57 protein-coding genes, 1 tRNA gene and 2 pseudogenes (2 of these 60 running past the window's edge) are annotated in these 55821 nt (G+C 66.4%); 39 read left to right on the top strand and 21 right to left on the bottom strand.

Annotated elements, in window-relative coordinates:
* The 3 genes from HTZ84_RS06505 to HTZ84_RS06495 all read left to right on the top strand — a co-directional run.
* Positions 1 to 101, top strand: partial view of a hypothetical protein gene (locus tag HTZ84_RS06505; protein WP_254611718.1) — the 3' portion only. It extends 673 nt beyond the left edge of the window; 101 of the gene's 774 nt are visible here — the last part of the coding sequence; its start codon lies beyond the left edge, outside the window; it ends in the stop codon at positions 99 to 101.
* Between the two features lie 118 nt (positions 102 to 219).
* Positions 220 to 1758 carry a hypothetical protein gene (locus HTZ84_RS06500; protein WP_174679926.1) on the top strand — a complete coding sequence of 513 codons (1539 nt, stop codon included), beginning with the start codon at positions 220 to 222 and terminating at the stop codon, positions 1756 to 1758.
* Between the two features lie 110 nt (positions 1759 to 1868).
* Positions 1869 to 2615, top strand: coding sequence for a competence/damage-inducible protein A (locus HTZ84_RS06495; RefSeq protein WP_174679925.1), 747 nt, complete (start codon positions 1869 to 1871; stop codon positions 2613 to 2615).
* Between the two features lie 6 nt (positions 2616 to 2621).
* On the opposite strand, the gene HTZ84_RS06490 is transcribed toward HTZ84_RS06495, so the two are convergent.
* Entirely contained in the window at positions 2622 to 2900 is a 279-nt protein-coding gene (locus HTZ84_RS06490; RefSeq protein WP_008895192.1) for a DUF7521 family protein, read from the bottom strand.
* A gap of 61 nt (positions 2901 to 2961) precedes the next feature.
* Positions 2962 to 3312 (bottom strand): ArsR/SmtB family transcription factor, encoded by a 351-nt coding sequence (locus HTZ84_RS06485; RefSeq protein WP_174679924.1) that lies wholly within the window; start codon positions 3310 to 3312, stop codon positions 2962 to 2964.
* 285 nt (positions 3313 to 3597) lie between these two features.
* Between HTZ84_RS06485 and HTZ84_RS06480 the strand changes: the two genes are divergently transcribed.
* The 4 genes from HTZ84_RS06480 to HTZ84_RS06465 all read left to right on the top strand — a co-directional run bounded on the left by HTZ84_RS06480 (position 3598) and on the right by HTZ84_RS06465 (position 7208).
* Positions 3598 to 3798, top strand: coding sequence for a DUF7835 family putative zinc beta-ribbon protein (locus tag HTZ84_RS06480; protein WP_126661019.1), 201 nt, complete (start codon positions 3598 to 3600; stop codon positions 3796 to 3798).
* Between the two features lie 652 nt (positions 3799 to 4450).
* Complete coding sequence (locus HTZ84_RS06475; RefSeq protein WP_049914556.1) at positions 4451 to 4666, top strand: hypothetical protein; 216 nt, start codon at positions 4451 to 4453, stop codon at positions 4664 to 4666.
* Positions 4667 to 4718: 52 nt separating this feature from the next.
* Positions 4719 to 5717, top strand: coding sequence for an ornithine cyclodeaminase family protein (locus tag HTZ84_RS06470; RefSeq protein ID WP_174679923.1), 999 nt, complete (start codon positions 4719 to 4721; stop codon positions 5715 to 5717).
* 297 nt (positions 5718 to 6014) lie between these two features.
* Entirely contained in the window at positions 6015 to 7208 is a 1194-nt protein-coding gene (locus tag HTZ84_RS06465; protein WP_174679922.1) for an aspartate-alanine antiporter-like transporter, read from the top strand.
* Between the two features lie 110 nt (positions 7209 to 7318).
* Here the strand turns inward: HTZ84_RS06465 and HTZ84_RS06460 are convergent, their stop codons facing one another.
* From HTZ84_RS06460 to nirK, 4 genes are all read right to left on the bottom strand, one after another.
* Positions 7319 to 8773, bottom strand: coding sequence for a zinc ribbon domain-containing protein (locus tag HTZ84_RS06460; RefSeq protein WP_174679921.1), 1455 nt, complete (start codon positions 8771 to 8773; stop codon positions 7319 to 7321).
* Complete coding sequence (locus tag HTZ84_RS06455; RefSeq protein ID WP_174679920.1) at positions 8773 to 9951, bottom strand: thiolase domain-containing protein; 1179 nt, start codon at positions 9949 to 9951, stop codon at positions 8773 to 8775. Before HTZ84_RS06455 ends, HTZ84_RS06460 begins: the two co-directional genes overlap by 1 nt.
* Positions 9952 to 10174: 223 nt before the next feature.
* Positions 10175 to 10579: a helix-turn-helix domain-containing protein gene (locus HTZ84_RS06450; RefSeq protein ID WP_174679919.1), complete on the bottom strand. Its 405-nt coding sequence runs from the start codon at positions 10577 to 10579 to the stop codon at positions 10175 to 10177.
* A gap of 145 nt (positions 10580 to 10724) precedes the next feature.
* Positions 10725 to 11819 carry a copper-containing nitrite reductase gene (gene nirK, locus HTZ84_RS06445; protein ID WP_174679918.1) on the bottom strand — a complete coding sequence of 365 codons (1095 nt, stop codon included), beginning with the start codon at positions 11817 to 11819 and terminating at the stop codon, positions 10725 to 10727.
* Positions 11820 to 12112: 293 nt separating this feature from the next.
* On the opposite strand from nirK, the gene HTZ84_RS06440 reads away from it, so the two are divergent.
* Complete coding sequence (locus HTZ84_RS06440; protein ID WP_174679917.1) at positions 12113 to 13117, top strand: DHH family phosphoesterase; 1005 nt, start codon at positions 12113 to 12115, stop codon at positions 13115 to 13117.
* Positions 13118 to 13199: 82 nt separating this feature from the next.
* Here HTZ84_RS06440 and HTZ84_RS06435 read toward each other — a convergent pair whose 3' ends face one another.
* A complete protein-coding gene (locus HTZ84_RS06435) occupies positions 13200 to 13754 on the bottom strand; it encodes an Hsp20/alpha crystallin family protein (RefSeq protein WP_174679916.1) in 555 nt (184 codons plus the stop codon).
* A 148-nt stretch (positions 13755 to 13902) separates the two neighbouring features.
* Here HTZ84_RS06435 and HTZ84_RS06430 point away from each other — a divergent pair, with 148 nt between their 5' ends.
* From HTZ84_RS06430 to HTZ84_RS06380, 12 genes are all read left to right on the top strand, one after another.
* Positions 13903 to 14583, top strand: coding sequence for a type 1 glutamine amidotransferase domain-containing protein (locus tag HTZ84_RS06430; RefSeq protein ID WP_174679915.1), 681 nt, complete (start codon positions 13903 to 13905; stop codon positions 14581 to 14583).
* Positions 14584 to 14737: 154 nt separating this feature from the next.
* Positions 14738 to 14911, top strand: a complete 174-nt coding sequence (locus tag HTZ84_RS22790; protein WP_169332649.1) for a hypothetical protein — start codon at positions 14738 to 14740, stop codon at positions 14909 to 14911.
* A gap of 117 nt (positions 14912 to 15028) precedes the next feature.
* Entirely contained in the window at positions 15029 to 15844 is an 816-nt protein-coding gene (locus HTZ84_RS06420) for a succinylglutamate desuccinylase/aspartoacylase family protein (protein WP_174679914.1), read from the top strand.
* Positions 15841 to 16188, top strand: a complete 348-nt coding sequence (locus HTZ84_RS06415; RefSeq protein WP_174679913.1) for a hypothetical protein — start codon at positions 15841 to 15843, stop codon at positions 16186 to 16188. The genes HTZ84_RS06420 and HTZ84_RS06415 overlap by 4 nt, the downstream gene beginning before the upstream one ends.
* Before the next feature lie 39 nt (positions 16189 to 16227).
* Positions 16228 to 16440, top strand: a complete 213-nt coding sequence (locus HTZ84_RS06410) for a DUF1918 domain-containing protein (RefSeq protein WP_174679912.1) — start codon at positions 16228 to 16230, stop codon at positions 16438 to 16440.
* A gap of 70 nt (positions 16441 to 16510) precedes the next feature.
* Positions 16511 to 16960: an RNA-binding protein gene (locus HTZ84_RS06405; RefSeq protein WP_174679911.1), complete on the top strand. Its 450-nt coding sequence runs from the start codon at positions 16511 to 16513 to the stop codon at positions 16958 to 16960.
* A 179-nt stretch (positions 16961 to 17139) separates the two neighbouring features.
* A complete protein-coding gene (locus tag HTZ84_RS23165; RefSeq protein ID WP_345776209.1) occupies positions 17140 to 17349 on the top strand; it encodes a hypothetical protein in 210 nt (69 codons plus the stop codon).
* 298 nt (positions 17350 to 17647) lie between these two features.
* Positions 17648 to 18352: a TetR/AcrR family transcriptional regulator gene (locus HTZ84_RS06400; RefSeq protein WP_174679910.1), complete on the top strand. Its 705-nt coding sequence runs from the start codon at positions 17648 to 17650 to the stop codon at positions 18350 to 18352.
* Entirely contained in the window at positions 18353 to 19804 is a 1452-nt protein-coding gene (locus tag HTZ84_RS06395) for an MATE family efflux transporter (RefSeq protein ID WP_174679909.1), read from the top strand. It abuts the gene before it with no gap.
* A gap of 166 nt (positions 19805 to 19970) precedes the next feature.
* Positions 19971 to 21209 carry a cation:proton antiporter gene (locus HTZ84_RS06390; protein ID WP_174679908.1) on the top strand — a complete coding sequence of 413 codons (1239 nt, stop codon included), beginning with the start codon at positions 19971 to 19973 and terminating at the stop codon, positions 21207 to 21209.
* Positions 21210 to 21352: 143 nt separating this feature from the next.
* A complete protein-coding gene (locus tag HTZ84_RS06385; RefSeq protein WP_174679907.1) occupies positions 21353 to 22498 on the top strand; it encodes an SPFH domain-containing protein in 1146 nt (381 codons plus the stop codon).
* A 72-nt stretch (positions 22499 to 22570) separates the two neighbouring features.
* On the top strand, positions 22571 to 24340 hold the full coding sequence (locus HTZ84_RS06380) for a YcaO-like family protein (protein ID WP_174679906.1): 1770 nt from the start codon (positions 22571 to 22573) through the stop codon (positions 24338 to 24340).
* A 156-nt stretch (positions 24341 to 24496) separates the two neighbouring features.
* Here HTZ84_RS06380 and HTZ84_RS06375 read toward each other — a convergent pair whose 3' ends face one another.
* A complete protein-coding gene (locus HTZ84_RS06375; protein WP_174679905.1) occupies positions 24497 to 25015 on the bottom strand; it encodes a hypothetical protein in 519 nt (172 codons plus the stop codon).
* Between the two features lie 119 nt (positions 25016 to 25134).
* On the opposite strand from HTZ84_RS06375, the pseudogene HTZ84_RS06370 reads away from it, so the two are divergent.
* From HTZ84_RS06370 to HTZ84_RS06345, 6 genes and pseudogenes are all read left to right on the top strand, one after another.
* Positions 25135 to 25711 (top strand): annotated as a pseudogene (locus HTZ84_RS06370) (cupin domain-containing protein).
* 265 nt (positions 25712 to 25976) lie between these two features.
* Complete coding sequence (locus HTZ84_RS06365) at positions 25977 to 26492, top strand: hypothetical protein (RefSeq protein ID WP_174679904.1); 516 nt, start codon at positions 25977 to 25979, stop codon at positions 26490 to 26492.
* On the top strand, positions 26485 to 28062 hold the full coding sequence (locus HTZ84_RS06360) for a sodium:solute symporter family transporter (RefSeq protein ID WP_174679903.1): 1578 nt from the start codon (positions 26485 to 26487) through the stop codon (positions 28060 to 28062). Before HTZ84_RS06365 ends, HTZ84_RS06360 begins: the two co-directional genes overlap by 8 nt.
* Positions 28059 to 28586 (top strand): hypothetical protein, encoded by a 528-nt coding sequence (locus HTZ84_RS06355; protein WP_174679902.1) that lies wholly within the window; start codon positions 28059 to 28061, stop codon positions 28584 to 28586. The genes HTZ84_RS06360 and HTZ84_RS06355 overlap by 4 nt, the downstream gene beginning before the upstream one ends.
* A gap of 87 nt (positions 28587 to 28673) precedes the next feature.
* Positions 28674 to 29285, top strand: a complete 612-nt coding sequence (gene cmk, locus HTZ84_RS06350) for a (d)CMP kinase (protein ID WP_174679901.1) — start codon at positions 28674 to 28676, stop codon at positions 29283 to 29285.
* Positions 29286 to 29400: 115 nt separating this feature from the next.
* On the top strand, positions 29401 to 31098 hold the full coding sequence (locus tag HTZ84_RS06345) for an acyl-CoA synthetase (RefSeq protein WP_174679900.1): 1698 nt from the start codon (positions 29401 to 29403) through the stop codon (positions 31096 to 31098).
* Between the two features lie 66 nt (positions 31099 to 31164).
* Here the strand turns inward: HTZ84_RS06345 and HTZ84_RS06340 are convergent, their stop codons facing one another.
* Together HTZ84_RS06340 and guaB are read right to left on the bottom strand one after the other, a co-directional pair.
* Positions 31165 to 31968: a DUF1801 domain-containing protein gene (locus HTZ84_RS06340; RefSeq protein ID WP_174679899.1), complete on the bottom strand. Its 804-nt coding sequence runs from the start codon at positions 31966 to 31968 to the stop codon at positions 31165 to 31167.
* A 283-nt stretch (positions 31969 to 32251) separates the two neighbouring features.
* On the bottom strand, positions 32252 to 33754 hold the full coding sequence (gene guaB / locus HTZ84_RS06335) for an IMP dehydrogenase (RefSeq protein ID WP_174679898.1): 1503 nt from the start codon (positions 33752 to 33754) through the stop codon (positions 32252 to 32254).
* Positions 33755 to 34279: 525 nt separating this feature from the next.
* Here guaB and HTZ84_RS06330 point away from each other — a divergent pair.
* The 4 genes from HTZ84_RS06330 to HTZ84_RS06320 all read left to right on the top strand — a co-directional run bounded on the left by HTZ84_RS06330 (position 34280) and on the right by HTZ84_RS06320 (position 37078).
* Positions 34280 to 35191: a DUF5794 domain-containing protein gene (locus HTZ84_RS06330; RefSeq protein WP_174679897.1), complete on the top strand. Its 912-nt coding sequence runs from the start codon at positions 34280 to 34282 to the stop codon at positions 35189 to 35191.
* 52 nt (positions 35192 to 35243) lie between these two features.
* A tRNA-Trp gene (locus HTZ84_RS06325) sits at positions 35244 to 35418 on the top strand.
* A 277-nt stretch (positions 35419 to 35695) separates the two neighbouring features.
* The gene (locus HTZ84_RS22785; RefSeq protein WP_309138858.1) at positions 35696 to 35929 is read left to right on the top strand and encodes a DUF7563 family protein; all 234 of its coding nucleotides are present in this window, start codon (positions 35696 to 35698) and stop codon (positions 35927 to 35929) included.
* 327 nt (positions 35930 to 36256) lie between these two features.
* The gene (locus tag HTZ84_RS06320; RefSeq protein WP_174679896.1) at positions 36257 to 37078 is read left to right on the top strand and encodes a DUF7344 domain-containing protein; all 822 of its coding nucleotides are present in this window, start codon (positions 36257 to 36259) and stop codon (positions 37076 to 37078) included.
* Positions 37079 to 37366: 288 nt separating this feature from the next.
* On the opposite strand, the gene HTZ84_RS06315 is transcribed toward HTZ84_RS06320, so the two are convergent.
* Positions 37367 to 37600, bottom strand: a complete 234-nt coding sequence (locus HTZ84_RS06315) for a hypothetical protein (protein WP_174679895.1) — start codon at positions 37598 to 37600, stop codon at positions 37367 to 37369.
* Between the two features lie 188 nt (positions 37601 to 37788).
* The gene (locus HTZ84_RS06310) at positions 37789 to 38244 is read right to left on the bottom strand and encodes a response regulator (RefSeq protein ID WP_174679894.1); all 456 of its coding nucleotides are present in this window, start codon (positions 38242 to 38244) and stop codon (positions 37789 to 37791) included.
* Between the two features lie 388 nt (positions 38245 to 38632).
* Here HTZ84_RS06310 and HTZ84_RS06305 point away from each other — a divergent pair, with 388 nt between their 5' ends.
* The 3 genes from HTZ84_RS06305 (at position 38633) to HTZ84_RS06295 (ending at position 41079) form a co-directional block, all read left to right on the top strand.
* On the top strand, positions 38633 to 39028 hold the full coding sequence (locus tag HTZ84_RS06305) for an SPW repeat domain-containing protein (RefSeq protein ID WP_174679893.1): 396 nt from the start codon (positions 38633 to 38635) through the stop codon (positions 39026 to 39028).
* A 367-nt stretch (positions 39029 to 39395) separates the two neighbouring features.
* Positions 39396 to 40091, top strand: coding sequence for a helix-turn-helix domain-containing protein (locus HTZ84_RS06300; RefSeq protein ID WP_174679892.1), 696 nt, complete (start codon positions 39396 to 39398; stop codon positions 40089 to 40091).
* Positions 40092 to 40506: 415 nt separating this feature from the next.
* Positions 40507 to 41079, top strand: a complete 573-nt coding sequence (locus tag HTZ84_RS06295; RefSeq protein ID WP_174679891.1) for a DUF7344 domain-containing protein — start codon at positions 40507 to 40509, stop codon at positions 41077 to 41079.
* Positions 41080 to 41176: 97 nt separating this feature from the next.
* Here HTZ84_RS06295 and HTZ84_RS06290 read toward each other — a convergent pair whose 3' ends face one another.
* The gene (locus HTZ84_RS06290) at positions 41177 to 41635 is read right to left on the bottom strand and encodes a hypothetical protein (RefSeq protein ID WP_174679890.1); all 459 of its coding nucleotides are present in this window, start codon (positions 41633 to 41635) and stop codon (positions 41177 to 41179) included.
* 219 nt (positions 41636 to 41854) lie between these two features.
* Between HTZ84_RS06290 and HTZ84_RS06285 the strand changes: the two genes are divergently transcribed.
* Positions 41855 to 42586, top strand: coding sequence for a GNAT family N-acetyltransferase (locus HTZ84_RS06285; RefSeq protein WP_174679889.1), 732 nt, complete (start codon positions 41855 to 41857; stop codon positions 42584 to 42586).
* Between the two features lie 43 nt (positions 42587 to 42629).
* The gene (locus tag HTZ84_RS06280) at positions 42630 to 43934 is read left to right on the top strand and encodes a hypothetical protein (RefSeq protein ID WP_174679888.1); all 1305 of its coding nucleotides are present in this window, start codon (positions 42630 to 42632) and stop codon (positions 43932 to 43934) included.
* A gap of 33 nt (positions 43935 to 43967) precedes the next feature.
* On the opposite strand, the gene HTZ84_RS06275 is transcribed toward HTZ84_RS06280, so the two are convergent.
* On the bottom strand, positions 43968 to 44378 hold the full coding sequence (locus tag HTZ84_RS06275) for a DUF2267 domain-containing protein (protein ID WP_174679887.1): 411 nt from the start codon (positions 44376 to 44378) through the stop codon (positions 43968 to 43970).
* Between the two features lie 59 nt (positions 44379 to 44437).
* Positions 44438 to 44809, bottom strand: coding sequence for a 2Fe-2S iron-sulfur cluster-binding protein (locus HTZ84_RS06270; protein WP_174679886.1), 372 nt, complete (start codon positions 44807 to 44809; stop codon positions 44438 to 44440).
* A gap of 139 nt (positions 44810 to 44948) precedes the next feature.
* Here HTZ84_RS06270 and HTZ84_RS06265 point away from each other — a divergent pair, with 139 nt between their 5' ends.
* Positions 44949 to 46127: a redox-regulated ATPase YchF gene (locus HTZ84_RS06265; protein WP_174679885.1), complete on the top strand. Its 1179-nt coding sequence runs from the start codon at positions 44949 to 44951 to the stop codon at positions 46125 to 46127.
* Between the two features lie 95 nt (positions 46128 to 46222).
* Here HTZ84_RS06265 and HTZ84_RS06260 read toward each other — a convergent pair whose 3' ends face one another.
* From HTZ84_RS06260 to HTZ84_RS06240, 5 genes and pseudogenes are all read right to left on the bottom strand, one after another.
* Positions 46223 to 46570 (bottom strand): hypothetical protein, encoded by a 348-nt coding sequence (locus tag HTZ84_RS06260; RefSeq protein ID WP_174679884.1) that lies wholly within the window; start codon positions 46568 to 46570, stop codon positions 46223 to 46225.
* Between the two features lie 168 nt (positions 46571 to 46738).
* Positions 46739 to 46879, bottom strand: coding sequence for a hypothetical protein (locus HTZ84_RS06255; protein ID WP_006087969.1), 141 nt, complete (start codon positions 46877 to 46879; stop codon positions 46739 to 46741).
* Positions 46880 to 46904: 25 nt separating this feature from the next.
* A pseudogene (locus tag HTZ84_RS23160) lies at positions 46905 to 47392 on the bottom strand (type II toxin-antitoxin system death-on-curing family toxin).
* Between the two features lie 370 nt (positions 47393 to 47762).
* A complete protein-coding gene (locus tag HTZ84_RS06245) occupies positions 47763 to 47978 on the bottom strand; it encodes an acyl-CoA dehydrogenase (protein WP_174679883.1) in 216 nt (71 codons plus the stop codon).
* Between the two features lie 517 nt (positions 47979 to 48495).
* Positions 48496 to 50622 (bottom strand): PAS domain S-box protein, encoded by a 2127-nt coding sequence (locus tag HTZ84_RS06240; protein ID WP_174679882.1) that lies wholly within the window; start codon positions 50620 to 50622, stop codon positions 48496 to 48498.
* A gap of 138 nt (positions 50623 to 50760) precedes the next feature.
* On the opposite strand from HTZ84_RS06240, the gene HTZ84_RS06235 reads away from it, so the two are divergent.
* Positions 50761 to 51018 carry an amphi-Trp domain-containing protein gene (locus HTZ84_RS06235; RefSeq protein ID WP_174679881.1) on the top strand — a complete coding sequence of 86 codons (258 nt, stop codon included), beginning with the start codon at positions 50761 to 50763 and terminating at the stop codon, positions 51016 to 51018.
* A 31-nt stretch (positions 51019 to 51049) separates the two neighbouring features.
* On the opposite strand, the gene HTZ84_RS06230 is transcribed toward HTZ84_RS06235, so the two are convergent.
* Complete coding sequence (locus HTZ84_RS06230) at positions 51050 to 51916, bottom strand: UbiA family prenyltransferase (protein WP_174679880.1); 867 nt, start codon at positions 51914 to 51916, stop codon at positions 51050 to 51052.
* A gap of 174 nt (positions 51917 to 52090) precedes the next feature.
* Here HTZ84_RS06230 and HTZ84_RS06225 point away from each other — a divergent pair, with 174 nt between their 5' ends.
* On the top strand, positions 52091 to 53782 hold the full coding sequence (locus HTZ84_RS06225; protein ID WP_174679879.1) for a thiamine pyrophosphate-binding protein: 1692 nt from the start codon (positions 52091 to 52093) through the stop codon (positions 53780 to 53782).
* Between the two features lie 118 nt (positions 53783 to 53900).
* On the top strand, positions 53901 to 55821 hold the 5' portion of the coding sequence (locus HTZ84_RS06220; RefSeq protein ID WP_174682542.1) for a histidine kinase N-terminal 7TM domain-containing protein. It continues 74 nt past the right edge of the window; only the first 1921 of its 1995 coding nucleotides appear in the window; it begins with the start codon at positions 53901 to 53903; its stop codon lies beyond the right edge, outside the window.

Below are 55821 nucleotides of genomic sequence, written 5' to 3'. Positions count from 1 at the left end.
GGGCCAGATTCCCGACCCCGGGTCGGTATCGGCTGTTCTTACAGACCAAGCCGGAGGGGGCTCTGATCACGGCACAGTTCGACGTTCGCGTCGCTCCGTAGCGCCGGTTCGGTGCGCCGCGGCCGATCACTGTCCCGACGATAGCGACGAGTACGCGACGCGGGTTCTCGAGGGCGGTCACACCCCGGTTTGATGCAACTGGCTCGAGTCGGTTCCGTAATGACGGATCCCGTCGCCCTCGTCGCGCGGTCGCTGGCCGACGAGACGCGCCGCGAGTTCGATCGGCGCGTCGACGAGCAGGCCGCGCGGGTCACCGACGCCCTCCGCGCCGGCCGACTCGACAGCCCCGGATTCGGACTGGGGCTCGAGCTCGAGGCCTACGCCGTCGACGAGGCGGGGCGCCTCGCTCGCGTCCCGGACGCCGTCTTCGAGGGCCGCTGCGAGCGCGAACTCGGGCGACACAACGTCGAATTCAACACCGACCCGACGCCGTTCGACGGGCCGGGCATCGCCGCGCAGGCGGCCCAACTCGAGCGTCGCGTCCGGAACGCGCAGACGGCCGCGGAGACGGCGGGCCTCGAGCTCGTGCTGGACGCCATGTGGACGACGCCGCCGCCGGAGGGCGCGGAGACGTATCTCTCGGCCGTTCGCGAGCGAGCGGGCGCGACGCTCGCCGAGAACATGACGCCCTCGCCGCGATACTACGCGATCGACAACCACGTGCTGGCTCGGACGGCGGGCGAGATCGCGCTCTCGGTCCCGGGCGTCGAGCGGGCGTTTCCGTCGCTCCTGTTCGAGTCGCTGACGAGCTCGGTCCAGCCCCACGTCCAGCTCCCCGACGTCGAATCGTTTCCGCGCTACTACAACGCCGCGCTCGCGACGCTCGGACCCGTCCTCGCGCTCGCGACGAACTCGCCGTTGCTGCCGCCGGAGCTGTACGATTTCGGGGACGGCGAGGCCGACGGACCCGCCGATCCGGACGCGCTCCTCGAGGCGACCGCTCACGAACTTCGGATTCCGGTGTTCGAACAGTCCGTCAATCGGGCCTGGGAGAAGGTCCGCGTGCCGAGGCGCATCGAACGCGCGACCGACGCCGTCGACAGGCTCGTCGCCGATCCGACCTGCGCCCCGTTCCTCCGGGAGTGGGTCGCCGACGGCGACCGCGAGACGGTCGCCGACAGGTTCTGGGAACTCGACCACAAGCGCGGGACCTACTGGCGGTGGCTCCGCACCGTCGTCGGCGGCCAGCCGGTCGGACGGGGCGATCGCTGGTCGGTCCGCCTCGAGTATCGACCGCTGCCGACCCAGCCGACGGTCGCCGAGACCGTCGGCCTCCAGTGTCTCGTCGCCGGTCTCCTCCGCGGACTCGCCGAGGCCGACCACCCGCTCGCGACGCTCGAGTACGAGGCCGCCGCGGGGAGTTTCTACGCCGCGGTCGAAGACGGCCTCGAGGCCGACCTCGCGTGGATCACCGCCGACGGCGACCGGACGACCGACCGGGACGCGATCTACGACGAACTCTTCGCGTTCGCCCGCCGCGGCCTCCGGGAACAGGGCGTGTCCGACGAGACGATCGAGACGTATCTCGGCCCCCTCGAGGCGCGTTGGACCGAGCGAACGACGCCCAGCCGGTGGAAGCTCGAGCGAGTGCGCGACCGTCTGGATGCCGGCGAGCGATTCGTCGACGCGGTCGCCGGGATGCAGTCCGAATACGTCCGTCGAGCGGGAGCCGACGAACCGATCACGCGGTGGTCGTGACGGCACCCGCCTCCGCCGGTCCGAGACGGGGTGTCGGCCCGGAATCGTCGCCGATTTCGATCGCGTTCCGCGGGCGGAGCGGCTAACTGACTCGAGGCCGAACGGCGGCTATGCACGTCGCGATCGTCACCGTCGGCGACGAGTTGCTGGCCGGAGCGACGACGAACACGAACGCAGCCTGGCTGGCCGAGCGGATCACCGAGCGCGGGAGCACCGTCGATCGCATCCTGACGATTCCCGACGACAGCGCGTTGATCGCCGACTACGCCGCCCGCTGGAACGACGCGTTCGACGCCGTGATCGTCACCGGCGGGATCGGCGGCACGCCCGACGACGTGACCGTCGAAGCCGTCGCGGACGGCCTCGACCGCGAGTTCGTCGTCTTCGATCGCATCCGGGAGCAGTTGTTCGAGAAGGCGGCCGAGTTCCGCGACGAGAATCCGGACCTGGTCGAGGAGTACGACCTCGAACTCGATCTCGACGCCGCGGCGTCGCTGCCCGAAGGCGCGACGCCGATCGTGACCGACGCGGGCTGGGCGCCGGGCTGTATCGTCGAGAACGTCTACGTCTTCGCCGGCATCCCCGACGAGATGCAGGCGATGTTCCATGCGGTCGAAGACGAGTTCCGGGGTGACGCCGTCGCCGAGACGATCTACACCCCCGCCCCCGAGGGATCGCTGCACGAGGTGCTCGAGGCGGTCACCGAAACGTTCGACGTCAGCGTCGGCAGCTATCCGCGGGGCGAGAATCGGCCGGGGCGGATCCGCGTGCGAGGGACCGACGAGGCGGCCGTCGCGGACGCGATCGCCTGGCTCGAAGACCGCGTCGAGACGACCGAGCCGCCGTCGACCGAGTAGTCAGCGTTACCGGTACAGCGAGACGTAGAGCATGCCGAAACCGACGATAAACGGCACCGTCTCGACGACGCGAAACAGCGTCATCGGATCCGGGAGTTGCGAAACGATCGTCGTGAGTCCGACGCCCATACTGAGAAACGCGAAGCCGATGAACGCGGACTCGAGGCGCTTGGACTGGCGTTGGCGGTAGGACTGGAAGCTGATGAGCGTCAGCCCGAGCGAGAGCGCGAAGACGGCCATCTGCATCACCATGAGCAGCGCCTGACTGAGCCCGGCGACGGTCATCGTGTCTCACCGGCGTGCCGAGTGGATGTCGCTGTGTCTCCTGTCATGCTGTCTCGAGTCACTATTTCACGCCGAGTTCGTCCCAGAGCTGGGAAAACCGGTCGGGAAGGTTCTCCTCCCGGAAGATACGAACGTCGTACTCGTCGTCGTCGAGCGAGATGACCGTGCTGTTGAAGTTACACGTGTACTCCTTGTAGTGGTTCCCGTCGTCCGCGACGAGGGTGCGGTACTCGATGAGATCGTTCGCTTCGAGGAGCTCGAGGCGGCGATAGATCGTCGGTTGGGAGAGATCGAGCCGTTCGGACAGCTCCTTCGCGGAGCCGGGTTCGCGGCTGATCGAGGCGAGGACGGTCCGGGCGTGCTCGTCCCCGATCGTATTGAGAATCTCCTCGATGGAGGATTCGTCGTCCATACGTGACCGCTTTGGAGATTCATTGCTAAATGTTTTCCGAGTAGTAGAGAGTGTCTTCGACGCTGATATATCGTATCGTCCGGTCATCGTCACCTCTCGAGAACGGCGCGAGACGGTCACAAAAGCGTCGTTATCGCCGACGAAGTGACCGAGTCCGATTCGTCTCGAATTGTCACCGCGAGCGTCACGTCGCGTCTTCAATTTGCGAAAATACCTATATATACCCCTTCTCCCGATCCGCAGTCGCTGTCGACGATATATGGGGGTGCAGTGTAAGGTCCGTATATGGCAACGACGAACGGCGTATCAGACGGGATGACCGAACCGTGTGCGGTCTGCGGAACCGATACGCTCCACGAGGTTTCGATCCAACTGATAACCGAGGGCGACGACGACGAAACCGCTCAGTACTCTCGCGAACCCTACCGCGTCCGCGAGTGCTCGCGCTGTGGCAACCGCGAGAGCAAGCGGATGAACAACGCGTGACGCAACTGGGCGTGACGCAACTGGTGCGGTCCTGACGAGTCGGTCGCGTCGATTCGCTTCGTTTCGAGGATTCGATTCGCGACCATCCGGAGTCTGACGACGACGAAACGAGTTATTCTCTCGCTCGGCGACCGGGGCTGTTCGTTCGGTCTCCGACGTGATTTCGCTGGCATCGGATCACTGCAGGTCGCGTACTCCGTGTTTTCCGTCGTACCGCGAACCGGCCGTCGTCGACCGATCGGTCGGGCGTATCGAATACGACGACCGTCTTCGATTACCGCCAGTGGGTCACCGTCTGCAGGTTCCGTTTCGGCCGGTCGGTTCCGTGACTTATCACGAACGGGATAAACTGTCCCGGGATGGAGAATAACACAATGGACGATAATTACATATGGTATGTGGTGTGAACCGCTTCGATTAGTTCAAAGTCCCGATTACGTCCTGCGATTAACAACGTCGGATGTCGAAATCATATAATATATGTTATCGTAACTAGTCGCGAATGCGGCCAAACTACCGATCTCAAGAGCGCCGATAATGCGCTCATAAGTTATAGAAATCCACTGCGCTATATACGAATGAGAAATGGATCCAGTATCGGCTAATTATGGAAAACGCTTATATGCCTATTCCTCATATGATAGTATAGATTATGACTGGATATTACGACATTGTTCTCGGCCTCATCCCAGTCGCACTGCTCGGCATCACCGCAGCCCTCACGCTCGTGGGACTCTCGTTGACGGCTGCGGTGCCTGTCGGCGCGTTCGTCGCGATGGCGATCATCGGGCACGCGATGTTCGTCAACACGCCCGCAGACGGTGCGGACGAACCCAAGTCCACGCGGCCGCCGATGAACGCCGACTGATCTCCGTCTCGTCTCCCCGGTTTTTATCTCCGCTCGCGTTCCGTTTTCGTTCATGACTGCGACCTCGTTTCTCTCGAGTGACGACGTGGCCGACCTCGCAACGCCCGCCGACTACGTCGACGCCGTCCGCGAGGGTTACCGCCAGCGCGGCGAGGGCGCGCCGGCCCAGCCGCGGTCGAAGTTCTTCCGCGCCGATCCCGAGGGGATGCTGACGAGCTACGCCGCCGTCCTCCCCGAGAACGGGGCGATGGGCGGCTACATGTACAGCGCCGGCTTCGGCGCCGGAGACGCGTGGTTCATGACGCCGCTGTTCGACGCCGACAGCGGCGCGCCGCTCGCCCTGCTCGACGGCGCCAGCATGAACCCCCACAAGACCGGCGCGGCGGGCGCCGTCGCGGTCGACGAACTCGCGCGCGAGGACGCGACCGTCCTCGCCGTCATCGGCAGCGGCGCGCAGGCGCGGGGCCAACTGCGCGCGACGGCGACCGTCCGCGACTTCGCCGAGGTTCGCGTCTACTCTCCGACCCCCGAGAGCCGCGAGTCCTTCGCCGCCGACTTCGACGCGGACCTCGAGGCCGACGTTCACGCGGTCGACTCGAGTGAGGCCGCGGTCACCGGCGCAGACGTCGTCATCACGGCGACGAAAGCCGGCGAGCCGGTCTTCGACGGCGACGACTTAGAGCCTGGCACCCACGTGACGGCGATGGGCCAGTACTCGCCGGACAAGCGCGAGGTGGACACGCGGACGGTCGAGCGGGCGACCTACGTCCCCGACCTGCGAGAGCGCGCGACGTTCGACTCCGGGGAGTTCATGCTGGCCGTCCAGGAGGGCGCGGTAACGGAGGGGGACATCCACGCGGAACTAGGCGAGATCGTGGCCGGGAACGAGCCCGGTCGGACCGACGACGACGAGATTACGCTCTTCGACAGCGGCGGGACGGGCATCGAGACCGTCGCCGCGGCGCACATGCTCTACGAGCGCGCCGAGCGCGAGGGCCGCGGACAGACGATCGAGTTCGCGCCCGCGAGCGAAGCGCTGACCGGAGACTGATCGCTCGGCCGCGGACCGGGTCCGTTCCGACTCGCTTCTCGTCGCACGAATATCGACAGCGTCCGAGCTGTCATCTCTGAAGAAAACAATCTACCCACCTGTATAAGAATTCGGACAGCACGAAAACTGCAAACCGGGGTCCGCTCGTTACACGAATCTGGGAGCGAGACGGTCGGTTATGTAGGCGACATTCGAACGACTAGCTATGAGAATACGACGAGTCATACCGGATATCAGTAGGGGTATATATCGGCCCCTCCAGACGTCCGGCGGACGGCGCGACCGGAGGGATCGACGATGACGTTCGTGGAGACCGTCATCGGGAACGACCTGTTCGTCCTGTTCTTGGCGGTCGTCGTCGGCATGGGAATCGGCCGTCTCAGCGCCGGCGGGATCAAACTCGGCGTCGCGGGGCCGCTGTTCGCGGGCCTCGTGCTCGGCCACCTCGGCCTGTCGGTCCCCGGCGCCTACAGCACGCTCACGCTCGCGCTGTTCGTCGCGGCGGTCGGCCTGATCGCCGCACAGGACATCAAGAGCACGATCGCGACCTACGGGCTGCACTTCATCGCCCTCGGCGCGATCATGACCACCGTCGCGCTGGGCGGCACCTACGTCTGGACCCAGTACCTGTTCAGCGACGCGTCGACGCCGCTGATCATGGGGTCGTTCTCCGGGGCGCTGACGAGCAGCCCCGGGCTGGGTTCGGCGGTCGAAGCCCTCCCCGAAGCGGCCCGTTCGGAGTACCAGATCGGCCACTCCGTCGGCTACGTCGTCGGCGTCCTGCTCATCGTCATGTTCCAGCAGTTGTACCCGGCCGTGGCCGACCTCGATCTCGGCGCCGAAAAGGAGCGGTTCGCCGACGACGTCGGGAGCACCGGTTCGGACGAGACCGCCGACGCGAGCGCGTCCGGGGGCGTCGAAGCTGACGGCTCCGGCGTCACCTTCAGCGTGATGGGATACGCGCTCGTCATCGCCGTCGGCGGTATCGTCGGTTCGATTCCGATCCCGATGGGCTCGTTCGGCACCCCCTCGCTCGGGACGACGGGCGGCGTGCTCATCGCCGCGCTGGGACTGGGTTATCTCGGGCAGGTCGGGCCGGTCACGACGCGGATGGACACGTCGATCCTCTCGGAGATCAGGGCGTTCACGCTCGCGATGTTCCTGGCTGTCGTCGGCCTCGACGCCGGCGCCGGCTTCCTCGAGACGATCTCCCAGTACGGCGTTCAGATCGTCGCCGCCGCCGCGCTCAACAGCCTGCTCGCGATCGCCGCCGGACTGGTCGTCACCCGCTTCGTCTGGAAGATGGACTGGATCAGCGCGGCCGGCGGGATCACGGGCGGACACACCGACACGAAGGGACTCGCCGCCGCGATCGACGCGACGGGCGCCGACGAGGTCGGCGCCGGCTACGGCGGAACCTATCCCTTCGCGCTCCTGTTCATGGTCATCTACGCGAAGGTGCTGGTCATGCTCGTTCCACTGGTCGTGTAGTCCCTCGACGACCGCCCTTTCTCGAGCAGCGATCCGGTTGGCCCCGTTCGATTGTCCCGCTCGCGCGTCCTCGTAGCGCCGCCCAGCCGGAAAATCGGCTCGAGGACCGCCTACCCCGCGGGCCGAACCTTGAACCCGTAGCGGGTCACGCCCTCCTGCGTGTAGATGCGGCGGATCGTCGTCTCGATCCGCTCGCCGACCGCGAACGCCTCCGGGGCCGCGTCGGTGGCCATCGCGGAGACGCTAACCGACTCGGTTCCGTCCTCGTCTTCGAGGGCCACGATCGCCGCCGCGTAGTCGCCCGATCGAGCCTGCTGCTCGGCGAACTCCGGCGGGGCGCCGCCCTGCGAGATGGTCGTGACGGCCTCGACGGTCCCCGTACCGGGAAGCTCGACCGGCTCGTACTCCACGAGCGACCCGCAATCGGTGCAGGCCCCTTCCGGTGGGAACGAGAGCGCGCCGCAGTCGGGACAGCGGCCGGCCTCGAGGCGGTAGCGCTGGGGAATCGACCGGCGCCACGAGGGAACGCTGACGTAGGCGCCGCCGCCCGACGGCGGGCCGGTCGTGACGACGCCGCGCCGGCGCAGGTACTCGGCGTAGGAGAGCGTGTCGTCGCCCTCGAGGGTCGTTTCTGCGGGAACCTCACCGCTGGACTCCACAACGAAGGCGTCCGCGCCCGCGCCGCTGCCGTGGGCGACCGCGAGAACGGACTCGGCGCCGTCCTCGAGGGCCGTCGCGAGCGAGACGGGGACGCTCGCGGCGCCCAGATCGCCCAGTTCGTGGACCGTCGCGGCGGCCTGAATCTCGTCGGTGCCGACGCCCGCCGCGCCCGCGGCGCGGTAGGGGAGTTTGCCGTCGGGCGCCTGAATCGCGACGGCGTCGGGTTCCGGATCGGTCTCGAGGCCGTCGACGGCCCCGCCGATCGTCTCGGTGAACGCCGAACGGTCGTACTGGGTGACGCCCAGTCCCTGCGTCTCGTCCTCGCCGGTGTTGCGGAATCGCGTGCCGGGGTAGGGCGTCGCGTACTCGGCGCGGTCGACGATCTCTGTGGGCCCGTCGCCGCTACTCCGGTGTGTCTCCGACGCACCGCCCTCGAGGACGAACGCGGCGGCGCCGGCGCCCGCGGCGTGATCCACGCCGTCGTCGGGGTCGCCCTTCGGGGCGTCGGCCGCGACGACGAGCCCGACGGTCGCGTCTGCACCGATCGCGTCCATGCCGGCCCAGAGCGCGCGGGTCCCGGCGCGCGTGCTGCCGGTGAACAGCTGCCGGGTCGTCGCTTCGTCGAGGGCGAGCATCGCGCCCAGCCGGGCGGTCAGGTCCTCCTCGGCCGCCGGCGGTCGCGAGGACGCGAAGGCGAGCCAGTCGACGCTCGAGGGGTCGACGGCGGCGGCCTCGAGCGCCCGCGTGGCGGCCTCGTAGCCCATCGTCAGCGCGTCCTCGTCGGCCGCGGGAACGGCCTTCTCCGTGATGCCGGCCGCGTGGAACTGACCCCACGCCTCCTCGAAGGCCTCGGCCGTGATGCGGAACCGCGGCGCGTATGCGCCGACACCAGTGATCGCGGTCATCAGGCGCTCACCTCCTGTTCTTTCTCAAACACGTGAACGACGGCCGCACCACCGCTGCCGCCGACGTTGTGGGTCAGGCCGCGGGTCGGGTTCTCGACCTGCCGCTCGCCCGCCTTCCCGGAGAGCTGTTTGAACGCCTCGACGACCTGTCCGGCGCCGGTCGCGCCGATGGGGTGGCCCTTGGACTTGAGGCCGCCGGAGGTGTTGACGGGGAGCTCGCCGCCGAGTTCGGTCGCACCGGACTCGATCAGGTCGCCGGCCTCGCCGCGCTCGCAGAAGCCCAGATCCTCGTAGGCCAGCAGTTCGGCGATGGCGAAGCAGTCGTGGACCTCCGCGAAGTCGAGGTCGTTCGGCTCGACGCCGGCCATCTCGTAGGCCCGTTCGCCGGCGCGTTGGCTCGCGGGGACGCCGGTGTAGGTGTCGCGCTGGAAGAGCCCGACGTCGTCGCTGCCCGCGCCGACGCCGGCGATCCGGATCGGGTCCGACGTGTAGTCGTCTACCACGTCCTCGCTGACGATGAGGGCGCAGGCCGCGCCGTCGGAGGTCGGACAGCAGTGATAGAGGTTCAGGGGGTCCGCGACGACCGGCGCGGACTCGGCGTCCTCGAGCGAGCACTCGAACCCCAATTGAGCGTGGGGGTTCTTCGCGCCGTTCGCGTGGTTCTTGACGGCCACTCGAGAGAGCTGTTCGCGGGTGGTACCGTACCGCTCCATGTGGACGGAAGCCATCTGGGCGTAGACGCCCGAGAAGGTCGTCCCGGAGAGTCGTTCCCACTCCGTTTCGCCGGAGACGCCGAGCCAGTACTTCGTCGCGTCGGAGCTCGTGTCGGACATGACCTCGAAGCCGCCGGCCAGCACGACGTCGGCCATCCCCGACTTGACCGCCTGGACGGCCTGGCGAACGGCGAAGCCGCTGGCCGCGCAGGCGTTCTCGACGCGCGTACAGGGGACCCCGCCGAGGCCGACGTGTTCGGTGACCGCGGGCCCCGAGAGGCCGAGCTGTCGACCGCCGACCCCCAGGTGGCCGACGAAGGCCTCGTCGATTTCCTCGCCGTCGATCCCGTTCGGTACGCTCTCCGTCGCCGCTTCGAACGCCGTCCGGAACAGGGACCGGTAGCTCTCCTCGGGGAACGCCCCGTAGTCCGACTGCCCCGCGCCGACGAGATAGGCGTCTCGCATACACGTGGGTGAGATCTCCCAGGATAAAAGATGTACATACTCGCGGAGGGCGCTGGATCCACCGACACGTAGCCCAGTACGGGCCGGGCAAGCGCGAGGAGGAGACGACGACCGTCGAGCGACCGACGGACGTTCCCGACCTTCGCGAGCGCCGACGGTTGATTCGGCGAGTTCTGCTGGTCGTCAAAGCGGGCGCCGTGACCGCGAAGTAACGCTCGGCCGGCTATCGCGTTTCGGGTTCCGGTTCGGCCCCGGTGTCGACGTCGTGCGGTCCGGAGGCTCGAGTCGCCTCGACGATCGCGCGGAGGAGCGTCGACTCGGCCGCGCGAAGCCGCTGGGAGACCGCCGACTTCGAGATCGAAAGCGTCGCCGCGAGCGTCTCGAGATCCGTCTCTCGAGGGCAGTCGAAGTATCCCTGCTCGACGGCGACCTCGAGCGCTTCCCACTGTTTCGGCGTCACGTCCCGGACGTCGATTCGGAGCGTCGTCGGGCGGCGACTCGAGCCGGGTGCGTCGACGATGCGAGCGTCGACCACGTCCTCGACGCAGTCGACGAGCTGTTCGATCGAATCGTCCTCGGTCACGGTCACCGTGACTCGGATCCGGTTGCCGTCGGTATCGTTCCTCATGGGCGGACAGCGCGTTGATCGGCCCCGGGTTTCTCGCCGATACCGGACACTGGGACGGGGGTGTTTGTTTCGATTTGCATCGTTCTAACTGCGCTGGAAACGGGGACCGATCACCCGTCGTACGTCGGTCTTCGAAGATCGATTCTCACGGATTCGGATCGTAGATCTCGGGATCCGCCTCGCCGTCGACGTCGATGACCGCGAGCGCACCCCGCCGAGCCGCGCGGGTGAGCGCGTGGTCGACGATCTTAACCGGTCCCGGGACGGGGAACTCCATCTCGGCCGCGGCGGTCGTCCCCGGCGCCACGGGCGCCGTCTCGATGTTGCGATCGGGCTCGGTCAGGAAACCGCCGTCGCGGTAGAACCGACTCCAGACGTTGCCGATCGGGTGCCACGAACTCAGTAGGTTCGGCCCGCCGTTGGCGAAGTAGACGCGGGCGGTTTCGCCGACTTCGGCGTGCATCGGCCCGACGCCGTCTTCGGTGAACCCGTAGGCCTGCCCGTTGAAGACGACGTACGTGGGCTGCTCGGCCAGCATCGCGTCGAAGTCGAAGCCGTGGTGTCCCTCCTCGCCGACGTCGCCGTCGGTGTAGATCTCGTGCTGGCCGAGGTAGAACTCCCGGTCGACCTCCGGAAGGCCGTCCTCGGGCTCGACGAGGATCGAGCCGAACATCCCGGCGCTGATGTGCTGATCCATGTTCGGAATCGCACAGTGGTAGATGAACACGCCCGGGTACTCGGCGCTGAAGCTGAGCTGCGCGGGATCGTCGCCGGGGCTGATCGTCGTCGCGTCGGCGCCCGGTCCGTAAACCGCGTGGAAATCCATGTTGTGGTTCGTGACGTTCAGGTCGTCGGGGACCTCGAACGTGAGGTTCACCCGGTCGCCGCGGCGGACCCGCAGCATCGGACCGGGAACCTGCCCCTCGAAGGTCATGTACTCGAAGGCGACGCCCGGTTCGATCTCGGCGGTCACCCGCTCGGTTCGAACCGTGACGTCGTGCTCGCGAGGTTCGTTCCAGTCGACCGGATCGGGGATAGCCGTCGGATCGCGAGCGATCCGATCGACGTCGACGGACTCGACCGCCGCCGGCTCCCCCTCCTCGTCCGTCTCGGTATCGGTGCCCTGTGCGTTCTGCTCGCCGTCGTTAGACAGTCCGTCGAGACAACCGGCGATCGCCAGCGCGGTCGCCCCACCGGCCGTTTGCAGGAACCGTCGTCGGGAGTTGGTGGTCGGGGTCATGACGTGACACCTGGGTATCGATGCGTTCGATTATTGAACCAAGCGGCGCGTTTCTCCGGGATGGGAAGCCTACTGTAGGGGTACAGCCGCGTTACCTCCGCTCGAGAACGGACCCGAAGATGTTCTGATTTCGGTATAAGCGTGTTCGACGGCACCTCGAGAGCGACCGCCCGAGTTCGGTCTCGGCCCGAGCCGGCGTTCCTTCGAGCGAACCGCGCGATGGAGCTGGGACCGCCGATACTGTTCGTGAGACGCGACGCGGGATTCAAACGTCTCGTCGTCGTACATCAAGTATGTCCCGCGCAGACGAACTCGTGGCCGTCCTCGAGACGGTGGAGTCGCTGGCGATCGTCTGCCACGACAACCCGGATCCGGACTGTCTGGCCAGCGCCCTGGCCCTCGAAGCGATCGCAGCCGACCACGACGTCGAGGAAGTGACGATCGCTTACGGCGGCGAGATCTCCCACCAGCAAAACCGGGCGCTCGTCAACATGCTCGACATCTCCCTGCAGCCGGTCGAGGACACCGCCATCGACGACTACGACTGCATCGGCTTCGTCGATCACTCACAGCCGGGGGCCAACACCGAACTCTCGACGGAGATCGAGCCCGGGATCGTCGTCGATCACCACCCCGGCGAGTCGGTCGGCGCGCCCTTCGAGGACGTCCGGACCCGGATCGGCGCGACCGCGACCATCTTCGTCGAGTACCTCTGCGAACTCGAGATCGAGTTGACGACGCGGCTCGCCTCGGCGCTGCTGTTCGCGCTCCACCGCGAACGGCTCGACTTCGTCCGCGAGCCGACCCGCCGGGAGTACGAGGCGGCGCTGGCGGTCTATCCTCACGCGGACCTAGAGACCCTCGAGCAACTCTACAGCAGCGCGTTCTCGCCGGGAACGCTCGACGCGATCGGGAAGGCGATCGCGAGCCGCGAGCGCCGTGGCTCCTCGCTGGTCGCGAGCGTCGGCAAGACGACCGAGACCGACGCCTTGCCCCAGGCCGCGGACTACCTGCTGAACCTCGAGGGCGTCGACACGGTGCTCGTCTACGGCGTCGTCGACGGCTCGATCCGGCTGAGCGCGCGCTCGATCGATCCGCGGATCCACATCGGGGAGACGCTCCAGACCGCCTTCGACGATCTCGGACAGGTCGGCGGCCACCACGACATGGCCGGCGGACGGATCGAGCTCGGCCTCTTCGCCGACGAGGCCGACGACACGGACGCGCTGCTCGAGTTCGTCGACGGCCGCCTCACGCGTCGGTTCTTCGACGCCCTGAACCTCGACGACATCCAGTGAGCGCGCGCCAGTCGATCCGGGCACACACCTGGTGTCGGGGCCGTCGCGATCGGTCGATGGCTGTTGGCTGCGGCATCGCCGGTCAGTCGATGTCGATCGTCCGCGTCTCGCCGCCGGTCTCCAGTTTCGGAAGCCGAACCGTGAGGACGCCGTTGTTGACGGTCGCGGTCGCGGCGTCGGCGTCGACCGGCTCGGGAAGCCGAACCTGCCGGCTGAACGACTGTAACTCGCGCTCGCGGCGAATGTAGGTTCCCTCTTGCTCGCCGGGCTCGCCCGCCCGGTCGCGTTCGCTCGTCCCGCGTGTCTCCTCACGCTCGCGGTCCTCGAGATCGTCGCGTTCGTCGAGTCCGCCGCTCTCCGCGACCGCGTGCTGCCGTTCGCCCCTGATGGCGAGCGTCTCGTCGCGGACGCGAATCTCGAGGTCGTCGCTCTCGTAGCCGGGGACGTCGACGGTGGCGACGAACTCGTCGCCCCGATCGGTCAGATCCAGCCGGGTCGCCGCCCCGCTCATCGAGAGGTCGAGTCGACTCCGGTCGTCGACCTCCGACTGCCAGGTTCGGGCGGCCGTCTCGAGCCGCCGATTCAGTTGGTCGAACAGCTCGTCGAGTCCGTCGAACGGAGTGGGTCTATCTGACATGGTATATTGTAACAAACGACGCGAACGGCGAAAAAGGCCACTCTCGTCGTCGCGGATTGTCACGCACGGAAACGTATCGAAGCGAGACATTGCGGCAGAACCGAGGGGAGGGCTGGTCGTTTTTACGCTCCGTCCCGTACGAACGGGTGTGAGTTCTGCACTGTTCGTCGTCAGCGAAGAGGGGTATTGGGGAGAAGAATGCGTCGAGCCGCTCGAGACGCTCTCGGACGCGGGCTTCGAGATCACGGTCGCGACGCCCTCCGGGAAGCCGCCGAAGGTCGACGAGCGCTCGATCGACCCCGACGAAGTCGGCGAGGAGACCGCCGAGCACGTCCGGGAGGTCCACGAGAACGACGAGCGGCTGAACGATCCGATCCCGACGGCCCAGGCCGAGGCCGAGGGCTACGACGCGGTCGTCTTCCCCGGCGGTCACGGCACCGAGTGGGACGTCAACCAGGACAGCGACGCGCGGCGCCTCCTCCGCGAGGCGGTCGCCGGCGACGACGGCAAGGCGCTGGTCGTCTGCCACGCCGTCGGCATCCTCGCGTTCGCCCGCGACCGACAGGGCGCGTTCATCGTCAACGGTCGCGACGTCACCGGCTTCCCCAACGAGTGGGAGGAGGGCATCGTCGACGAGAACGACCTGATGCCCAGCGGCCGAAAACTGCCCTACTGGGTCGAAGACGAGGTCACGGAAGCCGGCGCCAACTGGGACGCCGAACTCGACGCGGACACCAGCGTCACCGTCGACGGCGACCTGCTGACCGCCCGCGGTCCCGAATCCTCGAGCGCCGCGGCCGAGACGCTGCTCGAGGAACTCGGCGAGTAACGCCCCCGACGTACCACCGGCGACCCGATAGCGTCCGTCGATATTGCTAATCCGTCCCCGTTCGGACGGCTCTCGTGCGACCGTTCGCGACTCGGTCCGACCCGGATCGACCGCCGACCGAGCGAGTTATCCCCGCTGGTTCCCGAGCACGACTGTGGTCCCCGCTGAATCGAACCCGTCCGCAGAAGTCCGCCTAGAGAGCCGTAGCTACCGAATTACGGTCGACGACGGCCGCGAGTCGTTCTTCGCACTCAGCATCGAAGACGCCGCCAACGAGGACGCGTGGCTCATGTCGGACACCGTCGTCGCCCTCGAGAACATGCGATAGTTCGACCGCGACCGACCGTCGGTCGCATCGGGTCCCTCGAGTCCCGTCTCACTCAGTCGCGACGTCGCGCGTCGTCGATGGGAAAGCGCTTCAAGCGGGACGACGTTCTCCGATCCGATGAATCGTCGGACCCTGTTGGCCGCCGGCGGCGTTCTCGCGGGAACGGTTACCGCCGGCGTCGCGAGTCAGCCGTCGGGTAACGACCGGCTGCTCGCGGCCGCTCGAGCGCCGAGCGACGCGGGCGAGGCCGAAACGCAGACGCAACGGCTCCTTCCGGACACCGATCACGAGACGCCGCTGTACGAGATCGACTCGCCGCGGGACGGTCCGACGGCGATGGTGTTCGGCGGCGTCCACGGCGACGAGCGAAGCGGCGTCGCGGTCGCTCGCGAGGTCGTCGACTGGCGCCCCGACGCGGGCACGCTCGTCGTCGTCCCCGAGACGAACCGGGAGGCCGTCGAGAACGACGAGCGGGAGGGCCCCGACGGCGATTTGAACCGCATGTTTCCGGTCGGTCAGGAGCCGACGACCGAACTCGCGCGCGGAATCTGGGACGCCGTCGAACGCCGCGAACCGGACGTCGTCCTCGACCTCCACCGCTCGCTCGGCGTCTACGGACTTCACCGGGAGTACGTCGGGCAGGCGATCTTTCACTCGCCGGACGCCCGCGGCGACGAACTCGCCGCCGCGCTCGACGCCGACGGCGTCCCCTGGTACCTCCCCTTCCACCGGTTCACGGCCCGGGAGACCGACCTCTCGAGCCCCCTGCTCTTCCAGAAGGCCGCCCGCGAACTCGAGTCGACGGCCTACCTCTTCGAGACGACCGAGTTCCTGTTGGACCGCGAGACGAGGGTCGAACTGACGCGGCTGGCGACGGCGCGCGTCCTCGCGATGCACGGCCTGCTCGAGGTCGAGGCCGGAGGTGCCGAATGACCGCCGAACGCGAGCGTCCGGGGGACGGTGCGAGCGCCGCGCTCGAGCGGTACCTGCCGGCGTCGCTCCGCCGGGCCGTCGCGAGCCCCGCGACGGTCGCCGCCTTCGCGGCGGTCGTCGTCCCGTTCGCCCTCGGTTGGCTCGACTCGCGGCTGTTCTCGCCGTTCGCGCTCCCGGGGTACCTGCTCTACGGCGTCGGGACGGCGATCGGAAACGCCCTCGCGCCGCGCTTCGAGTTCTGGATCTACTGGGTGCCGTTCCTCGGCGCGAGCTATTCGATCGCGGTCGCCGTCGGCTACGGCTACGAGCGGTTGCGCGACCGGGCGACGGCGGCGAACGACTGAATCAGTCCCTTTTTACGCGACCGCGGGGAACCATCGGGTATGAGCTTCGAGGAAGACGATCGCGTCGTCCTGAACGACGAGCACAGCGAGTTCGACGGAGAGACCGGCACCGTCACCCAGACGATGGAGTCGATGTTCGGCGACGTCACCTACACCGTCAGCTTCGAGGACGGACAGGAGACCGGCGTCCCCGAGGACGACCTCGAGGCGGCCGACGACGACGGCGAAGACGAAGACGAGGACGAGGAATAACGACCGCTGGTCGCGAGGATTCGATTCGCGACCGTTTCACGGACACGGACACGGACACGGACAGGTTCAGATGCCACAGATCCCGCTTCACTACGTCGACTTACGCACGTTCTGCTACGCCACCGAGGACGAGAAACGCGTCGAGGAGGCCCTGCGCACGTTTCTTCCCGACGGCGACGACGAACCGTTCGAGATCGAACGCGTCGAGAGCGAGGGCCACTACGGCGACCGCATTCTGGTCCTCTCGGCTCGCGTCGAGAAGGCCGACGACGTCCGCCACGTCCTCTCGCGGCTGGCCGACCTCGAGAGCTTCGACGACGTGATCGACGAACTCGACGAGCGGGTCACCGAGAACACCGAACTCTTCCTGCGACTCGACAAGCAGGCCGCCTTCCAAGGGGACGTTCGACTCGGCGACGGCATCACCTTCCGCGGGAAGGTCGAGGCCTATCCCGCCAAGAAGGAGAAGGCCGTCGAGAACGCCCGCGACGTCCTCGAGCGACTGCGCGAGCAGGACTGAGTTTCGTCGTCGCGACGCGTCGGACGGCGAGTATCCGTCCTGCCGTCTCAGTATCAGTAGTTAGTACTCCGATTCCTTTATTCAGAACGACGCCTGGAACTGGATATCTGATTTCGTTGAGTACGTGTTCGAACGTAACGGGAGAACGCTTATAGCGAGACGAGACGAATTATTACGAAATGCCGTCGACTGATTCCAATTCGGAAGGATTGGACGTTTCGCTCCGCAATGCGATTGTAGTTGTCCTTTCCCTGTTCATTTTTTACCTCGGAAGGGGGTGGGCGCGAGGACTCGTAGAAGGGAACTATCCGATAGGCATATTAGGCCTGATACTCGCTCTTGCACCGATAGTCTGGCTACTGGTTGTGATCAGAGAGGCATATTTCTGAAAATCCGCTTAGATGTGGGCCTTCTATTAGAATTATACTGTTGAGAGCCACACAATAGCGCCCGTGGCCCCTATACCGACCGATTCATACTCGTTCTCTATTGAACGATTCGTGAGTTCTCTCTATTGAGTGACTGTTTCACACTGCTGTCCGAATAAAGAAATCGCGTTACTATCTACTGTTCTCGTCCCTCTTGCCATCTCTTTGACCGCCCGTCTTGCGATCCAGTCGATCGCGACCGTCCGGTTGCAAAGCCCTTTTGACTGGCCGGTCAGTAAGTCGAGTAACGAAATCTCGAATGTCCGAAGATACCGTCGACGATCTCATGGAGGCGACGTACCGGGCGCTCTGCAAACACGGCTACGCGGAGTTGACGATGCAAGACATCGCCGCGGAGTCGGACAAGAGCAAGGGCACCCTGCACTACCACTTCGACGGCAAGGGGGACCTCCTCGAGTCGTTCCTCGGCTTCCTGCTCGATCGGTTCGAGGAGCGACTCGAAACGCTCGCCGGCGAGACGCCGGTCGAACGGCTCCACGCGCTGTTCGACGAGTTGCTGACGGAAGGCGACGACGACGCCGCCGAGGAGTTCCGGACGGCGATCCTCGAGATCAAGTCCCAGTCGCCGTACAACGAGGCCTACCGGGAGCGGCTGACCGAGTTCGATCGGACGATGCACGACCGGATCGCGAGCTTCGTCGAGGCCGGAGTCGAAGCCGGGCAGTTCCGCGAGGACGTCGATCCCGACGAGACCGCCGAGTTCCTCGTCACCGTCTTCCACGGCGCCCAGACGCGCGCGGCGGCCGTCGATCAGTCCCTCGAGCAGACCAGGCGGTACGTCCACGAGTACATCGAGGGCCTGCGGGCCGACGACTCGAGTCTCGACGACGATGACGCGTCTTCGACCGACGGGACGGCAGACGCCTCGTCGGCCGCCGAGACGGACGCGACGACAGCGGACGGCTCGGAGGACGCGGGAGATGAGGAGACGGAGGGTGACTAGATGAGCCTCGCGGATCGCCTTTCAAATCTCTTCAAGGGCCGCGAGGAGTTCGATCTGACCGAGGGCGGGATCGCGCGGCCGCTGTTCTACCTCTCCTTGCCGATCATCGTCACGAACCTGCTGCAGACCGCCTACAACCTCATCGACACGTTCTGGCTCGGCCAGTACAGCACGGACGCGCTGGCGGCGATCAGCTTCGCGTTCCCGATGGTCTTCCTGCTGATCTCGGTCGGGATGGGGCTGTCGGTCGCCGGGAGCGTCCTGGTCGCCCAGCACATCGGCGCGGACGAAGAGAGCGAAGCGGAGTACGCCGCCTCCCAGACCGTCGCGCTGTCGCTGCTCGGCGCCACCCTCATCGGGGTCGCCGGCTACGGCTTCGTCAGAGAGCTCCTCGGGCTGCTGGGCGCCTCCCAGGCCGTGTTGCCGCTGGCGACCGACTACATGCAGGTCATCTCGCTCGGCATGCCCTTCATGTTCGGCTTCTTCGTCTTCATCGCGCTCATGCGGGGCTACGGGGACACGATCACGCCGATGCTCGTCATGTTCGGCTCGGTGTTGCTCAACGTCGTCATCGACCCGTTCCTGATCTTCGGCTGGGGGCCGTTCCCCGAACTCGGCATTCAGGGCGCGGCGATCGCGACCGTCTTCTCCCGAGGGGTCGCCCTCGTCGTCGGCCTCGCGATCATGTTTCGCGGCGCGAGGGGCGTCAAGATTCGACCGAAACAGATGCGGCCGGACCTCTCGTACGCGCGGAAACTCGTCGAAATCGGCGTTCCGGCGTCGGTCGAGGGGATGGGCCGGGCGCTGTCGATCAACCTGTTGCTGGTCATCGTCGCGTTCTTCCCGGACACGGTCGTCGCCGCCTACGGCGTCGGGACGCGCGTGTTCTCGGTCATCTTCCTGCCGGCGGTGGCGGTCGCCCGCGGCGTCGAGACGATGACCGGCCAGAACGTCGGCGCCGGCAAACCGGACCGCGCGGCCGACGCCGCCAACTTCGCGGCTCGAGTGATGTTCGTCGTGCTGGGCGCCCTCGGCGTCGTGGCGTGGCTCGGGGCGCGGCCGATCATCGCCGTGTTCACCACCGATCCCGAGGTCGTCGACATCGGCGTCTCCTTCCTGCGGTACGTCGCGCCGTCGTTCGGCTTCATCGGCGTGATGCGGGCGTACAACGGGAGCTTCCGGGGCACCGGCAAGACGCTCACGGCGGCGGCGATCGTCCTCGTGATCTACGCCGGCATCCGCCTCCCGACCGCCTACGGCCTCTCGAGGGCGATCGGCTACGAGGGGATCTGGATCGCATTCGCCGTCTCGAACGCCATCGGCGCCGCCCTCGCCTACGGCTGGTACCGCCGGGGCACCTGGCGGGACGCCGGCGTGCGCGGCGCCGAACCCGCCGCCGCTCAGGGCGTCGGCGACGACCTCGAGGTCGAGGAGGTGAGTACCGATGACTGAGGGATACGTTCCGATTCCGTTGGACATCCCCACGAGTGAAGTGGCCGTGACCCGACGTATTCGATCGAGCTGCCTCTTCATGGACTACCCCGCCCACAGCCGCCGCCGGTTCGCTCGAGGGGAACAGCGACGCAACCGCTCGACTCGTCGCTCGAGGTGGTGATCGATGGTCGAAGCCGTTCACATCGATATTCTAAGCCTCCTGCTCGTCCTGACGGTCGCGTGGATCTTCGGCGGGGTCGCCGAGCGCTTCGGCTACCCGACGATGATGGGGGAGCTGTTCGCTGGCATCGTGTTCGGCCCGCCGTTGCTGGGACTGTTACACCCCTCGGAGCTGCTGACCGTCCTCTCGGAGCTCGGCGTGTTCCTCCTGATGGTGTTCGTCGGGATGGAGGTCGACCTCCGGGAACTGTTCCGCCTCGGGCCCCAGTCGCTGCTGATCGCCTTCGGCGCCTTCGTCATCCCGTTCGGGCTGGGCTATGGCGCGGGGATCCTGCTCGATATCTCCGTCGGCGCGGCCCTGTTCCTCGGGCTCGCGATGGCAGCCACGTCGCTGGCCACGAAGTCCCGCATCCTCGCGGACCTCGAGCTCTTGGACACGCGGATCGCGAACGTGTTGCTCGGCGGAGCGCTGGCCTCCGACGTGGGGGTGCTCGTCGCGTTCGCCGGCGTCGACAGCTACGTCACCGCCGGCGCGTTCGACGCGACCGAGATCGGGCTGATCCTCGCGAAGGCGCTCGCCTTCTTCGTGATCACGCTCCTGATTGGCTATCGCTTCCTGCCCGTCGCGTGGCACCACATCGAGCGCCAGCGCGAGCGGTACGGCTTCGTCGACCGGACGACCGCCTTCACCTTCGCCCTGCTCGTTTCGATGCTGTTCGCCTACCTGGCGACGCTCGCGGAACTGCACATGATCATCGGCGGCTTCATGGCCGGCATGTTCCTCCGGCAGGCCGACGTCGAGCCGGACCTCTACGAGCACATGCACACCGTCATCTACGACCTCGCGATGGGGCTGTTCGCGCCCGTCTTCTTCGTGACGGTCGGTTTCGACATCACGTTCGACGTCTTCTCCGATTCGCTGGGCGTCCTCGTCGCCCTCGTCGCCATCGCCTTCCTCGGAAAGATCGTCGGCTCCTGGCTCTTCTCGCTGCCGACGTCGCTGACCTCTCGGGAGGGGCTCGTCGTCGGCTTCGGGATGAACGGACGGGGAACCGTCGAGATCATCATCGCCACCGTCGCCCTCGAGGCCGGCGTCATCGACACGCAGATGTTCTCGATACTGGTCTTCATCGCGATCTTCACCACCGCGCTCGTCCCCGTGACCGTCACCTGGGGCGTTCGCTTGCTCGAGCGGGCCGACGAACTCGTCTACGTCGACGCGGACGCCGCCTCGAGCGACTGATCGAGCTCGAGCGACCGATCGGTTCGAGACCCGCGCTCGAGTCGCACTCCGTTTTCCCGTGATCGGTGTCGAATCGTCGCTCGAGGGCGCCGGGTTATCTCGTTTGGGCCAAGCGTTATTCGGATCGGTACCGTATGTCACATATGACACCGCTTTCAGTCGATCCCGTGCAAACGGTCGCCGAGGATCCGCTGCTGGTCGTCGGTGCGCTCGTTCTCGTCGTCGTGGTCGCCACCGTCTGGTCGATGGTCGAGATCGTCGACGCCTACGACAGGGGCGCGCTCACCGTCCTCGGCGAGTATCGCAAACTGCTCGAGCCGGGGTTGAACATCGTCCCGCCGTTCGTCTCGCGGGTCTACACGTTCGACATGCGGACCCAGACGATCGACGTGCCCAGCCAGGAGGCCATCACGCGGGACAACTCGCCCGTGACGGCCGACGCCGTCGTCTACATCCGGGTGATGGACGCCAAGCGCGCGTTCCTCGAGGTCGACGACTACCAGCGGGCCGTCTCGAATCTGGCCCAGACGACCCTCCGCGCGGTCATCGGCGATATGGAACTCGACGACACGCTCTCGCGGCGCGAGATGATCAACGAACGGATCCGCCAGGAACTGGACGAACCCACCGACGAGTGGGGGATCCGCGTCGAGAGCGTCGAGGTCCGCGAGGTCACGCCCTCGAAGGGCGTCAAGGGCGCGATGGAGGAACAGACCTCCGCCGAGCGACGCCGACGCGCCATGATCCTCGAGGCCCAGGGTGAACGCCGCAGCGCCGTCGAACAGGCGGAGGGTGACAAGCAGTCGAACATCATCCGCGCCCAGGGTGAAAAGCAGAGCCAGATCCTCGAGGCCCAGGGTGACGCGATTTCGACGGTCCTGCGCGCCAAATCCGCCGAGTCGATGGGCGAACGCGCGGTCATCGAGAAGGGAATGGAGACGCTCGCCGACATCGGTCAGGGCGAGTCGACGACCTTCGTCATGCCCCAGGAACTCACCTCGCTGGTCGGCCGCTACGGCTCCCACCTCACCGGGAGCGACGTCGAGAGGGACGGTCAACAGCTCGAGAGCCTCGAGTTCGACGAGGAGACCCGCGAACTGATCGGGCTGGACGACATCGCCGAGATGCTCGGCGAGATCGAGGACGTCGAGATGGACGTCGAGGCGATGGAACAGGAGGCCCAGGCGATCCAGGAGGGCGAGGACATGCCCTCGGAGACCGGCGAGACGATCGACATCGCCGAGACCCGCCAGGAGACGGACGGCGACGGCGATTCCGACGACGACTGAGACCCTCGAGAGACTCGCACCCGATCGCGACCGAGCGCGGCCCTTTTGATGCCGGCCTGTGAGTGATCCGGTATGAACGTACACGTCGTCGGTGACGATCCGGTCCGCGAGGCGGTCGTCACCGCACTCGGAGACGTCGACGTCACCGTCGAAGACGCGACAGCCGACGACCTCGAGGACGCCCGCTTCGCGGTCGTCAGCGACGTGGCCGGCGCGGCCACGTTCCGCCGAGCGGACGCCGCGCGCGCCGGCGGCACGCCGTGGATCGCCGTCGAGATCGGCGGCGTCGGCGGCCAGCCCCTCGCCGCCGTCGACGCGGCCGTCTCGGGCTTCGCGCCCGCGACGGGCTGTTTCGACTGTCTCCGCCAGCGCGTCGCCGCGAACATAGCGGAGGGAGAGCGGAGCGACCGACCGCAGGCCGATCGCAGCACGGCCCGTCTCGCCGGCGCGCTCGCGGGCCGGGAGTGCGTCCGCGTCCTGTCGGGCGACGACCGGTCGGTGATCGGCCACGTCGTGGAACTGCCCCACGCGAGGCGGCGAGTTCTCCCCGTTCCCGGCTGTGAGTGTCAGACCGACACGCGGGATCGGACCCTCGACCGCGACGATGCCGACGCGCTCGCCCTCGACGCGGCCGTCGAGCACGCCGAGGCGGCGATCGACGACCGCGTCGGCATCGTCAGGACCATCGGCGAGATCGAATCGTTCCCCGCGCCCTACTACCTCGCGACGACGACTAACACGCAGGGGTTCAGCGACGCGAGCGCGCCGACGCAAGCGGCCGGCGTCGCCGACGACTGGAACGCCGCGCTGATGAAGGCCGTCGGCGAGGGCCTCGAGCGCTACTGCGCCGGCGTCTACCGGGACGAGGAGTTCGTTCACGCCAGCGAGGACGACCTCGAGAACGCGGTCTCGCCGACGGCGCTCGTGTGCCCGGACGATGCACCCGCCTACGACCCGAGCGACGAGCACCGGTGGGTGCCGGGCGAGAACGTCGCGACCGGCGACGGCGCCCACCTGCCGGCCGACGCGGTCCAGTTCCCGCAACCCGCAGGCGGTCGGGGGCTCGTCCCCGGCATCACGACGGGGCTCGGACTCGGCTCGTCGACGGTCGACGCCCTGCTCTCGGGCCTGACGGAGGTCATCGAGCGGGACGCGACGATGCTCGCGTGGTACTCGACGTTCGACCCGCTCGGGCTGACCGTCGACGACGACGGCTTCGCCGTCCTCGAACGCCGCGCCCGCGGCGAGGGACTGTCGGTGACGCCGCTGCTGGTCACCCAGGACGTCGACGTCCCGGTCGTCGCCGTCGCCGTCCACCGCGATCCGGACTCCCTCGAGGGCGCCGTCGATCCGACGGCCGACGAGTGGCCGGCGTTCGCCGTCGGCTCCGCGGCCGACCTCGACGCGACGGCCGCCGCGCGCTCGGCGCTCGAGGAGGCGCTGCAGAACTGGATGGAACTGCGGAACCTCGGCCCCGAGGAGGTCGGCGACGCCTCGGGCGCCATCGGGGAGTACGCGGCGTTCCCCGAGGTCGTCCGCGGGTTCGTCGACGTCGAGCGGACGGTTTCGGCCGAAAGCGTCGGGCCGGAGACCGCGCCCGAGGGCCGGGCGGCGCTGACGGAACTCGTCGAACGGACGACCAATGCCGACCTGACGCCGTACGCGGCGCGGCTGACGACGCGAGACGTCGCGGAGACCGGCTTCGAGGCGGTCAGGGTCGTCGTTCCCGGCGCCCAGCCGCTGTTCACCGGCGAGCCGTTCTTCGGCGAGCGGGCGCGGACGGTGCCGGCGGATCTCGGCTTCGAACCGCGCCTCGAGCGCGCGTTCCACCCCTATCCGTGAGCGGCCGGGAGGAGCGGTGAGTGGTCGGGAAGAGCGTAGACGGTCGAATCCGGTATTTGGAGCGAGTACTCGAGAAGCGTCTCTTCGTCTCGAGAACTGGCGGTCTCGTAGGTAGCGAGCTATTCCGCGCCGGCGCCGCGCGAGGAGAATGCCGACTTACTCGTCCGCGTCGGTCTCGTTTGCGGCCGTCTCGTTGCCGGTCGCGTCGGGGTCGGTCTGGTTGCCGTTCCCTGCCGTCTCATTTCCGTCGCCGTCCCCGTCCTCGCCGTCGGCGATCTCGTCTTCGCCGTCGTCCCGGCGGACCTCGACCACGAGGTCGTCGTCGTAGAGCAGAATCTTCACGAGGTCGGTATCGGGCGTCACCGACACCGCTCTGACGGTCGCCTCCGTTTCGTTCTCGATCTTGGCGACGCGAAAGCTCTGTTCCGTCTGGTCGAGGTGGGGCGCGCTGACGGTCTCCCCCGGGGTGACGGAGTAACTCTGCTCGTAGCTCTGCCGGCCCGACTCGCGTTCGCGCGACTCGAGGAGGATGTTCTGCGTCTCGTCGGCTTCGCTCTGGATCTCGACGGGGATGACGCCCTGCAGCCCGAAGTGCTCCTTGACGCCCTCGATACAGCCCGCGAGTCCCGCGAGGGCCGACGTCGCGGCGAATCCGAGTACCGTACGGCGGTTCACACTCGGTGCTCGGGAGCGGACGACCGTATGCGTTTCTCTTCGCGTACCGCCGCTCTCCGCGATTGTGTGCGATACGATATCGCGGGGCAATTTATACCGTCGCGGCTGAATGTGCCGCTATGGAGAAGACCGCGGTCGACGACGGCGAGATCGAACGCAATCCGAGGGCGGTTCACTCCGTCAGACGGCCGATCTCGCAGGCGCTCGGCTTCACGGACTTCGCGATGAACTATACTGCCGGCTGTAACGGTTCGGAGATTCGCCGTAGCAGTCCGGCGAATCTCCGGCACTGACTTACAGCCGACAGTATTCGAACTCGAGCCCGGCGAGTCCCTCTCGGGCGGGCTTCACACCCACCACGATCAAGCGGAAGTCTTCTACGTGCAAGAGGGGACGGTGACCTTCGACACGCGCTCGCCGGACGGCGAGGCGGACGCGCGGGAGGGCGTCGTCGAGGCGGGCGAGGTGATCCGCTTCGCGCCGGGGGAGTTCCAGCACGGCTACGACGACTCGGACGAGCCGGTCGTCGGCTTCGCCTTCGGCGCGCCCGACGCGAGACGCGACTGGGACCAGATCGAGTCGCTGCTCTACTGCCGGGAGTGCGAAGCCGAGGTCGGACACGGCCTCGAGCTCACCGACGAGGGCGCCTTTTGCATGACCTGTACCGAGTGCGGTAATTCGTTCGTCGCCGACTGATCGCCGGTCGTCCGCCTCGACGATCGTTGCTCCGTCGGACTGCTTCTCGCGACTCGAGGCGCTGGACGGGTTCTCGAGGGCGGTCTCGAGTCCGCTGTTGACATGTTAACGAGCACTTTCTCGGGAGTCTGTGATGCGATACTAAGTATCACGGCAGTTGGTGACATACGACGATACGTCGGCCGACGACGATCCGCTGTGGTGACAGCTACGGGCCGGGGTTCGTCCCCGGTAGGGTTGACCGCAACTACGGTGACACGGATCAATGGCACGAAATACCACGATGGCCGCGATCGGTGTGCTCTCGCTGGGTGCACTGGCAACGGCGAGTCTCGGGTTGTACAGGGTGTTCTCGGTCGTCGCGGCGGCGCTCATCCTCGCGGTGATCGCCTCGGCGACGATCGAGCGAGGGACCGGCGATCCCGATCTGGCGCCGTACACGGCGCTAATCGGAGCGCTAACGGCGTTCTTCCTGATCGGACTGGCCGGCATCTGGCTGACGTGGGCGCCGGGGACCACCGAGTACAGCTACGTCCTCGGCGTCCCGACCGCCACGCTGATCTACTTCGGGTTCATCTGGCTGCTTCCGCTGACCGCGGCGATCTACTACTCGCTGATCTTCGACCGCATCGCCGGCGAGGAGATCGTCGACGACATCGTCGAGTCGGCCCGCGAACGCCAGCGCCGCGAGTCGTTCCCGCTGGCGCCGGAGCAGCCGTCCCGGACCACCGAAGTGGCCGACGGCGGCGAAGTAACGGACGGAGGTGAGGGCGATGAGTAGTCCGCTCGCACCCGCGCCCCTTCAGGAGGGGATCCCCGTCGCCGACGACCCCGTCATCCTCGGGTTCGGCGCGGCGTACCTGCTCATCGTCGTCCTGATCGGCGTCTGGGGCTGGATGCGGACCGAGTCGACGAGCGACTTCCTGATCACCGGCAAGAGCGTCGGGACGTGGGTGCTCGCGATGACCGCGTTCTCGGTGATCCAGTCGGGCTTCGGTTTCGTCGGCGGCCCCGAACTGGTCTACGCGTACGGCACGACCGCGCTGTGGATCTTCTTCACCGCGCCGCTCGGGTTCCTGCTGACGTGGATCGTCCTCGCAAAGCGGATGCGACTGCTGGCGGACGTCCGCAACGTGCTGACGCTGGCCGACGGGATGTACGTCCGCTACGAGAGCGACACCGTCCGGGGGCTGACCGGCCTCGCGGTGATCGTCGGCGTCGTCGCCTACCTCGCGACGAACCTCGCGGCGCTGCAGTTCGTCATGCGCGCCATCTTCGGCATCCCCGTCATCTGGGGGCTGCTCGGCGGGGCCCTCATCCTGCTGCTCTATAGCATGCTCGGGGGGATGATCGCGGGCGTCTGGACGGACTTCCTGCAGGCGCTCACCATGATCACCGGCGCCGTCTTCGTCTTCGCGTACGCGCTGTCGTTCGGCGGCGGCATGGAGAACATCTCCCGGAATCTGGCGAGCGCGGATCCGAACCTGGTCTCGCCGTTCGGCGCGATGGGCGGCGCGACGACGGCCGTCCTCGTCGGCATCGCGTGGTGGATCCTGTTCTCCGTCGGATCGGCCGGCCAGCCCCACCTCATCACGAAGTTCTACATGAGCCGCGACATGACGATCCTCAAGTGGGGCGCCCCCATCGCCGCCATCTCCTACGCGGTCTCGAGCCTGATCGCCTTCTCCGCCGGCTTCTCGATGCGCGCGATGGTCGAGGTCGGTGAGATCGGGGAGACGTTCAGCGCCAGCGAGGTCGGCCCCGTCTTCGTCCTGGAGCAGACGCCGAGCGTCATCGCCGGGCTGATCCTCGCGGCGCTGCTGGCGGCGATCATGTCCACCAGCGACTCGTTCCTCAACATCGGCGCGGCGGCGGTCTCGCGGGACATCCCGCGAGCGCTCGGTCGACCGATCGAGGACGACAGGACGGAACTGCGCGTGACGCAGATCGCGCTGGCCGGGTTGACGGTCCTCGCCACCGGCGTCGTCTACTTCTCCGATACGCTCGTCGGTATCCTCGGAACGATCGGCTGGGGCTTCTTCGCCGCCGCGTTCGTCCCCATCGCCGTCTTCGGCCTGAACTGGAAGGGCGCGACGAAGGAGGGGGCGATCGTCGCCGTCCTCGGTGGCCTCTTCGTCAACATCGTCTTCAGCGCGCTTCCGATGGCGCTCGAGGTCGCCGGACTCGACGGATTGGCGTCGACCATCATGGCGTTCTACGTCTTCCCCGACGTGTTCCCCGTCGGAACGGTCGCGCTGCTCGTCGCCATCGTCCTGTTCGTCGGCGTCTCGCTGGTGACTCAGACCCGACACACCGTCCCGAGCGACCTCCACGCGCTGATCGAACGATGATGGTCGGAACCGATCCCGACTCCGAACCGGAGCCGGACGGAGGATCCGATCCGGAGGGTGACGCCGCGGACGAGACGGAACTCGCGCGGCTCACCCAGTGGCTTCGCCAGCGGCCGAACTCGATCGAGCTGTGGGAGCTCGTGGTGACCGACGAGCGCCTCGTCTGGTGTTTCGTCGGCGAGTCCTACCGCTCGATGCTGTTGCGGGCCGATATGGGTCACCGCGACCGCGCGCTCGTCGACGACAGCCGGCTCGAGGAACTCCTCGGCCTCGACGAGGCGAACTTCGCGGTCCCCCTCGAGCGCCTCGAGTCGATCCGGCTGACGGAGGGGACGCGGTTTCGCCGCGCCAGACTCGAGATCGAGTGGGACGACCGGGCCGGAACGCGCTACGACGGGTCGATGACGCTGGTCAGCACCAGCGACGCCGACCCCCAACGCGATCGCGTGGCCGCCCTCGGTGACGAGCCGCGACTCGAGGGCGTCGCGGTCGGCGTCGAGTCGCCGCGCTGGTCGCTCTTCTGACCGTCCGTCCGGTTTCGGCCGTGCGAGGGAGTCACGACCGCCGCAAGAGTCGCATTATTTTTCACCCTGAACCGAGAGCGGGCACACATGTCCACGGGAGCGACGACGACGGTCGAGATCGACACGACACTGTTTATCACCGTCTCCGGCCCGCCGGGCTGTGGCGCGACGACGCTGTGCGAGCGACTCGCCGACGCGATGGGCTGTCCGTACGTCTCGGGCGGGGAGGTCTTCCGCGAACTCGCCGAGGACCGGGACATGAGCCTGAATCAGCTGACGGCGAAGGCCGACGAGTCAGACGAGATCGACCGCGCGATCGACCAGCGCCTCCAGCAGATCGCCGAGAAGTGGGGGATGGCGAACAAACCCTTCATCCTCGAGTCCCGGCTGGCGGGCTGGCTGGCCGGCGAGCGCGCGGACCTGCGGATCTGGCTCGATGCGCCCGAGGACGTCCGCCTCGAGCGAATCGAGGAGCGCGTCGAGACCGAGGCCGAGATGCGGGTTCGCGAGGTCAGCGAGGCCGGTCGCTATCAGTCGTACTACGACATCGACATCGACGACCGCGAGTTCTACGACTTGAACGTCAACACGGCCCGCTGGGGGAAGGAGGGCGTCTTCAACCTCGTCCGCACCGCGCTCGAGGAGTACGACCCCGACGTCGACGAGGGGGCGTTCTCGACGCCGGACCTGAATCCGTAGCGATTTTCGGTCAATTTTCGTCGGGCCGCGAACGGGCGGTTCGTGTGAGCCGTGAGGCCGGCGAGTCGAACGGGGCGACAGTTCTTTCTTGTCGTGTGTGGGCAGCTAGCACGACATGGCGTACACCGTCACGCTCGAGGGCGAGACGTACGACGCGGCGTCCGAATCGTTCGCGTGGGACGTGCCGGACGACTTCAACGCGGCCGCGGATCTGGTCGGGAAACACGACGACGGTGAGCGGGTCGCGCTGTATCAAGTCGACGACGACGGCGGGCACGAGGCGTACACGTTCGACGAGCTCGACGAGCGTTCGAACGCCGTCGCGAACGCGCTCGCGTCCCGCGGCGTAGAGCGCGAGGATCGAGTCGCGGTCGTCGTCCCGCAAAAGCCCGCGAACGTCCTGACGCATCTGGCGTGCTGGAAGCTAGGCGCGATCTCGCTGCCGCTGTCGGTGCTGTTCGGCGACGACGCGCTCCGCTATCGGCTGACCGACAGCGAGGCCCGCGTCGCCGTCGTCGACGCGAGCCAGTGGCCGACGATGCGCGAGGTCGCGCCCGACTGCCCCGCCCTCGAGTCCGTCCTCGTCGTCGACGGGGGACCCGAAAGCGCGGGCGAGGGAGCCGATACCGCCGCTGACGCGGACACGGACGCGCTCGAGGACGTAACCGTCGAACGGTTCGACGAGGCCGTCGACTGGAGCGAGACGACGTTCGATACCGCGGACACCGACGTCGACACCCCCGCGATCGTCATGTACACCAGCGGCAGCACCGGCGAGCCGAAGGGCGTGCTCCACACTCACGGCGTCTGGCTCGGCCACTGTCCCGCGTTTCAGATGTACTTCGAGCGCGACGTCCGCGACGGCGTCTACTGGACGCCCGCCGACTGGGCCTGGATCGGCGCGCTCGGCGATCTCGTTTTCCCAGCCTGGCACTACGGACGGCCCGTCGTCGGCTACCCGATGGGGTCGTTCGACCCCGAGCGGGCCTACGAGATCATGGCCGAGTTCGACGTGACGAACGCGTTCGTCCCGCCGACCGCCATTCGGATGTTAATGAACGTCGACCGGCCGACCCAGCGGTACGACCTCTCGCTCGAGGCGATCTGTTCGGGCGGCGAACCGCTGACCCGCGAGATCCTCGAGTGGGCCGACGCGGAACTCGCGGGCGTGGCCGTCAACGAACTCTACGGCCAGACGGAGGCGAACCTGCTCGTGACGAACTGCCGGGAGTGGTTCCCCGCGAAGCCGGGCAGCATGGGGAAGCCGGTGTCGGGCCACGACGTCGCCGTCCTCGATCCGGAGACGGGCGAGCGCGTCGAGCGGGGCGATATCGGCGAGATCGCGGTCCGTCGCGGCGACGACCCCGTGATTTTCGAGGAGTACTGGAACGAGCCGGAGAAGACCGAGCGGGTGACCCTCGAGGACGGGCCGGCGGACGAAGCGTGGCACCTGACCGGCGATCTGGCCGAACGCGACGAAGACGGGTATCTGTGGTTCACCTCGCGGGACGACGACCTGATCATCACGAGCGGCTACCGGGTCGCCCCGCGGGAGGTCGAGGAGACGATCCTCGCACACGAGGCGGTCGAACAGGTCGGCGTCGTCGGCGTCCCCGACGAGACCCGCGGGGAGATCATCAAGGCGGTGGTCCAGCCGGTCTCGGGGGAGACGGGTTCGGACGACCTGCGAAGCGAGATTCGCGATCGCGTCCGCGAGAAGCTAGCCGAGTACGAGTATCCGCGCGAGATCGAGTTCGTCGACGAACTGCCGACGACGACGACCGGGAAGATCCGCCGGACGGAGCTGCAGTGACGGTCGCGGTGAGGCGATTCGCGATCGCGGGTATGTACGGATACTACCGCGGTTCACTCGTCGTCCTCACCAGTTCATCCCCGGATCGTCCGCGGCTTGCCGTACCCAAGACGCGACCAGTTCCTCGTCCAGCGCATCCGTCTCCTTCAGATCCAGAGCCTGTCTGTCCGGACCAGTTCCGCCGGGCGGTTCCGGATCGAGGTAGGACCCACTCACGAACGTCAGTTTCACGTGTTTCGAGAAGGCGCTGAACGACGCGAACCATCCGTCGTCCTCGATGCCATAGAACGGCTGGTGATACCTCACCGCGCTGCGGACGTTGGCCACTTCTCGTCGAACGATCTCGTCGAATCGCGTCGCGATCTCCCGCTTCCATCCCGGAAGCGCTGCGATGTAAGCCGCCACCGCTGCCGAGCCATCGGTGTCGTCCTTCCGCCGCGCTGCTCGGTATCGTTTTTGCCGTTCTTCCCACTCCTCTCGCGTCGGAACCTGGTCCGGCAGTTCGATTTCTCCGAAGTCGGCGTCCGCGATGCTGTGCTCCCCCTCTCGCCCGTAGATCGCAGTTACGACCGCGATCGAGTCCGAGCCGTCGGAGGCGGAATGCAGGTCAACGTCTAGGCGCAACGTCTGTCCTCGCCAGTGACGAGCGAAGCCCACCCAGCCGTCGGAGTCGTCGCGGGCGGCTCGCTCGACCCGGAAGAGACCCTGTAACGCCGGGATGACGTCGGCACCCCACTGGAGCCCCTTTTCCGGATCCGTGAACTGAACTCCGTCGTCGTGGTCGCGACGGTAGTAGGGAGCTCTGATCGCTCGGTTCGCCGTCACGATTTCACAGATTTGCTGCGGCGTGAGTGATTCTGACGCACTCATGATCGCTTATAATAGGTCGCGCAGGGTTATCAAGATTCCCGGGTCTCGGGTGAGCGGCAGGCCGAATTTCTCCTCCTCAGGCGAGGAAACGGGGTTTCACGTGATCTTCTGGGAGAGCCGGGTGACCGTGCTGGCCGACCGTCTGGAGACTGAAGACCACCAACGGACGACGACAATGAAGGGCAGCGTAATCAATACGAACCGCGACCGCCCACTCGAGCGCCGTCGAATACGGGCGGGTGAGTCGGTCCGGAACTGCGCTCGCGAGGCCGTCGAAACGCCCTTACTCGCCGTCGGGCGAGTAGTTGGGCGCCTCGTCGGTGATGACGACGTCGTGGGCGTGGCTCTCGGCCTGGCCGGCCGAGGAGACGCGGACGAACTCCGAGCGCTCCTTGAACTCGGGGATCGTCTCCGCGCCGACGTAGCCCATGCCCGACTGCATGCCGCCGGCGAGCTGGTGGAGTTCGGACTTGAGCGTGCCCTTGTACGGCGTCGCGGCCTCGACGCCCTCGGGGACGTACTCGTCGTCCTCGTCGGGCTCTTCTTTCAGGTATCGGTCGCTGTCGCCGGACTTCATGGCGCCGACCGAGCCCATGCCGCGGTACTGCTTGTACTTCTTGCCGTTCATCGTGACCACGCGGCCGGGCGCCTCGTCGGTGCCGGCGAAGTAGGAGCCGAGCATGACCGCGTCCGCGCCGGCGGCGACCGCCTTGATCGCGTCGCCCGAATAGCGGATGCCGCCGTCGGCGATGACCGGGACGTCGTGTTCGGCGGCGACGTCCGCGACCTGCGCGACGGCCGTGATCTGGGGCATCCCCGATCCCGAGACGATGCGGGTCGTACAGATCGAGCCCGGCCCGATGCCGACCTTGATACCGTCCGCGAAGTCGACGAGGTCCTCGGCGGCCTCGCGGGTGCCGACGTTGCCGACCACGACGTCCGCGTCGACGGACTCCTTGATCTCGCGGGCGCCGTCGATGACGTTCAGGTTGTGGGCGTGGGCGGTGTCGATGAAGAGGACGTCGGCGCCGGCCTCGTCGGCGGCCTCGGCTCGATCCCGCTCGAACGGGCTGACGGCGACGCCACAGCGGAGGCGACCGTCCTCGTCGCGAACGGCCTCCTTGTACTCGCGGCGCTGGAGGATGCCCTGCATCGTGACGAGTCCGACCAGGAGGTTCTCGTCGTCGACGACCGGCACGCGCTCGATCTTGTGCTCGTACATCAGGTCGAACGCGTCGCGGGCGTCGATCTCCTCGTGGGCCGTGATGACCTCGTCGGTCATCGCTTCGGTGACCGGGTCGTCCTCGTTGACCTCGAGGTGGGGTCGGATGTCCGTACTCGAGATGATCCCCAGCACTTCGCCGTTGGTGTTGACGACCGGCGCGCCGCCGACGCCGCGGCGAGCCATCCGCTCGTCGACCTCGCGGACCGTCATCTCGGGGTCTGCGGTGACGACCTCCTCGCGGGGAATGATGAGTTCGTCGGCGCTCTTGACGCGCTCGATCTCCTCGACCATCTCGTCGATGTTCATGTTCCGGTGGAGCACGCCGAGTCCGCCCTGCCGGGCCATCGCGATGGCCATGTCGCTCTCGGTGACGGTGTCCATCGCGGCCGAGAGGATCGGCACCGATACCTCGACGTTCTTCGAGACGTTCGAGGTGAGGTCGGCGTCGTCGGGTTCGACGCGGCTCTCCTTCGGTCGAAGGAGCACGTCGTCGAACGTCAGCGCTTCCGGTACGTCCAGCTTTGCAGAATAGGGCTCGTGCTCAGGAATGTCGTTCGCCATGTAAATCGTCCGGCCCCGTCGCGGAAAAACGTTGCGAGTTAGCGTCGGGTGACAAGGAGTACCGGGGCTCTCGAGGTCGGACGCGGCCGACGCGGTCGATTACGAGCCGGCGCGGTTCCGGGCCGTCCGTCGTTCGGGAGTCGACCGCACTCGAGGCGAAGGTCGTCGTCCGAACGCCGGTCGGGGATCGTTTCCGTGGTCCGCAAGGATGTACATTTTCGCGCGAATCTGGCGGCTAGTGTCTGGAATACGGCGGGTTGTGAGACCACGTCCCACACAACGTTTATTGAGAGTCCAGTCGTCCGTTCGGGTATGATCGCTGTGAGTTTCAGTGTCCCCCGAACCGCTGGTCGGACGAGCGTCGAAAGCGACGCCGCCAAATTCCAGTTCGGGAACTTTACACTGAAACTCACAGCGCGAGGCCGCGGTCCGAATCCCACGAATTGGTGGCTCGCCCACCAGTCCGTCCGGGATCGTCCTCCCTATTACCCACCGGCCTCGGGTCACGGCCACCAGCCCTGACCGATGAGTACGTCACGACACCCGGTCGCACTCCGCCTCGAGAGCATCGTCGGCGGCGACGCGCGCCTGTTGGCGCTCGTGATGATGCTGCCGCTGATCGACGGCGTCTTCCCGGCGCTGATCCTCGCGGGCGCCCTGAACGACCCGCTGGGGGCCGTTCAGGTCGGCCTGCTGATCTTCGGCGGCAGCGCCACCGTCGCGGTGATCCTCGCGGAGATGTCCGGCACGCCCCGCGAACAGGCGGCGATCGTCCTGCTGGTCGGCATCCCGCTGATACTGCTGTCGGCCGTGCAGGCGGCGCTGGCGCCGTCGTTCGAGAGCCTGATCGACATCGCCATCTTCGAGCGCTTCGCCGCGCTGGTCATCGCCGCCATCGCGGCCAAGACCGCCAGCGCGACGATCGGCGAGTATCTGCCCAATCCGATCGTCATCATCGGACTGGGGCTGGTCGCCAGCGTCGACCCCAGCGGGGCCACGTTCACCGTGATGAACGACCCCGCGCTCGTCGCGAACGCGACCCTCGCGGCGGCCATCGGCGTCGCTTTCGCGCTGGCGATCGCGCTCGGCGCGCCGTACCTGCGCGACTGCATGGACATCGACCGCTTCCGCTTCGGTAGCGCGGTCGCGCTCGGCCTGCTCCCGCTGTCCCTGCTCGGGATGGCCTTCGGACAGGCCCCGCTGGCCGCCCTGATCGTCGCCGCGGTCTTCGCGATCGACCTGCCGCTCGAGCGCGACTCGAGCGACGCGGCGGACGACGGCCCCGCGATGGCCGTCGATCCGATCGCCGACGGCGGCGACGCCGACGAGAGCGTGGAACTGGACGTCGAACCGGTCGAGGAGCCCGACGACGCCGACGCGGGAACGTATCCGGGCGACGATACGACCGACACCGAAGGGCGCGCCCCGTGGCTGTAGGACGGTTCGGAATCGAAACCACTTTAGGCAGGATGGCCCAACTGGAGAGCGAGGGGTCGTGGCCAAGCCCGGCATGGCGACTGACTCCAGAGGCAACGCGCCCGGGACGAAACTCCAGACTGATATACTGATCGGGCACCTGATCAGTGTCCGTGTGATGACCCTCTGGAGTTCCGAGGCGCACCGGAGATATCAGTCGATCGGGGGTTCAAATCCCTCCGACCCCATTTCCTCATCGCGAACAACATCGTGAGCGATGCGTATTGGAAACGGAGGATTTGAGCCCAGAGGACGAGCGAAGCGAAGTCCTCGTGGTTCAAATCCCTCCGACCCCATTCCTCTGCCGCGAGCAAAACCGCGAGCGGCAGGTATGTCTCGGTGGGATTTGAATCAGGGAGCAGCTCGCTGCGACCGTGGTTCAAATCCCTCCGACCCATCTGAAATAAAAACCGAGGAGCGACTTCTCTCGGGTTCTCGATACACTTCGAACACGGGGTAGTCCGCGTGACGATCACCCCGTGGTCGCCGACCGATACCGAGTCGACGTGTGACCACTGCGGAGCACACGTCTCGGATCAATTCTGCCGCGTGTACGGCGATAACGGCGACCGCGCCCATCGCTGCGGAGAGTGCGATACCTACGCACGACTGAGCCGCGGGTCCGCCGTTGGGAAGGACGTCGCAATTCCGGATCCGGAGACGTCACCCGGTCGGCACGGAGGTGAGCCCGATGTCTGAGCTCGTCCCGGCCAGCGAACTCTACGACGTCGGGAGTCGGATGCCCATCGCCCATCCGGCCCATCAAGCGACCGATCCCGACGTTCGCCGTGCGCTCGAGCAGTTAGAGACTCGAGCTGGATTCTCAATTCGTGCGACTACAGCTTGCATATGGGGGGATCGATGACGGTCGCCGAGAACCGCGAGCGCGGCCACGACGTCGAGAAGAGGGTACGAACTGAGCACCGAAAAGTAACGACTTACAGTGGAAACTGATAGGCTGTAATCCTATCATGGTGTAATATTGAAGCCTGCTTCTTAATGCCCACACAGCCATATCCATCAGTAATGGCTTCGGAAGACGAAGAAATCATTCAGATACTTACAGACTCCATCAATCGTGAAATTTTAATAGCTCTCAATGGTTCCCCTCGCGGCCTCTCTGTAACGGAGATCGCTGGACGACTTTCTTCGGCGGACGGGATGGAACTCGAGCGGACGATCGTCTCGCTCCATCACGAGTACCTTCCCCGACTCGACGAAGTCGGACTCGTCGCGTACGACCACGATGAAAATATCGTCACCGCTGGCTATCGCTCGACGGATGACGCCGATTGGATGGACGTCGAAGCGCTCGACGAACTGCTCTCGCAGTTCGGGACGGGACGGAGATCAGACGAGCGTACCGTCGGACGGCTCGAGGGTCGCGAAGCGGTGTACGAATACTGTCGAGACCTGGCTGACAGAGCCGACGACGAACTCTTTCTGATCTACGCGTCCGACGAATTACTCGACGAGGAGTGTCTCCCGTACGCGGAAGACGCCATTGAGCGCGGCGTTGAACTTCACGCCGGGACGAAAAACCGAGACGCTCGAGAGTTCTTTCGGGAGCGTCTCCCGGAAGCGACGATCTGGGACCCACAGATGGATTGGATGTACGAGCAGGCGAACTATCCCAAGGTGAGCCGGCTCATCGTCGTCGATCGAGAGACTGTCGTCGTCGGCCTCTGGGAGGAGGATGCCACCGGTGCGAAAACGGAGGTCGCGATGATCGGAGAGGGACGAACCAACCCGCTGGTGGTACTCACCCGCGAACTGCTTGGCTCTCGATTGGACCATCTCGATTATCAGAGTGACGAGTTTCTCGAAGGTCTTCCGTTTGAAACGTGAGCAGCGGTCTCGCTGTGGCGACCTCGTTACCGACGTGATTGATTCGCTCGTGGCGTCTCTCCGGCGGTAGCGCACCACTATTCTGGCCGTTCGTCGTCTACGACTCGAGTGCCCTCACTGAACCGCGGCGCCGGTCGGGCGCCGAGACATCGCCTCCAGACTATCGCCGTCAGCGTTCGGCGCCAGGCGGGTTCGAGACGGCATGCGAACAGTCGCTCCCGACCGCAGAGAATCGACGAATCCGTTTCGAGACGGTAGATCGCAAACTGACCGGCGGGCGGTCAGCGATCAGTCGCCGGCGCAGTACGATCGGGAGCCGCTCGAGTCCGAGGCCGGCGCGTTCTCGTCCGCCGGGCGAGCGGTGATCGTCGTCCCGCACTCGGGACAGCTGTAGTGTTCGCGGCCGTCGCGTTGCTCGAGGTTCCAGTCGCCGTCGACTGCGCTCTCGTGGCCGCACTCGAAGCAAAACAGCAGGGCTTTGCTATCGGGCGGTCGGCTGGTGTCCGTCACGGTGGAGTTCATCACCGATGCTAGCTGCCCAACGGTAAAAACGGTGTTGGCCCCGAGAAGGCTTGCCGGCCGATTTCGCCCACGACAGCGGCTAACAGTCATGATTCTCCCTGACACTCGGTGCGTGTTCCCGTCCGCCGACGCCGGGTCACACCCCGTCGCGAGACCGTATCAATCGCCGTCGCGGCTCCCGAAACGAATCACGTTTCCGACGGCTCGCGGACGATCGCGAACCAGAACTCCTCGATCTCGTCGACGAACGAGACGAAGTCCGCCGGCTCGACCGGCTTTCGAACGTAGAAGTCCGCCTCGAGGCCGTGGGACTGGACGATCGCTTCGCCCATCTCCGAACTCGTGAGCACGGCGACGGGAATGTCGGAGAGGATCGGTTCGCCGTCCAGTTCGGCGAGGACGTCCATGCCGCTGGTACCGGGGAGCTGTGGCTCCAGCAGGATGATGTCAGGCGGAGACGCGTCGGCGTACTCGCCGCGCTGGTGGAGAAAATCGAGGGCGGCGTCGCCGTCGGAGACGGCGTGGACGGTGTTCATGAGCTTCGCGTCCCTGAAGTTCTCCGTGAACAGTCGGGTGTCTCCAGGATTCGGCTCGACGAGTAAGATGTCGATTACGTCCTCGATGCTGTCGTTGCCGCTGGTCATAGAGCATAGTTCGCGCCGGACGATAAAACAACGAGGGTGCCGTCCGCGGGCAGTCGTCTCGGCCGACGGAGCCCGACCGTCGCGCGAACGAGTCCGCGGCGACGGCCTTCGAACGATCGTTTCCGGCACCGAAAACCGCACAGTCACGCGCTCCGACGATTCCTGACCGGCGTCTGTACCCGGCTCGGGGCAGTCTCCGGGGTAGTGAACCCGAGAGTGGCCCGCCGCGGTCGGTACAGCGGCCTCGAGACCGGACTCGAGGCGCTGGACGCCAGTCCGTCGGCCCCGGTCCCGTCGAGTCGATCGCCAGCCGCGAACCCCCGCGCTCGTCACCGAGTGGCATAATGCGTGGGTATCATTTAGAGCAGTGGCGCGCGTACGAACGCGCATGAGCACCAGCCGAACGACCGACGCCCGGTCACCGCTGCCGGAACGACTGGTCGGACTGGCCGCCGCGATCGGCGCCTGGATCCTCTGGTCGGGGGTCGTACTGACCGGAACCGGACTGATCGTCGCCAACAACGCCGTCTTCGGGGCGGCGATCGCCTTCTTCGCCGCCTACACCGCGGGGTGGCCCGACGGCGGTCGGCTCCCGAGTATCGCCGCGCCGGCGCTCGTCGTCCTCCTCGGGCTCTGGGTGGTGGCCGCCCCCTTCGTGCTCGAGGCGAGCGTCGATCGGCTCCTCTGGAGTAACGTTATCGCCGGCGCCCTCGTCGCGCTGCTGGCCGCCGGCAGCATCGTCGGCGGTCGTCGATCGACGGGGTCGGCCACCGCCAGCGCCTGACGAGTCGGTGACCGCGACGGTCGTCGGTCGCGTCTCTCGACGGCGACGCCGGACCGCCCGAACGAGCGATGGTATCGACTACAAGCGGTGCTTAGCGAACGATATCCCAAAGAAAACGCAACACAAGCCGGCCTGCATTCCCTGTCGACCAAGCTCGACGCCTTGGTCAGATGACTATTAGCGGCCACTAATATTATAGCTTTTCGATGCCTTCAGAAAGTGCAATCGACGACGGGAACTGCGATAGTCTTACCCGACCGCCCGAGTTTCGATTAGTAAACTTTTCCTGACTTTCAGGATATCTTGGTGGCGGGAAAGGCTACCGGAAACCCAACGAGTCTATGCCCCGTTGTGGTTGGTGACGCTAATGACGACGGTCGTCGAACTCGACATCCCGGCCGACCGTCTCGCGGCCGCTCAGTCGTTCGAACGAGTACCGGAACTCGAGTACCAGATCGGCGGGATGATCGGTGACGCGCCGCCGCTGGTCTGGCTCTCCGGCCCGGATCGGGAGACCGTCCGGGCGGCGCTCGAGACCGATCCCTCGGTCGACGTGATCGCGAGCGTGACCGACGAGACGACGACCGATCGGTCGAGTACCGGCGCGGCCGCCGACCGCGAGCGGTGGCTGTTCCGCCTCGCCTTCGGCGATCGGTTCAAACTCTTCGAACGGATCGTCGCGGAGAACGGCGGAGCGATCCTCGAGGCCAGCGGGAACGACGGCTCGTGGTCGGTGACGTTGCTCTTCCACGATCGGGACTCGCTGTCGGCGTGTTACTCGCTGTTCGACCAGTACGACTTCGGGGTCGACGTGACCCGTCTGACGGGGATCGACGATCTGGCGAGCGCCGGGACGCCGCTCACCGAGACCCAGTACGAGACGATCCGGGCGGCCCACGAACTCGGCTACTTCGAAGTTCCGCGCCGGATCACGCTCAAGGAACTCGCGGCGGAACTCGACGTCTCACACCAGGCGCTGTCGGAACGGCTCCGCCGGTGTCACGCCGCGCTCGTCAACGCGGAGTTGACCGGCGGACTGAGGCCGACCGCGATCGATCCGTAATCGCCGGGCTCGCCCCGCCGGGCCGATTCGAGACGCGAGTCGAACGGACGATTACCGTTCTCTGCGCACCACTCGAATTATGCCTGGGTAATAGTCTACCTCGCCTAATTCGGGGACGTATGTCCACTAAGATCTAGAATAAGGTCGAATATACCTCGATGAACAGCTTTATTACTGGACGGAACGAAACGTAAGGTGTCGGCGCGATGCCGACTCCGCGACGAGCTACCGAGTGCGATACGCGCCGGTGGATCACTCGTGCTCAATCACAGCGGTCACTCGTGGCTGTGTGACCGTCTTTCACCCTTTCTCCCGGACTTCGAGTTCGGACGCACGGGAATCCGAGCCGCGAGACGGTCATTGGCCGGAACGACCAAGTTATTAACCGACCCCGACGACACGTCTCCTATCGACGATGGCGGACACTGCGTCCCGAAGCGGGTGCACCGACGCGGGACACTCCTCGCGCGGAGCTGAACCGAACGACGAACAGTCGGAACTCGAGCCGGACGATATCTTCCATATCCTCCAGACCAGCCGTCGGCGCCACGTGCTCCGGTATCTCCGACGCGCGGGCGAGCCGATGACGCTTCGCGACCTCGCCGAGCGGATCGCCGCCGACGAACACGAGACGACCGTCGAGAACCTGACCTCCGACCAGCGCCAGCGGGTCTACATCTCCCTCTACCAGTCGCACCTGCCGAAACTCGACACGCGCGGGATCGTCGACTACGACAAGGATCGGGGGATCGTCGAGTCGACGCCGATGGCCGCTCAGTTCGATCCGTACCTCTCGGGACTCGAGTCGGGGTCGACCGATCCGTGGCCGCGTCGGTACGCGGGAACGGTGGGCGGCTGTGCGCTGCTCGCGGTCGCGACGGCCGGCGGCCTGCTGCCGATTCCGTGGTTCGCGGTCTCGTCGGTCGTCCTCTTAGCGGTCGCCGCCGTGACGGCGATCCACTGGTATTCGGAACTGATCGCGTCCTAGACGGCGTGCGGCAGCTTCTCGGTACCGAATATCGCGAAGGCGGAAAGAGGAAGGAAGCGACCGAGAACGCGGCGGCGCCCGACGAAGTCGACGACCGTCAGTCGGCACGGGAGCCGAGCGCCGTCGCGTTCGGATCGGCGGCGATCTCGGTCTCGAGGACGCGGTGGGCGTAGAAGACGACCGAGAAGTCCTGCGGACTGGGAACCGAGCAGGCGAGCCAGCCGATCGCGACGGCCATCGCGATCGGCGAGTCGGCCGGGATGGCGCCCCCGAACCCGGCCGCGAAGACGGGAACGGCGAGGAGGACGGGCGCCAGCGCCGCGGCGCGAAGGTGGACCGCCGGTTCGCGACCGGTCGGCCGGGGCTCGACGACGGCCCACGGACAACACGTCAGCAGGCCGATGATGCCGTCGGTTCGACCGGGGAGGTAGGAGACCGTGTGATCGATCCCGGCGAGCCGCAAGACGAGGGCGTGGGCCCACTCGTGGACCGCCAGTCCGACGACTACCGCGAGGGCGAGGGCGGGGGCGGCGACGACCACATCCGTACCGATCATGGGGGAGCGACGTGAGATGCACACCTGTTCGCTCGACCCGGTTCGGGTCGACAGTCATCTCACGCAACCGGTGAGACGAACCAGCCGAGGAAGGCGATCCGGATTCACCTGTGGGTCTATTAAGTTCGGCGCGACGCCGCGAATCGTCTCCGTCCCGCGTTCGCCCCCGGAAGCTGCCGCTCGGCAAGGGTTAAGTACTGTTGTGTGGCAACATCCGACATGGTGTCTTCCCAACCACTGGAGTTCGGCCACGACGACCGGAGACGGATCTACGAGTACGTCGAGCGCCACGGGGCGGTCGCTCCGGACGACGCCCGGTCGGAGCTACGCATCGACCCCAGCGGCTTCCGCCACCACGTCGCGATCCTCAAACGCGACGGGCGCCTCGAGGCGACGGACGGAACGCTCCGGGTGGTTCTCGACGCCGGCGCCGAGGAGGAGTACGTCGCCGACGACCTCGAGTTCCACGTCCGGCCGGCCAGACAGGAAGACCTCTCGGGGATCGTCGGCGCGATCCGGCAGGTCGCCGAGGAGAAGACCTACATCGAAGCCGAGAGCGTCGCCGACGAGATCGACCACGAGGAGGCCCTGCTCCGGCACAACGAACTCGAGTCCCGGATGTTCTTCGTCGCGACAGTCGACGAGGACGTCGTCGGCTGGGTCCACCTCCACGCGCCGGAGTTAGAGAAGTTGTCCCACACCGCCGAGCTCACCGTCGGCGTCCTGGAGGAGTACCGCGGCCACGGGCTCGGCTCGCACCTCCTCTCGCGGGGCCTCGAGTGGGCCGGCTCTCGGGGCTACGAGCGGGTCTACCAGAGCGTCCCCTCGAGCAACGACGACGCCATCGCCTTCCTCGAAGCGCACGACTGGGAGATCGAAGCGGTCCGCGAGGACCACTACAAGCTCAACGGCCACTACGTCGACGAGGTGATGCTGGCTATCGAGCTCTGAGTCGACAATTCGATTTATATAACCGTCCCTGAAACGGGGAGGTATGCGTTCTGCTACCCCCGCTCGGCTCGACCGGGTGGATTGGGGCGAATCGACCGCCGCGATCGTCGCCATGGGGCTCGCGCTGGCGGTCGCCGGGATCGTCCGGACGCTCGAGACGCCGGTCTCGCAGCCGGTCGTCGCGTTCGAACTGTTCGTCTCGTTGCTCGTTCCGACCGGGCTGGCCACCGGCGGCTACTGGCTCGCCAGCCGGAACGTCTCGTCGGATATCCGCTGGCGAGCCGTGACCCGGGTGTCGATCGGGATCGTCGTCGCCTGCGGGCTCGCCGCCTGGCTGACGGCGTACGTGACCCTCGAGGGCGGCGCGATCCGCGATCCGCTCTCGCTGCTGACGACGCTGGCCGCCGTCGGCGGTGCGACCGGCTTCGCCACCGCCGTTCGGGAGCCGCTGGGCGTCGCGTCGTCCGATTCGATCGCCTCGAGCGTTTCCGCCTCCGCAGGTGCGGCCGAGACCGAGTCACCGGTCGAAACCGAACCGCCGGCCGCGGCCGAGCCGAACGAGGACACCGCGCAGTCGTCGGCCACGACCGGTTCGCCGATCGAACCGACGATGGAACGGCCGACGGCGGCCGCTGCCGCCACCGTGACGACCGCGCTCGAGTCGACGACCGATACCGTCCCGACGACCGATCGGTCGACCGACGGTGCCACGGCCGATTCCGATGCGTCGACGACCGCCGGGACGGGGGCTGACGCCGAGGTATCGCAGACGGTCAGCGCGGCGATCCCTTCGGAGTCGGAGGCGGGAACGTCACCCGCCATCTGGAACGACACCAGTCCCGAGGGCCGAACCGCCGCCCCCGCGCGTCCCGTGGAGCCACCCGAACCCGCGGCGGACGGCGATTCCGTCCACGATACGTTCGAGACACCCGATCGCGACGCGTTCGACGGCGCTCCCGACTCGCCGGACCCCCTCGAGTCGCCGACGCCGAGACGGGATCCGGGCGTCGACGCCGTCGCGGCCGTTCCGTCGACGGCGGAAACGGTCCTCGAAGTGCTACGGAACGAACGATCTCGACTCGCCCTGGCCGTCCTCTACCACGAGTGGGACGGCCAGGCGCGCTCGGTCGACGCGCTCGCCCGCGCGGTCTCCTATCACACGGACGACTCCGCCGACGCGGTCGCGGCCGGGCTCACCCACGCGACGCTCCCCCGACTCGCCGAGATTCGGGCCGTCGACTGGGATCCCCACGCGAATCGCGTCTCGGCGTCGGACCACGCCGTCTTCGAAGAAGGCGTTCGCGAAGCGTCCGTGCTGCTCGAGTCGTTCGAACCGGGAACGAGGTAACGACGGGACCGGCGGTCAGTTCGGATCGCCCCGCTACGCGGGACTCTCCTCTTCTTCGGCGATCTCGAACAGCTGATCGTAGCCCTCGTCCTCGGACAACTGCCGCTCGATATCCTCGAGTACCCCGCTAGTGACCGCCTCCGCGACGACGTCCGTCACGACCCGCGCGTGGAAGGCGGCGTCGGCCCGGTCGTCCTCGTCGATCTCCTCGCGCTCGGCGACGCGGTCGACGAACTCGCCGAAGTCGAACCGCTCGACGTCGTCGACCTCCTCGAGGAACCGGCCGAGTTCGTCGGGGAGTTGCGCGCCGAGGTTCTCGGCGTCGTCTGGCTGGACGCGCTCGGAGAGGGTCGTCAGGGTCGCCCGCGAAACGCTCAGCGCGGCCTCTCGGGAGTCGAGCTGTGCGCGGTGCTGGACTTCGCCGATAAAGTCGTCGTACTGCATGTTCGACGGTGGCGTCGTCGCGGGGAAAGCCGTGATCCCTTCAGTCGAAGGTCGGCCGCTCAGCGCTCGTCCGTAGGCGCCGTCGGGTCGTCCGACGCCGCGGACGTTTCGCTGTCCGGCACCCGCTGGCCCCAGAAGCCCTCGTACTTTCGGACCGCGAGATCGCCCTCGACTCGCGTCTGGCACGACAGCCGGAGCCCGGCGTCGGGATCGTGCGGCGGGATCGCGAGGCGGCGGCGTTCGGCCGCGGTCGGTTCGCTCGCGTCGCCCTCGATCGCGACGGCGCAGGTCCCGCAGGTGCCGTGTCCGCGACAGTTGAGCCAGTTCGCGCGACCGTTGTGCGGCGACTCGCCCGCTTCGAGGAGGACGTCGCGGAGGATCCGTCCGCGTTCGCACTCGATCTCTCGTCCGCGAAACTCGATCGTCGGCATGTCGACCGGTACGACGCGCGGCGGCTTCGTTCTTTGCCGCCCGCGGCCGCTCGAGTCGAACGTCTCTCGGCGGGTCGCGCCCGCCGTCGGAGAATCCCCAATCGAAAGGCAATTTTGCGCCACGCGAGTACCGAACGGTATGCTTTCGATCGCGCTTGCCGGAAAGCCCAACGCCGGCAAGTCCACGTTCTACACCGCGGCGACGATGGCCGACGTCGACGTCGCCAACTACCCCTTCACGACGATCGACGCCAACCGCGGCGTCAGCTACGTCCGGACCGAGTGCCCCTGCCTCGAGCGCGAGGAGCGCTGTAACGCCGACAACTGCGAGGACGGCAAGCGCTACGTCCCGATCGAACTGATCGACGTGGCGGGGCTGGTGCCGGGCGCCCACGAGGGGAAGGGCCTCGGAAATCAGTTCCTCGACGAACTCACCAACGCCGACGTCATCGTCAACGTGATCGACGCCTCCGGCGGCACCAACGAGAAGGGCGAACCCGTCGACATCGGCGAGCACGACCCGCTCGAGGACATCGACTTCGTCGAGGAGGAGATGGACCTCTGGCTGGCCGGCATCGTCGAGCGCAACTGGGAGTCCGTCGAGCGCAAGTCCCGCTCGCCCGACTTCGACATCGACGACGTCCTGGCGGACATGCTCTCGGGCTTCGGCGCGTCGCCCAAACAGATCGCCGTCGTCCTCCGGGAACTCGACTACCCCGAGGACCCGATCCAGTGGGAGGACGACCACCGCGAGGAACTCGCGCGGCTGGTCCGCGAGCGGACCAAACCGATCGTCGTCGCCGCGAACAAGATCGACGTCGCCCCCGAGGAGAACGTCGAGAAACTGCTCGACCTCGACAAGCCCGTCATCCCCACGACCGCCGAGGGCGAACTCGCCCTTCGACGCGCCGCCGACAACGGGTTAGTCGACTACGACCCCGGCGACGAGACGCTGGCGATCGGCGACGACGTCAACGACGCCCAGCGCGGCGCCCTCGAGGACCTGGCCGAGACGATGGCCGAGCACGGCGGCACCGGCGTCCAGGGCGCGCTGAACTACGCGGTCTACGACCTGCTCGAGCACCTCACCGCCTATCCGGTCGAGGACGCCGCGAAGTGGTCCGACGGGAGCGGCAACATCCTGCCCGACGCTTTCCTGCTGCCCGACGGCTCGACGCCGGTCGATCTGGCCTACGCCGTCCACTCCGACATCGGCGACGGCTACCTCCACGCCGTCAACGCGAAGACGAACCGAGAGGTCGGCGAGGAGTACGAACTCGAGGAGGGCGACGTGATCAAGATCGTGAGCACCAATTGACAAACAATCCTCATAGCTCTACATATTTTCGTCGAGAACAGCGTTCAGTATCGGTCGAGTAGTGAACGGTCGGAGGTTAATTATGTTGAAATCATCTACTGGTCAATTTCTTCATGCACTGACTCACCCTTCCCGGGCTTCGATTCCCATTCCCACTCATCTTCAACTCTAATACGACCATCGTCGAGAAGTTCGACATCACCGATGGAGTGGCCGGTAGCGGTTTCGTTTTCTGTATTTATTTGAGTGTACCGGATATTCCACTGTTCCCCATCGAAGGTTCCAACCAAATGTCCGTCCACAACACTGCCACCAGAATAGTTCGCGTATATTCGTTCGCCGTTCTGCTCGAAGTGAAAGATGGTATCTGCACCCACTTCTCCGCCTTCATCATTTGCAACGCTAGCAAGTGTCCGTCCATCCAGTGAAATATCGTCTGCCATACGCTACCTGTGTCAGCTCAGCGAATAATACTTCTGCCGTTCCATTCGCATCTGCAGTGACCGCGAAGATCGAAGCAGATGGAATTTATACGTTGTGCACACTGTGTGTACTCAAAAATAGTAATCAAGATCGTGAGTACGAACTGATAAAACTGGAACCGTAGCGCGTTACTCGTTTTCGAGCGCGTCGTAGATATCTCGGTTCGCGTCCCGGTCTGCCGCTGCTACTCGCTGGACGAGTTCTCGTCGGATATCGTCCATCACCTCATCGAGCGGGGAGCCGGACTCCGAACCTTCCTCGGTCGCCATGTTTAGATTATCGTCCCGACTGCGGTTAATCGTTCGGGTTAGACGAGCCACCGGTTAGTTCATCCAGTCCGTACTGGATGAGGTCGTCGCGCCATTGTTCGATCTCTCCCGCGAGGTTGATCTCTTCAGTGTGTGAACGCAGATATTCGACGGTTTTCGCTTCATCGACGGTCGCTTGATCGGTGCCGAACTGCTTGAGAATCGTCCTGATCTCGTCGTCGTACGTGAATCGATATCCGTTGAGAAAGTAGAATACAACCGTCGTGTTGAGCGCAGTGCGCTTGTTTGCATCGACGAACGGGTGGTTCGCCACCAACAGTCTGAGGGGTGAAACGCTTTCTCGTGAATCGTCTCGGGTACCGTCTCGAAACTCCCGTTCTCGACGTAGTTCAGGGCAAACTCGATATCGCCACGATTCTGGACGCCAGCGTGCGTGTCGGAATACTCCGATACAATATCGTCGTGGATGTCGAGAACGTCGTCGACTGACGGGTACCAGAACGAATCAGCCATTCATTTCGCCGTTTAGACCGCGCCCGGGGTAATCCTTGCTATCAACTTTTATCCGTTGTGTACACCGTGTCGACTCCGTATCGGTAATCAAGATCGTGAGTACGAACTGACAATGTGCCAATAATAAGGCTCAGTATTTGCGTTTTAGCCGGGCACAGCGAGCTGGACGGGTACCAGAACGAATCAGCCATTCATTTCGCCGTTTAGACCGCGCCCGGGGTAATCCTTTGCTATCAACTTTATCCGTTGTGTACACCGTGTCGACTCCGTATCGGTAATCAAGATCGTGAGTACGAACTGACAATGTGCCAATAATAAGGCTCAGTATTTGCGTTTTAGCCGGGCACAGCGAGCTGTGTCGGCGGATAGATCAACAACTACCCATCTGAGAAGAAATAAGAAGAAACGCTCCAGTGAGAACTGCCACGGCCGTTATCCCGAGTCCGAATACGTAGTACGGATTCGCGATCTCGGGGTTCGTGAGAAACAGGAACAGCAGCGGACCGGAACCCAGAAGAAGAACTAACGCACCGCGAAGCCTCGTATTCTCCGTTTCCGCAAAGAAACTCCGTACTGCTTCAGCCATGGTACTATATCGAGCGTCGTCTCGTATAGTAGTTGGTGGTCTGACACCGGTGTTGCCCGTGTTCGGGATGAAACGAGCTACCGCTGCCAGCGCTCGTAACCGAGACTCGCGCTCCCGATACCGAGTAACGCAACTGCGCTCGTCACGATCGGCGTATCGCATCGATTCACGCCCCCGTCCGGCGAGTACCCCATCCAGCCGCGGTGAAACTCGTAGAACTCGAACCCGCCGGGCGGCCCGTTACCTGTGTACCCGACGTCGGTACACGACGAGACCGGCAACTCGGGGAACGAGGGGCGATGAGGGTCGCTACGAACAGTCCGCTCGAGAGACAGCCGACTGCGACTACGTTCAACCGGGTGGGCATCGGTCGTAGTTACAATTCGGTGAACATACTTCTTGGGTGCTCGACGGCTGTAATAACCCTCTGAAGCAGTGATTAGCACCGCGGGCACGAACGCTCGACCGACAGTTCCGATCCCGATTCTCGTCGATCGATCCCGTCCGCCGTCTCCGCTCAGTCGGCTCGCTCGAGGCCGGTGATCTCGAACCGCGCGCCGCCGTCGGCGCCCTCGGTCACGCGGACGTCCCAGCCGTGGGCGTCGGCCACCTGTTCGACGATCGAGAGGCCGAACCCGGTTCCATCCTCGACGGTCGAGTAGCCGGACTCGAGCGCTCGTTCGCGTTGCGTCTCGGTGATTCCGTCGCCGTCGTCTTCCACGAAGAAGCCGTCCTCGAATCCGCCGACAGCGACCGTTACGTCAGCGCCGCCGTGTTCGATCGCGTTCCGCATGAGGTTCTCGAAGAGCTGCCGGAGACGGCTTCGATCGGCCCGAATCGTCCGGTCGAGATCGACGACGAGCGTCGCCTCGGCGGTCGCGACGTGGTCCCAACAGCACCGGGCGAACGCGTCGAGGTCGACCGGTTCCGTCTCCCCGATTCGCTCGCCGTCGTTGGCCAGCGACAGTAGATCCGTGATCAACGCGCTCATCCGTCGGTGTGCCCGCTCGACCTCGTCGAGGTGGTCGCTGTCGCAGTCCTCGCGGGCCAGTTCCAGTCTGCCCTGAGCGATGGTGAGCGGGTTCCGGAGATCGTGGCTCGCGACGGACGCGAACTCCGCCAGTTGCTCCTCGCGCTCCTTGCGACTCGAGATGTCCCGTCCGATGCACAACACCGCGGTCTCCCCCCGGTAGGAAATAATACTGGAACTGATCTCGACGGGGAACGTTTCCCCGGACTTCGTCTCGTGGACCGTCTCGAAGACCTGCACCTCGTCCTCCGGCATCCCCTCGATGAGGTCCGTGATTTCCTCGTCGTCGAGGCCCGCGTCGATATCGTGCGGGCGCATCGAACGCAGTTCCGCCTTCGAATAGCCGAGCGTTTCGACGGCGGCGTCGTTCACCGTCAGGAACGTGTGGTCGGGACCGATAACCCAGGCCGTATCGTTCATCCCGTTGATCAGTTCCTCGTACTCCGCGCGGGCCTGCTCGAGGTCGCGTTCGCGCTCCTTTCGGTCGGTGATGTCCTGAACCGCACCGCGGAGCGTCACGACCGTTCCGTCTTCGACCGTCGGAACGCCTTGGACCCGAAGCCAGCGGATCTCGCCGTCCGGTCGTCGCGCCCGCACTTCCATGTCGAAGGAATCGCCGTAGTCGAGCGCCGCTTCGACGGCGCGTTCGACGGCCGGGCGGTCGTCCTCGTGGTAGACCGAGAGGGCCTCCTCCAGCGAGGGCACCTCGTCGTACCCCAGCAGTTCGAAGAGGTGGTCCGTCCAGAACACGTCTCTCGTGTCCGTATCGAGTTCCCAGCCGCCGACGTCGGCGATGCGCTCGGTCTTCTCGAGGAGGTCGCTCGTCCGCTCGAGTTCCCGCTCGCGTCGCTTTCGGTCGGTGATGTCGCGGACGAAGCCGACGATCCGGGAGACGGTTTCGCCGTCGAAGACCGGTTTGGTCTCGGCGCGAACCCACCGCCGTTCGCCGTCGGGGCGAACCACGCGGTATTCCATCTCGTCTTCCGCACCGTTCGAGAGCCGCTCCATCGACCGACGCACGCGCTCCCGGTCGTCGGGGTGGACGGCGTCGAGGAAGGACCTGGAATCCTCCCGAAGGGTGTCGATCGGCCGGCCCCAGATCGCTTCGTACGCGGAGTTGACGAACAGCAGCTCGCTCCAGTCGCCGTCGAACAGAAAGAGCACGTCGTTCGTGTTCTCGGCGATTCGAGAGAGTTTCCGCTCGGCGTCCTCGATGGCGCGTCTCGCTCGATACTGTTCGACGGCGTTGCCGATCCGGTTCGCCAGCACCGCGTACTGACTGGTGGTGGACTCCTTCCGGAGGTAGTCCGTGACGCCGGCCGAAATCGCCTCGCTGGCGACCGCTTCGCTGCCCTTGCCCGTAAACAGGAGAAACGGCAGGTCCGGGTAGTCCGCGCGGACGGCTTCGAGAAACGCGATCCCGTCCCGACCGGGCATGTCGTAGTCCGAGACGACGCAGTCGACCTCGTGGTCGGCGAGGAACGCGAGGCCCTCGCCGGCGCTGGCGACCGTTTCGACGCTGAACCGGTCGTCCTCCCGCTCGAGAACGGTCGCGGCTAACTCGGCGAGACTCGGATCGTCGTCGACGAGAAGAATCCGAACGGTATCGCCCATTACCGTTGCACACGGCTTCGATACCAAAATTGTTCTGGCGTCTCTCCGGCTCTCGACCGACGGGTCCGGGCGCCCCGCGACTCGAGGCCATCCTCGTTAGGCACATCGTTTTTGCCGGAATTCGTTGGAGAGTTCCGTATGGTGGACAAGACCCTTTCCGCCGAGGAACTCACGCGCGACGAGGCCGCCGAACGACTCCGCGAGCTGGCCGACGAGCTCGAGGGCGACGGCCCGGCGTCGGTCCGGACGGGGAACAAGACGGTGGAGCTCCGGCCGTCGCAGTCGATCGCCTACGAGCTGGGCGTCCGCGAGCGGTCGTCGATCCTGCGGGGCTCGCACGAAACGATCTCCCTCAAAATGGACTGGAAGCCGCCGAAGTCGTCCGACGGGGAGTGAGCGGCGCCGTCGTCGACTCGTTACAATTTCTTCACGGGAACCCGACGCCGGCGAGCGGCTCGAACCAGACGGCGGTGACGAGCACGGCGAGGAAGACGTAGGAGCCGCGGACGAGCAACATCGTAGCGACGGTCGGCTCCGCGCGGCGGGCGACGAGCGCGACCGCGCCGAAGGCGAGCGCGGCCAGCGCCGTCGTCGGCGGGAAGACGCGAGCGACGGCGAAGGCGAGGACGGCCAGCAGGGCCGTCAGCATCAGCCCGTAGGCCAGCGCGTACGCGCGGTCCGGCCCGACGGTGACGGCGACGGTGCGCTTCTCGATCGACCGGTCGTAGTCGTAGTCCTGGGCGTCGTCGATGACCTTGACCCCCGACAGGAGCACGAGGAAGACGAGGGCGAACCCCAGCGCGACGCCGCTGATCGTCCCGGCCTGCGCGTAGAACCCGCCGAGGATCGCGAGGGCGATCCCGAGCGGGTAGCCGGTCGTCGCGGTGAGGGGGTTCGTGTCCAACTGCGGCGCGTGGTGGTAGGCGATCAGCCACGTGGGCAGCGTCAGGGCGACCGCGATCGGATCGACGAGCGCCCACAGGAGCCCGCAGCAGGCGGCGAAGACCGCCGTCGAGAGCGCCAGACCCACCCGACACCCTCGCTCGGTCAGCGGGTGCTCGTCGTCCTCGCCGCGGACGTGGAAGTCGACGTAGCCGTCCTTGACGTGGGCCGTGTAGACCGCGGCGAAGATCGCGACGGCGTGGATCGCCGCGACCGTCGGATCGATCCGCCCGGCGAGGACCGCACCGAACAGCGCCGCCGCGACCGGCGGCGTCATGAAGACGGGGTGGACCTGTGACAGGAACGCTCGCACCGTCGCTCGCGGGCCCGTACCGGTTCTCGCGAGGGCCATACTCGAGCGACAACGAACTGATGTATAATACCCGGGCCGGCACGCCGTTCGCTGCGGGTCGGGTGTACCCGTGGGCCCCGATACGCTCGCCGCGGATTCGGGCCGGTCTCTCCGCAACCGGCGCGTCGCTCCGTAACGCACAGTTTGATGTGCCGTCCCGTGCCACTGACGGGCATGACAGAGGGGTACACCGGAGCCGATCTCTTCACGGACGCGCTCGAGTCCTACGGCGTCGACTACGTCTTCGGGAATCCGGGAACGACGGAGCTACCGATCGTGGAAGCGATCGGCGAGAGCGACCTCGAGTACCGGCTCGGGCTCCACGAGGACATCGCGGTCGGGATGGCCGGCGGCTACGCCCAGCGGCGTCGGTACCACGCCCACCACGACGACTCGATCACGCCGGTCGGGGTGGCCAACCTCCACATCGCGCCCGGACTGGCCCACGGACTGGGGAACCTCTACGCGGCCGAGGTCGCCGGCGCGCCGCTGGTCGTCACCGCGGGCAACCACAGCACCGACTTCCGCCACGAGGAGCCGATCCTCTCGGGCCGACTCGCCGACATGGCCCGCCAGTTCTGCAAGTGGTCCGACGAGGTGTTAGACGTCGCCGCGCTTCCGACGATGCTCCGGCGGGCGTTCCGGGTCGCGATGACGCCCCCGACCGGGCCGGTCTTCCTCGCGTTGCCGCTCGACGTCACGATGGCCGAGACCGACGCCGAGCCCGAGCGGCTGGGCCCGATCCCGAACGCGGGCAGCGGCGACCCCGCACAGCTCGAGCGGGCCGCCGACCTGCTGGCCGAGGCCGACGATCCGGCGTTGGTCGTCGGCGACCACGTCGCCCGCTCGGGCGCCGACGCCGTCGCCGCGGCGGACGAACTCGCCGAGGCGACCGGCGCCCGCGTCCACGGCGAGATCCTCTCCTGCGAGGTCGACTTCCCGACCGACCACGACCAGTGGGTCTCCTACCTGCCGACCAGCGAGGACGCCGCCGCGACGTTGATGGACACCGACACGATCTGCTTCGCCGGCGTCTCGACGAACACGACGCTGACCCGCCACGAGGAGGCGCTGGTCGACCCCGACACGACCTGCATCCATCTCAGCGACGACGCCTGGGAGGTCGGGAAGAACCAGCCCGCCGACGCGGCGGTCGTCGGCGATCCCGGCCTCGTCATGCAGGAACTGACCGAGCGCGTACGGGGCAAACTCTCCGACGACGTCGTGGCCGACCGCCTCGAGTCGGTCGCCGAGGTGAAGGAACTGGTCGCGGCCGAGATGTCGGGCTACGGCGAGGGCGACGCCGAGGACGACCCGCGCGCTTCGAAGGCCGAACTGGTCGACGCGATGGAACGCGTCGCGGGCGACGCCGCCATCGTCGACGAGGGCGTCACCTCGAAGTACGCCATGCTGACGCGGTGGGAGTTCGCGCCCGAGCAGTACATCTCGAACAAGGGCGGCGGTCTCGGCTACGGGCTCCCGGCGGCGGTCGGCGCGGCCGTCGCGGAGGCCCAGCGGGACGACCCCCGCGACGTGGTCGGCTTCATCGGCGACGGCTCCTACCAGTACTATCCCCACTCGATCTACAGCGCCGCCCGCTACGATCTGGACCTGACGGTCGTCATCTCGGACAACCGCAACTACCGCATCCTCAAGGACAACACCCTCCACCTCATGGGCGGCGAGGAGGAGGACTACGAGTTCGTCGGCATGGACTTCGAGCCCGGCGTCGACCTCGTGCAAAACGCCGAGAGCCACGGCGCCAGCGCCGAGCTCGTCGAAACCCCCGACGAAATCGACGAGGCGCTGGCGGACGCGCTGGCCCGGGACGGCCCGGACGTCCTCGACGTGCTGGTCCACGACTGAGCCGAGCGCCGAACGGCCGGGCCCTCGAGGGCGGGCAACGTCCGACCGAGGGGCCGGTCGCATCAGTGGTAGGCCGGTAGACACTTGACCGTCGTTGATGCAGAGAGAGGTATCACGGATGGGCTGGATGATCAACCCGTACAGCATCGTGCTGTTGCTGTCCCTCGCCGTCGCCGTCGGGACCGCGGTCGCGGCGTGGCGGTCGCGTCCGGCCGCCGGTTCGGTCCCGCTCTCCGCGCTGATGGCGAGCGTCGCGTTCTGGCTGGGAACGCACGTCCTCGAGGTCGAGTCGACGGCGTTCGTCTGGAAGGCCCGCTGGGCGGACCTCCAGTGGGTGTCGGCCGCCCTCATCCCGACGCTGGTTCTCGTCTTCGCTCTCGAGTACACGGGGCGGGACCGCTGGCTCACCCGCCGCCGACTCGGGCTGTTGGCGATCGAGCCGCTGGTCATGATCGGCCTGTTGGCGCTCAACGGTCGGACCCGCGTCCTGTGGGGGCCGCCGTTCGAGGCGACGGTCCCGCTGAACGTCCCGTGGGCCGACCCGGCGACGGTCGTCACCGCGGAGCCGAACGTCGGGCTGTTCGTCCACCTCGCGTACGCGACGCTCTGTCTCGCGGCCACCGCGATCGTCGTCCTCGACGTCGCAGTTCGGAGCAACAGCCTCCACCGCTGGCAGGGGATCGCCCTCCTCGTCGCGGTGGCGGTTCCCTGGTCGTCGGCCGTCGTCGCGAGTTCGTCCCTCGAGATCATCGGGACGACCCCGATCGGGCTGACGATCACCGGGCTCGCGATCACGTTCGGCCTCTACCGCTACCACCTGCTCGAGCTCGCGCCGATCGCGCGCAACGAGGTCGTCGCCAACCTCGAGGACGGCGTGCTCGTCGTCGACGCCGACCGTCGGATCATCGACAGCAACCCCGTCGCACAGCGTCTGTTCGAGCGGGACCGCGACGCGCTCGTCGGTACTCCCGTCGACGACGTCGTTCCGACGGTCGACGTCGACGCGGTGATCGATGCGCCCTCCGAGGACGGCGACGATCACGTCGCCCAGTTCTCGCTCGCCGACGGCGCCGAGCGTCGCACCTACGAGCTCTCGGTCTCGCCCATCGACGGCCGCGGCGGCCCTCTCGGCTGGACGATCGTCGTCCACGACGTGACCGACCGCGTCCGACGGGAGCGCGAACTCGAGCGCAAGAACCGCAAGCTCGACGAGTTCGCCAGCGTGGTCAGTCACGACCTGCGCAACCCGCTGACGGTGTCGAAGGGCTACCTCGACCTGCTCGAGGAGGAGTACGATCCCGAGCACGTCCGCACGATCGCTCGGTCCCACGAGCGAATGGAGGAACTGATCGACGACGTCCTGACGCTCGCCCGCCAGGGGCAGGCCGCCCTCGAGCCCGAACCCGTCGCCCTCGAGACCGCGGCGAGGGCGGCCTGGGAGACGGTCGACACGGGCGACGCCGCGCTTACGGTCGCCGACGATCGGACGATCCGCGCCGACCCCGCACAGTTCCGCCAGTTGCTCGAGAACCTGTTTCGGAACGCTGTCGAACACGGTTCGACAGGCTCTCCTTCGCAAGCTCAGGAGGACGCCGTGGAGCACGGCTCCACGAGCCCTGACTCGCACGCTCGTCAGGACGACGGAAGACGCTCCGCGTCTTCCGAGCCCTCGGTCGCTGACGCTCCCGAGGACAGCGTGGAACACGGTTCCACGGGCAGTCGGCCGCAGGCCGACGACAGTGTCGAGCACGGCTCGACAAGCAGTCAGCGCGAGAACCGCGCTGACGACAGCGTGGAACACGGCTCTGCGTCCCTCGAGTCGCGGCCTCGCCGGCAGGTCGAACGCGACGGCGGCGCCGTCACCGTCACCGTCGGCGCGCTCGAGGACGGGTTCTACGTGGCGGACACGGGTCGGGGCTTCGCGGCCGAACCCGACCGCCTCTTCGAGCCGGGATACACGACCGGCGACGGGGGAACGGGGCTCGGACTGTCGATCGTCGCCGACGTCGTCGACCACCACGGCTGGTCGATCGCGGCGA

Origin of the sequence: Haloterrigena gelatinilytica (assembly GCF_013342145.1) — an archaeon.
Classification (GTDB): domain Archaea; phylum Halobacteriota; class Halobacteria; order Halobacteriales; family Natrialbaceae; genus Haloterrigena; species Haloterrigena gelatinilytica.
This window is presented reverse-complemented; position numbering and strand designations above follow the sequence as displayed.

Coding starts and splice junctions, on each gene's coding strand:
- HTZ84_RS06330 (WP_174679897.1), top strand. CDS start 34,280: ATGAGTACGTCACGACACCCGGTCGCACTCCGCCTCGAGAGCATCGTC.
- HTZ84_RS06290 (WP_174679890.1), bottom strand. CDS start 41,635: ATGATCGGTACGGATGTGGTCGTCGCCGCCCCCGCCCTCGCCCTCGCG.
- HTZ84_RS06275 (WP_174679887.1), bottom strand. CDS start 44,378: ATGCAGTACGACGACTTTATCGGCGAAGTCCAGCACCGCGCACAGCTC.
- HTZ84_RS06285 (WP_174679889.1), top strand. CDS start 41,855: ATGGTGTCTTCCCAACCACTGGAGTTCGGCCACGACGACCGGAGACGG.
- HTZ84_RS06280 (WP_174679888.1), top strand. CDS start 42,630: ATGCGTTCTGCTACCCCCGCTCGGCTCGACCGGGTGGATTGGGGCGAA.
- HTZ84_RS06420 (WP_174679914.1), top strand. CDS start 15,029: ATGAATCGTCGGACCCTGTTGGCCGCCGGCGGCGTTCTCGCGGGAACG.
- HTZ84_RS06415 (WP_174679913.1), top strand. CDS start 15,841: ATGACCGCCGAACGCGAGCGTCCGGGGGACGGTGCGAGCGCCGCGCTC.
- HTZ84_RS06460 (WP_174679921.1), bottom strand. CDS start 8,773: ATGACCGCGATCACTGGTGTCGGCGCATACGCGCCGCGGTTCCGCATC.
- HTZ84_RS06270 (WP_174679886.1), bottom strand. CDS start 44,809: ATGCCGACGATCGAGTTTCGCGGACGAGAGATCGAGTGCGAACGCGGA.
- HTZ84_RS06320 (WP_174679896.1), top strand. CDS start 36,257: ATGGCTTCGGAAGACGAAGAAATCATTCAGATACTTACAGACTCCATC.
- HTZ84_RS06365 (WP_174679904.1), top strand. CDS start 25,977: ATGGCACGAAATACCACGATGGCCGCGATCGGTGTGCTCTCGCTGGGT.
- HTZ84_RS06265 (WP_174679885.1), top strand. CDS start 44,949: ATGCTTTCGATCGCGCTTGCCGGAAAGCCCAACGCCGGCAAGTCCACG.
- HTZ84_RS06360 (WP_174679903.1), top strand. CDS start 26,485: ATGAGTAGTCCGCTCGCACCCGCGCCCCTTCAGGAGGGGATCCCCGTC.
- HTZ84_RS06500 (WP_174679926.1), top strand. CDS start 220: ATGACGGATCCCGTCGCCCTCGTCGCGCGGTCGCTGGCCGACGAGACG.
- HTZ84_RS06260 (WP_174679884.1), bottom strand. CDS start 46,570: ATGGCAGACGATATTTCACTGGATGGACGGACACTTGCTAGCGTTGCA.
- HTZ84_RS06395 (WP_174679909.1), top strand. CDS start 18,353: ATGAGCCTCGCGGATCGCCTTTCAAATCTCTTCAAGGGCCGCGAGGAG.
- HTZ84_RS06440 (WP_174679917.1), top strand. CDS start 12,113: ATGTCCCGCGCAGACGAACTCGTGGCCGTCCTCGAGACGGTGGAGTCG.
- HTZ84_RS06495 (WP_174679925.1), top strand. CDS start 1,869: ATGCACGTCGCGATCGTCACCGTCGGCGACGAGTTGCTGGCCGGAGCG.
- HTZ84_RS06230 (WP_174679880.1), bottom strand. CDS start 51,916: ATGGCCCTCGCGAGAACCGGTACGGGCCCGCGAGCGACGGTGCGAGCG.
- HTZ84_RS06380 (WP_174679906.1), top strand. CDS start 22,571: ATGAACGTACACGTCGTCGGTGACGATCCGGTCCGCGAGGCGGTCGTC.
- HTZ84_RS06225 (WP_174679879.1), top strand. CDS start 52,091: ATGACAGAGGGGTACACCGGAGCCGATCTCTTCACGGACGCGCTCGAG.
- HTZ84_RS06410 (WP_174679912.1), top strand. CDS start 16,228: ATGAGCTTCGAGGAAGACGATCGCGTCGTCCTGAACGACGAGCACAGC.
- HTZ84_RS06385 (WP_174679907.1), top strand. CDS start 21,353: ATGACACCGCTTTCAGTCGATCCCGTGCAAACGGTCGCCGAGGATCCG.
- HTZ84_RS06400 (WP_174679910.1), top strand. CDS start 17,648: ATGTCCGAAGATACCGTCGACGATCTCATGGAGGCGACGTACCGGGCG.
- HTZ84_RS23165 (WP_345776209.1), top strand. CDS start 17,140: ATGCCGTCGACTGATTCCAATTCGGAAGGATTGGACGTTTCGCTCCGC.
- HTZ84_RS06340 (WP_174679899.1), bottom strand. CDS start 31,968: ATGAGTGCGTCAGAATCACTCACGCCGCAGCAAATCTGTGAAATCGTG.
- HTZ84_RS06475 (WP_049914556.1), top strand. CDS start 4,451: ATGACTGGATATTACGACATTGTTCTCGGCCTCATCCCAGTCGCACTG.
- HTZ84_RS06245 (WP_174679883.1), bottom strand. CDS start 47,978: ATGGCTGAAGCAGTACGGAGTTTCTTTGCGGAAACGGAGAATACGAGG.
- HTZ84_RS06300 (WP_174679892.1), top strand. CDS start 39,396: ATGACGACGGTCGTCGAACTCGACATCCCGGCCGACCGTCTCGCGGCC.
- HTZ84_RS06480 (WP_126661019.1), top strand. CDS start 3,598: ATGGCAACGACGAACGGCGTATCAGACGGGATGACCGAACCGTGTGCG.
- HTZ84_RS06240 (WP_174679882.1), bottom strand. CDS start 50,622: ATGGGCGATACCGTTCGGATTCTTCTCGTCGACGACGATCCGAGTCTC.
- HTZ84_RS06450 (WP_174679919.1), bottom strand. CDS start 10,579: ATGAGGAACGATACCGACGGCAACCGGATCCGAGTCACGGTGACCGTG.
- HTZ84_RS06315 (WP_174679895.1), bottom strand. CDS start 37,600: ATGAACTCCACCGTGACGGACACCAGCCGACCGCCCGATAGCAAAGCC.
- nirK (WP_174679918.1), bottom strand. CDS start 11,819: ATGACCCCGACCACCAACTCCCGACGACGGTTCCTGCAAACGGCCGGT.
- HTZ84_RS06465 (WP_174679922.1), top strand. CDS start 6,015: ATGACGTTCGTGGAGACCGTCATCGGGAACGACCTGTTCGTCCTGTTC.
- HTZ84_RS06485 (WP_174679924.1), bottom strand. CDS start 3,312: ATGGACGACGAATCCTCCATCGAGGAGATTCTCAATACGATCGGGGAC.
- HTZ84_RS06305 (WP_174679893.1), top strand. CDS start 38,633: ATGAGCACCAGCCGAACGACCGACGCCCGGTCACCGCTGCCGGAACGA.
- cmk (WP_174679901.1), top strand. CDS start 28,674: ATGTCCACGGGAGCGACGACGACGGTCGAGATCGACACGACACTGTTT.
- HTZ84_RS06295 (WP_174679891.1), top strand. CDS start 40,507: ATGGCGGACACTGCGTCCCGAAGCGGGTGCACCGACGCGGGACACTCC.
- HTZ84_RS06405 (WP_174679911.1), top strand. CDS start 16,511: ATGCCACAGATCCCGCTTCACTACGTCGACTTACGCACGTTCTGCTAC.
- HTZ84_RS06455 (WP_174679920.1), bottom strand. CDS start 9,951: ATGCGAGACGCCTATCTCGTCGGCGCGGGGCAGTCGGACTACGGGGCG.
- HTZ84_RS06345 (WP_174679900.1), top strand. CDS start 29,401: ATGGCGTACACCGTCACGCTCGAGGGCGAGACGTACGACGCGGCGTCC.
- guaB (WP_174679898.1), bottom strand. CDS start 33,754: ATGGCGAACGACATTCCTGAGCACGAGCCCTATTCTGCAAAGCTGGAC.
- HTZ84_RS06355 (WP_174679902.1), top strand. CDS start 28,059: ATGATGGTCGGAACCGATCCCGACTCCGAACCGGAGCCGGACGGAGGA.
- HTZ84_RS06235 (WP_174679881.1), top strand. CDS start 50,761: ATGGTGGACAAGACCCTTTCCGCCGAGGAACTCACGCGCGACGAGGCC.
- HTZ84_RS06490 (WP_008895192.1), bottom strand. CDS start 2,900: ATGACCGTCGCCGGGCTCAGTCAGGCGCTGCTCATGGTGATGCAGATG.
- HTZ84_RS06435 (WP_174679916.1), bottom strand. CDS start 13,754: ATGTCAGATAGACCCACTCCGTTCGACGGACTCGACGAGCTGTTCGAC.
- HTZ84_RS06255 (WP_006087969.1), bottom strand. CDS start 46,879: ATGGCGACCGAGGAAGGTTCGGAGTCCGGCTCCCCGCTCGATGAGGTG.
- HTZ84_RS06470 (WP_174679923.1), top strand. CDS start 4,719: ATGACTGCGACCTCGTTTCTCTCGAGTGACGACGTGGCCGACCTCGCA.
- HTZ84_RS06310 (WP_174679894.1), bottom strand. CDS start 38,244: ATGACCAGCGGCAACGACAGCATCGAGGACGTAATCGACATCTTACTC.
- HTZ84_RS06390 (WP_174679908.1), top strand. CDS start 19,971: ATGGTCGAAGCCGTTCACATCGATATTCTAAGCCTCCTGCTCGTCCTG.